The 57,671-nt window shown below is 59.4% G+C and carries 37 protein-coding genes and 1 tRNA gene; 23 read left to right on the top strand and 15 right to left on the bottom strand.

Annotation, left to right across the window (positions count from 1 at the left end):
• The first annotated feature begins 20 nt into the window (after nucleotides 1-20).
• From D6858_RS05775 to D6858_RS05765, 3 genes are all read left to right on the top strand, one after another.
• Nucleotides 21-96: transfer RNA gene (locus tag D6858_RS05775), tRNA-Phe, on the top strand.
• Nucleotides 97-543: 447 nt separating this feature from the next.
• The gene (locus D6858_RS05770; RefSeq protein WP_120108166.1) at nucleotides 544-858 is read left to right on the top strand and encodes a type II toxin-antitoxin system HigB family toxin; all 315 of its coding nucleotides are present in this window, start codon (nucleotides 544-546) and stop codon (nucleotides 856-858) included.
• The gene (locus tag D6858_RS05765) at nucleotides 855-2,045 is read left to right on the top strand and encodes an ImmA/IrrE family metallo-endopeptidase (protein WP_120108163.1); all 1,191 of its coding nucleotides are present in this window, start codon (nucleotides 855-857) and stop codon (nucleotides 2,043-2,045) included. The genes D6858_RS05770 and D6858_RS05765 overlap by 4 nt, the downstream gene beginning before the upstream one ends.
• A 109-nt stretch (nucleotides 2,046-2,154) precedes the next feature.
• On the opposite strand, the gene D6858_RS05760 is transcribed toward D6858_RS05765, so the two are convergent.
• The 4 genes from D6858_RS05760 to D6858_RS15775 all read right to left on the bottom strand — a co-directional run bounded on the left by D6858_RS05760 (nucleotide 2,155) and on the right by D6858_RS15775 (nucleotide 5,007).
• Nucleotides 2,155-2,868 (bottom strand): hypothetical protein, encoded by a 714-nt coding sequence (locus D6858_RS05760; protein WP_133305247.1) that lies wholly within the window; start codon nucleotides 2,866-2,868, stop codon nucleotides 2,155-2,157.
• Between the two features lie 119 nt (nucleotides 2,869-2,987).
• The gene (locus D6858_RS05755; RefSeq protein ID WP_120108159.1) at nucleotides 2,988-3,722 is read right to left on the bottom strand and encodes a hypothetical protein; all 735 of its coding nucleotides are present in this window, start codon (nucleotides 3,720-3,722) and stop codon (nucleotides 2,988-2,990) included.
• A 36-nt stretch (nucleotides 3,723-3,758) separates the two neighbouring features.
• A complete protein-coding gene (locus D6858_RS05750) occupies nucleotides 3,759-4,688 on the bottom strand; it encodes a 3'-5' exonuclease (protein WP_165859646.1) in 930 nt (309 codons plus the stop codon).
• Nucleotides 4,633-5,007 (bottom strand): hypothetical protein, encoded by a 375-nt coding sequence (locus D6858_RS15775; RefSeq protein ID WP_165859645.1) that lies wholly within the window; start codon nucleotides 5,005-5,007, stop codon nucleotides 4,633-4,635. The genes D6858_RS05750 and D6858_RS15775 overlap by 56 nt, the downstream gene beginning before the upstream one ends.
• 139 nt (nucleotides 5,008-5,146) lie before the next feature.
• On the opposite strand from D6858_RS15775, the gene D6858_RS05745 reads away from it, so the two are divergent.
• Nucleotides 5,147-5,422 (top strand): ArsR/SmtB family transcription factor, encoded by a 276-nt coding sequence (locus tag D6858_RS05745; protein ID WP_120108155.1) that lies wholly within the window; start codon nucleotides 5,147-5,149, stop codon nucleotides 5,420-5,422.
• Nucleotides 5,423-5,629: 207 nt separating this feature from the next.
• On the opposite strand, the gene D6858_RS16320 is transcribed toward D6858_RS05745, so the two are convergent.
• On the bottom strand, nucleotides 5,630-5,917 hold the full coding sequence (locus D6858_RS16320; RefSeq protein WP_420823820.1) for a transposase: 288 nt from the start codon (nucleotides 5,915-5,917) through the stop codon (nucleotides 5,630-5,632).
• Between the two features lie 213 nt (nucleotides 5,918-6,130).
• On the opposite strand from D6858_RS16320, the gene D6858_RS15960 reads away from it, so the two are divergent.
• From D6858_RS15960 to D6858_RS05700, 8 genes are all read left to right on the top strand, one after another.
• The gene (locus D6858_RS15960) at nucleotides 6,131-6,448 is read left to right on the top strand and encodes a DUF6471 domain-containing protein (protein ID WP_205664889.1); all 318 of its coding nucleotides are present in this window, start codon (nucleotides 6,131-6,133) and stop codon (nucleotides 6,446-6,448) included.
• Nucleotides 6,449-6,489: 41 nt separating this feature from the next.
• Nucleotides 6,490-8,064 (top strand): type I restriction-modification system subunit M, encoded by a 1,575-nt coding sequence (locus D6858_RS05730; RefSeq protein WP_120108151.1) that lies wholly within the window; start codon nucleotides 6,490-6,492, stop codon nucleotides 8,062-8,064.
• A complete protein-coding gene (locus D6858_RS05725) occupies nucleotides 8,061-8,699 on the top strand; it encodes a restriction endonuclease subunit S (RefSeq protein ID WP_120108149.1) in 639 nt (212 codons plus the stop codon). Before D6858_RS05730 ends, D6858_RS05725 begins: the two co-directional genes overlap by 4 nt.
• A complete protein-coding gene (locus D6858_RS05720) occupies nucleotides 8,696-11,734 on the top strand; it encodes a type I restriction endonuclease subunit R (RefSeq protein ID WP_120108147.1) in 3,039 nt (1,012 codons plus the stop codon). Before D6858_RS05725 ends, D6858_RS05720 begins: the two co-directional genes overlap by 4 nt.
• Nucleotides 11,735-11,852: 118 nt before the next feature.
• A complete protein-coding gene (locus tag D6858_RS05715; RefSeq protein WP_165859643.1) occupies nucleotides 11,853-14,933 on the top strand; it encodes a phosphorylase family protein in 3,081 nt (1,026 codons plus the stop codon).
• An 8-nt stretch (nucleotides 14,934-14,941) separates the two neighbouring features.
• Entirely contained in the window at nucleotides 14,942-16,051 is a 1,110-nt protein-coding gene (locus tag D6858_RS05710; RefSeq protein WP_120108142.1) for a DUF4062 domain-containing protein, read from the top strand.
• Between the two features lie 469 nt (nucleotides 16,052-16,520).
• Nucleotides 16,521-17,507 carry a CBASS cGAMP-activated phospholipase gene (locus D6858_RS05705; RefSeq protein ID WP_120108140.1) on the top strand — a complete coding sequence of 329 codons (987 nt, stop codon included), beginning with the start codon at nucleotides 16,521-16,523 and terminating at the stop codon, nucleotides 17,505-17,507.
• Between the two features lie 6 nt (nucleotides 17,508-17,513).
• On the top strand, nucleotides 17,514-18,893 hold the full coding sequence (locus tag D6858_RS05700) for a CBASS cGAMP synthase (protein WP_120108138.1): 1,380 nt from the start codon (nucleotides 17,514-17,516) through the stop codon (nucleotides 18,891-18,893).
• 69 nt (nucleotides 18,894-18,962) lie between these two features.
• Here the strand turns inward: D6858_RS05700 and D6858_RS05695 are convergent, their stop codons facing one another.
• Nucleotides 18,963-20,105 (bottom strand): DUF4236 domain-containing protein, encoded by a 1,143-nt coding sequence (locus tag D6858_RS05695; protein ID WP_120108136.1) that lies wholly within the window; start codon nucleotides 20,103-20,105, stop codon nucleotides 18,963-18,965.
• 3 nt (nucleotides 20,106-20,108) lie between these two features.
• Nucleotides 20,109-20,483 (bottom strand): excalibur calcium-binding domain-containing protein, encoded by a 375-nt coding sequence (locus D6858_RS05690; protein WP_205664888.1) that lies wholly within the window; start codon nucleotides 20,481-20,483, stop codon nucleotides 20,109-20,111.
• A gap of 601 nt (nucleotides 20,484-21,084) precedes the next feature.
• On the opposite strand from D6858_RS05690, the gene D6858_RS05680 reads away from it, so the two are divergent.
• Nucleotides 21,085-22,059: a hypothetical protein gene (locus D6858_RS05680; protein ID WP_120108132.1), complete on the top strand. Its 975-nt coding sequence runs from the start codon at nucleotides 21,085-21,087 to the stop codon at nucleotides 22,057-22,059.
• Here the strand turns inward: D6858_RS05680 and D6858_RS05675 are convergent.
• On the bottom strand, nucleotides 22,056-23,150 hold the full coding sequence (locus D6858_RS05675; protein WP_120108129.1) for a hypothetical protein: 1,095 nt from the start codon (nucleotides 23,148-23,150) through the stop codon (nucleotides 22,056-22,058). The genes D6858_RS05680 and D6858_RS05675 overlap by 4 nt on opposite strands.
• A gap of 90 nt (nucleotides 23,151-23,240) precedes the next feature.
• Here D6858_RS05675 and D6858_RS05670 point away from each other — a divergent pair, with 90 nt between their 5' ends.
• From D6858_RS05670 to D6858_RS05660, 3 genes are all read left to right on the top strand, one after another.
• Complete coding sequence (locus D6858_RS05670; RefSeq protein ID WP_133305246.1) at nucleotides 23,241-24,029, top strand: hypothetical protein; 789 nt, start codon at nucleotides 23,241-23,243, stop codon at nucleotides 24,027-24,029.
• Between the two features lie 239 nt (nucleotides 24,030-24,268).
• The gene (locus tag D6858_RS05665; protein ID WP_120108124.1) at nucleotides 24,269-26,479 is read left to right on the top strand and encodes an integrase catalytic domain-containing protein; all 2,211 of its coding nucleotides are present in this window, start codon (nucleotides 24,269-24,271) and stop codon (nucleotides 26,477-26,479) included.
• On the top strand, nucleotides 26,479-27,471 hold the full coding sequence (locus D6858_RS05660) for a TniB family NTP-binding protein (RefSeq protein ID WP_120108121.1): 993 nt from the start codon (nucleotides 26,479-26,481) through the stop codon (nucleotides 27,469-27,471). The genes D6858_RS05665 and D6858_RS05660 overlap by 1 nt, the downstream gene beginning before the upstream one ends.
• Before the next feature lie 194 nt (nucleotides 27,472-27,665).
• On the opposite strand, the gene D6858_RS15765 is transcribed toward D6858_RS05660, so the two are convergent.
• Nucleotides 27,666-27,836, bottom strand: a complete 171-nt coding sequence (locus D6858_RS15765) for a hypothetical protein (protein WP_165859642.1) — start codon at nucleotides 27,834-27,836, stop codon at nucleotides 27,666-27,668.
• Nucleotides 27,837-28,106: 270 nt separating this feature from the next.
• Between D6858_RS15765 and D6858_RS05655 the strand changes: the two genes are divergently transcribed.
• From D6858_RS05655 to purQ, 6 genes are all read left to right on the top strand, one after another.
• Nucleotides 28,107-29,399 (top strand): hypothetical protein, encoded by a 1,293-nt coding sequence (locus D6858_RS05655; RefSeq protein ID WP_120108118.1) that lies wholly within the window; start codon nucleotides 28,107-28,109, stop codon nucleotides 29,397-29,399.
• Between the two features lie 374 nt (nucleotides 29,400-29,773).
• Nucleotides 29,774-31,090: a cation:proton antiporter gene (locus D6858_RS05650; RefSeq protein WP_120108116.1), complete on the top strand. Its 1,317-nt coding sequence runs from the start codon at nucleotides 29,774-29,776 to the stop codon at nucleotides 31,088-31,090.
• Between the two features lie 479 nt (nucleotides 31,091-31,569).
• On the top strand, nucleotides 31,570-32,376 hold the full coding sequence (gene purC / locus D6858_RS05645; protein ID WP_120108113.1) for a phosphoribosylaminoimidazolesuccinocarboxamide synthase: 807 nt from the start codon (nucleotides 31,570-31,572) through the stop codon (nucleotides 32,374-32,376).
• Nucleotides 32,377-32,619: 243 nt separating this feature from the next.
• Nucleotides 32,620-35,595 carry a M16 family metallopeptidase gene (locus D6858_RS05640; RefSeq protein WP_120108110.1) on the top strand — a complete coding sequence of 992 codons (2,976 nt, stop codon included), beginning with the start codon at nucleotides 32,620-32,622 and terminating at the stop codon, nucleotides 35,593-35,595.
• Between the two features lie 210 nt (nucleotides 35,596-35,805).
• The gene (gene purS, locus D6858_RS05635; protein WP_102156262.1) at nucleotides 35,806-36,045 is read left to right on the top strand and encodes a phosphoribosylformylglycinamidine synthase subunit PurS; all 240 of its coding nucleotides are present in this window, start codon (nucleotides 35,806-35,808) and stop codon (nucleotides 36,043-36,045) included.
• The gene (purQ, locus tag D6858_RS05630) at nucleotides 36,045-36,722 is read left to right on the top strand and encodes a phosphoribosylformylglycinamidine synthase subunit PurQ (RefSeq protein WP_120108108.1); all 678 of its coding nucleotides are present in this window, start codon (nucleotides 36,045-36,047) and stop codon (nucleotides 36,720-36,722) included. The genes purS and purQ overlap by 1 nt, the downstream gene beginning before the upstream one ends.
• 52 nt (nucleotides 36,723-36,774) lie before the next feature.
• Here the strand turns inward: purQ and D6858_RS05625 are convergent, their stop codons facing one another.
• Nucleotides 36,775-39,135: a putative bifunctional diguanylate cyclase/phosphodiesterase gene (locus tag D6858_RS05625; RefSeq protein ID WP_120108106.1), complete on the bottom strand. Its 2,361-nt coding sequence runs from the start codon at nucleotides 39,133-39,135 to the stop codon at nucleotides 36,775-36,777.
• 111 nt (nucleotides 39,136-39,246) lie between these two features.
• Nucleotides 39,247-41,070 (bottom strand): glutamine--fructose-6-phosphate transaminase (isomerizing), encoded by a 1,824-nt coding sequence (gene glmS / locus D6858_RS05620; protein WP_120108103.1) that lies wholly within the window; start codon nucleotides 41,068-41,070, stop codon nucleotides 39,247-39,249.
• A gap of 341 nt (nucleotides 41,071-41,411) precedes the next feature.
• On the opposite strand from glmS, the gene D6858_RS05615 reads away from it, so the two are divergent.
• Nucleotides 41,412-42,932 carry a TadA family conjugal transfer-associated ATPase gene (locus tag D6858_RS05615; RefSeq protein WP_120108101.1) on the top strand — a complete coding sequence of 507 codons (1,521 nt, stop codon included), beginning with the start codon at nucleotides 41,412-41,414 and terminating at the stop codon, nucleotides 42,930-42,932.
• Nucleotides 42,933-42,980: 48 nt separating this feature from the next.
• Here the strand turns inward: D6858_RS05615 and bamE are convergent, their stop codons facing one another.
• The 4 genes from bamE to D6858_RS05595 all read right to left on the bottom strand — a co-directional run.
• Entirely contained in the window at nucleotides 42,981-43,418 is a 438-nt protein-coding gene (bamE, locus tag D6858_RS05610; RefSeq protein WP_120108099.1) for an outer membrane protein assembly factor BamE domain-containing protein, read from the bottom strand.
• 22 nt (nucleotides 43,419-43,440) lie between these two features.
• The gene (locus tag D6858_RS16100; RefSeq protein ID WP_240623717.1) at nucleotides 43,441-46,896 is read right to left on the bottom strand and encodes a type I secretion system permease/ATPase; all 3,456 of its coding nucleotides are present in this window, start codon (nucleotides 46,894-46,896) and stop codon (nucleotides 43,441-43,443) included.
• Nucleotides 46,893-48,311, bottom strand: coding sequence for a TolC family outer membrane protein (locus D6858_RS05600; protein ID WP_120108097.1), 1,419 nt, complete (start codon nucleotides 48,309-48,311; stop codon nucleotides 46,893-46,895). Before D6858_RS05600 ends, D6858_RS16100 begins: the two co-directional genes overlap by 4 nt.
• Before the next feature lie 27 nt (nucleotides 48,312-48,338).
• Nucleotides 48,339-57,671: beta strand repeat-containing protein (locus D6858_RS05595; RefSeq protein ID WP_120108094.1), on the bottom strand; the 9,333-nt coding region annotated here is incomplete at its 5' end.

The raw sequence follows: 57,671 nt of genomic DNA, 5'->3' as shown, positions 1-57,671 counted from the left end.
CTCCGGCGCAAAGGTGGCCTGCCTAGGTAGCTCAGTTGGTAGAGCATGCGACTGAAAATCGCAGTGTCGGCGGTTCGATCCCGTCCCTAGGCACCATCACCTCCTAATCGGACCCGCTAAGAACTAGCATCCGACCTGCTAAGCTGGCCTCAGACCCACTAAGGGCATTTCAGGCACATGATGCTGATCATGTGAATCCTTTGGTTTGCCAGCGGTCCATGAGATTGCTGCAGTTCCCGCAACGATGCATTGCCCATCAGAGCCTTAATCTGGCGTTCAGCTTCTTCTAAATCGGCCTCGGACGGAAAATTCGAGGAGATAGCTGCGGCGTTCTCCTTTATCGGTGAGCAGGGATGCTAGCTCATCAGTATCATCGTCTAAATCTGCGCACATCCACAAGGTGCTGCTTTCGTCCCGCAGACTAAGAACCTAGGGCTTCCTTGCGAGGGTGCCTGCACTTGCGGATACCCATGGCCCCTTGTAGGGACATGCTCCCAAATTGGGAACAATTGTTGACTTCAATGATAGTGGTGGGTAGAATTGATGCGGGTGCTGAGCTTGAAACCGCTGCGAGAACATTGGGAGATGCCAGGACGTGCCGATTCCCAAGGACCTCTCAAGGCGTGGTATTCGGAAGCGAAAAAGGCCGATTGGTCGGGACCCGCGGATGTGAAAGATTTTTATCGTTCTGCCAGCTTTGTTGGTGACAACCGGGTGATCTTCAACATCGGGGGCAACAAGTATCGGCTGGTAGTGCGGATCAACTACGGCGCGAAGATGGTGATGATCAAATTCGTGGGCACTCACGCGGAGTATGATGACATCGACAGTGAAACCGTTGGTGGAGGAAAAAAATGACAATGGTGACTGTAGCCGCAATTCGTTCGGAACCTGATTACGAACGTGCTCTGGAACGCATCGAAGAGATCTTCGACGCGGCTCCCGGAAGCGAAGAGGCCGACGAGCTCGACATACTCGCGACCTTGATCGAGAAATACGAAGCCGCGAACTATTCCGTCGAACCGCCGACACCGGTCGAGGCGATCCAGTTCCGCATGGAGCAGCAGAACCTCACGGCGCGCGATCTGATGCCGATTCTCGGCTCGAGAACCCGTGTGAGTGAAATCCTGAACGGCAGTCGGTCGCTTACTCTGGACATGATCCGAGCTTTGAACACGCACCTGGGTATCCCGGCCGAGACGCTTATTCAGGAAGCGGACGAACCCAGCGAATGCACCCAACGCATAACAGCTCAGGTAGAACGCATCCTGAAGGGTTGGAATGTTCTCAAAGCTGGTGAGGGGTTCAAGGACCTGATGCAGAACGCTTTCGGAGCACGGCCCGCGTTCGCCGCTCTCCGCAAGAGCCGCACCGATCGCACGAATGCGAAGAACGACCAGGGTGCGACGCAAGCATGGTGTGCTGCTGCCGTGTTGTTATCGCGTGAAGTCGAGGTCGAGGGCTCATTCAATCGTGAAGCGCTCGCCAATGCGATGCCCAAGATCGCAGACCTCAGCGCCGTCCATGACGGCATGGAGCAATTGCAGGGGACACTTTCTGCGCTGGGTATAGCCTTCGTTACTCTGCCGCACCTCCCTAGAACCTATCTCGATGGAGCATCGGTGCTGCGTGAGGATGGAGTTCCAGTCGTCGCGCTCAGCCTGAGGCATGATAAAGCGGACACCTTCTGGTTCACGTTGATGCACGAACTCGCGCACGTTCTGAAGCATTTGGGTCAAGGGCAGACAGCGATCGTGGACGACCTGGAACTGAGTTCATCAAACGCTATCGAAAGAGAAGCCGACCGGATCGCCCAGAATACGCTGATCCCGGACTCGCTATGGCGACGCCAAGATACCGGAGAGTTCTTCAGCAAGAAGGACTTGGAGCGCCTTGCTGCTGACGCCAAGCGTGACCCCGCCATCATCGCGGGTCGGTGGCGCATGGAAAACAAGGACTACCGGCGCTTCTCAAGCTATCTTGGACACCGCACCGTCCAAAAACGGTTCCCTGATTGGCAGGCCCGAAAGCAAAAGATCGCCTGATTTTCGATTGCTTCGGGCTGATGGCTAACTGCATATCGGCATCTATACACGCCCCTCGCTCGATAACTGATTTCGGGACGCGAAGATGCGCTTCACTCGAAAATAGTGGTCAGCCCGTCTGTTCTCCAAACCGATCACAAAAGGCCAATTTAAGGAAGTGTTCGGTAAGCGCACGAGCGCTATATCGCGTGACCATTTCGCTCCAGTCATCCCAGCGATCGATGCGCTCGAGCAACCAAAGGTAGAAACAGTCGCGCGCGAAGCGATCATTATCGGGCCAGGTCATCGTCCAGAGCGTGCTGCGAACAGGGATGGCCTGAGTGATGCGCAATCCGATCAGTTTCACGGCCGGCTCGTGGCCAATCGTGTCGGTCACGAAGCGATGCGCCATACGCGCAGCTACGCGTTCCCGTCTTTCGATTTGCTCGGCAGCAGCCAGCCGTTCGGAATGACCTGCAACCGTCCGATTGGCAACGATCCAATCAAGCCCGACGTCTTCCGACGCATCTTCACGCGTCCTCGTCGCAATCAGCATCAGCAATGCGGCGCGCCCTTCGGGCGTGGGCCTTCCGTCCGTGTCGTTCACTAGACCCGCAGCCAGCAGATAAGCTCTGAAGAACTGGTCGAGGTGTCCATCACTCAGAAAGATGTCTCTGACGCGCTCCTCCGCGGCCACGAACCGACCGTCGGCGATAGCGAGGTAGCTCGCCATAAATTCCATAATGCCGTTCATCCATCGGGAATGGATGGCAGGCAGACCAAGACGATTGATCCAGAAAGCCTCACGGACCGATCCCCATTCGCGGCCATCCTCGTCAATCAAAGGCGGTTCTCCCGGGACGGCCCCGTTCGAGACCATCCAATATCCCCAAGGGAGGTCGGGATGCCGATCATCCCCATAGCGCTCTTTACCGGCACCGAATGGATAGAACGAACTGACCATTACTCACCCGAGCGTTCGGTGGGGGCCGGAAGGCCTAGCGGCTCGCATGTCGGGATATCCCTGTTCGAACTCTTCTCGGTCAGCGATTTTAACTTGCGCGCCAGTTCGATGCAGTTCGCGTAGACGAACGACTGATCGCGATAGACGTCACCCTTACGCCCTTCGCCGTATCGATTGTTCGGAACGAGGTCTCCCGGATGGTCGGTATCGAAACCCAGCCACCAGAGATCTTCGTGAAACTCGTCCTCGGTTGTCTGCACCGTGCGATAATCCTGCACCGTCCTGACCCATGTCGTATGGCACACGGTGTAGCGTTCCTGACGCGGCTTACCGTGGGCTCGCCGTTCGAACCGATTGACCTCGCAGGACTTGCAGTAGGTCACGCCACCGTGGACTGTGTTCGAGACGCTGACCGGCACTGCGTCCGCTTCGAAGCCGAACAGCGGATGCTCCGGGCCCACCCCCACATATCCCGAAATCGTCCCGTTCTTCTGGCGTAGCATGATGCAGCCAAGACCCGTCGCCTCGTCTACCCATGCCACCTTGTCGGCCTCGTTGCTCCAAGGGCCGTCACCGGAGGGGCGGCGATCGGGGTTGTGATACACCTGCAGTGCGGTGATGCTGGTGTCCGCGACCGGGTAGGCAACCGGTGCTGCGTTCATCAGGCCATCCGGCATCGTCGCTTTCGTGACCTGCTTGCCGGCAACCTTTCGCTGGGTCGGCTTCCTTGCCATGTTCGGTCCTCCTGAGCTGGATTTTCTGGCCATCGATCAATCCGGACTATCGAGACGATAGCGGCTGTATGCGTCTCGCCGCGTCAGCCTGGGGCCGTGGGCTCGGGCGCCCTTCCCGCTCGAGTAAACCTCGCTGGCCAGCCAAGCCTGTTCCTCGAGAAGGCGGAAATCCATGACCTCACGCCACCAGACCTGCGCCTTCGGATCCCAGCGGTAGCCGCGCATCCGCAAAGCATCCTTGGTCGAGAAGGCCGAGCCGACCGCTTCTATAACGAAACTATCGCATGAAGAGCTGCCATCGAGCTCGTAGAGAAGCGGGCGACCATCGGTCCGCTCATGGCGCAGGAGCTGGATGAGCGCGTCGACATCCCCCTGAGCTCGGTGCGCATCGTAGAACCACCCGGCCTGAGCACAGAGCCAGCCGAGCGACCTGCCTTCGAAACCAGCCGCCACCCAGTCGATCTCCACGCATGAGCAAGCCCACTGCTTGGTCGGCAGGTCGGTGAGGCGCTTTTCCACCATGGGACGATCGAACGCGGCGTTGTGGGCGATGACGACATCGGCGGACGATATGATATCGGTCGCGACCCGATCGTCTATCCGCCGTCCGATGAGGTCCTGGTCCGTAATGCCCGTGATCCGCGTGATGTCCTCGGGCAACGGAACGCCGGGGTCCTCGCGCCAGCACCACGCCCGGCCAATCTCGGTGATGTGCCCGCCGGGATCATACCTGAAGCGTCGCACCGCCAGTTCGATGACCTTGTCGTTCGCGGGATCGAGACCGGTCGTCTCAACGTCGAGGACGGCCGCTACGCGCTGTGGATCGTCGGGATCTCCGAAACCCGTCTCGCCCACATGGAGATCGACGCGGCGCAGCTGCCGGATGTCAGGGCCAGACAGTCCTTCCATTTCAGGTTCCTGCGGCATGCGACTGCGACGCTTCAAAAAACAATCGATCCATCGCATCCGGGTCGGCATCGAACCCGAGGCCCAGGCCGTGCAACAGGATCGCTTTCGAACAGGCGTCCTTCTCCATGCAGGCCTCGATCGGCGGAAGCCCGCCGAAGAGTTCGAGCGGCGTGACCATCCAGTTAACCGGATCCTTGGCCAAGCCATCCCGCTGCAACCGAGCGCCGGTCTCCGCAGCCACGCATGCGATCCGAACGAGCGCGACACGGCGAACCGCCATCATGCCGCCGCTGTCATCCTCGAGCGGATCGAGCGCCCAGTCCATCGGGGCTTGCTCAAAATAAGGGTCGAATTCGTATTCCGCGGTATCGCTCATGGCACCGCTCCCCACGTTCCGCGCCGGACCTACCAGCGCCTCATGACAAAGCACATAGCATGAACAGAAGATACTTCAATAGATAATGAAGTATTGAATTAACTTGTCGGTAGGGATCGCTGACGCTATCAGCAGGAGAATGGAAAAGATGGATGCCGTCGCGAAACTCAGTGCTCTGGCACAGCCAACCCGATTGGAGATATTCCTGGCCATAGCGCGAGCGGCGGACGGCATTACGTCTAGCGAAGTTGCCGAGCAGACCGACACGATGCCCAACAACGCGTCGGTGCACCTGTCGGTGTTGCGGAATGCGGGGCTGGTCTCTTCGACAAAGGATGGGCGCTCAGTCACCTACAGGGCCGAGCGAGTAGCGGTGCAGAGGCTAGCGACCTTTCTGTCCGAAGCCGCCAAATAGTATCCCGCGGACCGTCACAGAGCCGTGATGGCGAGTGCATCTTCTGACATGTAAGGTGCCTAAGCGATCGTCAGGCTTGTTTGGCGATCTCAGAAAGACAGGCCGTAAACATGTTGCGCTGTGCTGTTACCGAAAATCCCTCTCTGACGCGCTGTTCCTCTTTAAGGCCACCGGGCGCGAATTCGACCTTAAGAAGCTGTTCCGGTTCTACACGCGAAAGTCTGAAAAACGCGATAGTATCCGATTGATTCGCTGACACGAAGCATGGTCATCAGGATCGTCACCAAATCCTTCTTCCGGGGTGGGGAACAGGGTTCTGCTCGTGACAGAGAACTCTTTCCTGACCGGATTGCTCTTGCACCGGAACCAACGCTTGTCTCCGGGTCGGGAATGGTCGCCTAGCGTCCATGCCTCTGAATCGCATTCAGGGCACTTGGGCACCCCGTCCTTCCACCGGGCCTGCAGAAAGATTTCATAGGCTTCCTCGTCACTCAGGCATGCGATCTTCCTGACCGGAAGGTCGCGGTAGCGTGCCGAGAGGAGGAACTGTTGAGCGAAATATCACCGTATGAGGATGTTCGCATCATCATATATGGTGTTGCCACTCCGCTGTCGAGTCTAAATGTCATCAGATTCGATGTTCTGGAAAATGGAAAATGATGACGTCACTTGGCATTCGTGCTCATCCAATCCTACAAGGCAGCTTGCATGGAAAGGATCGACGCGATGCCCATCGAAGAGAAAGCCTGGGAAGAGATGGTCAAGAACATACTGCGCGCCGAGATGATGCGCCGAGGGGTATCCTATGCCGGCCTCGCCGATCGGCTCGGCGAATACGGGATCGAGGACAACGAACTCAACCTCCGCAACAAGGTGAGCCGCGGTCGCTTCACAGCCGTCTTCTTCATGCAATGCATGCAGGCCCTGGGCGTCGAAATCCTGCAGATCCCGCACGCCGTCGAGGAGGCCGCCAAGAAGGGCGGCGCACAGAAGCTGGCCCGAGGCCGCACCGGGTCGGAGTCCTGACCATGGCCCAAGCACCACGCGAGAATAATCAAGGAAACCGAATGCCGAACGCAGGAGCCGCCGAGCGCGCAGAACTTCACCGCACGATCTGGCGCATCGCGAACGAACTGCGCGGAAGCATCGATGGGTGGGACTTCAAGTCATATGTCCTCGGCATGCTCTTCTACCGGTTCATCTCAGAGAACCTGACGCGCTACCTCAACGAACAGGAGCGGCTCGCCGGCAACCCCGAGTTCGACTACGCCGCGCTCAGCGACGAGGACGCCGAATTCGGCCGAGAAGAGACCGTGCGCGAGAAGGGTTTCTACATCCTGCCCTCACAGCTTTTCCAGAACGTCAGGGCAGTCGCTCGCCAGGACGAGAACCTAAACGAAACCCTCTCGTCCGTATTCGCCGCCATCGAGGGTTCTGCCAACGGCGCCGAGAGCGAGAACGACATCAAGGGGCTGTTCGACGATCTCGACGTGAACAGCAGCAAGCTGGGTGCGACCGTCGCGAAGCGGAACGAGAAGCTGGTCAAGCTGCTGAACGCGATCGGCGATCTCCCGCTTGCGAACGCTGCCTTCGCCGATAACAGCATCGATCTGTTCGGCGACGCCTACGAATACCTGATGCAGATGTATGCCTCGGGCGCCGGCAAGTCCGGCGGGGAGTTCTACACGCCGCAAGAGGTGTCCGAGCTTCTCGCGCGTATCGCCGTGGCGGGTAAGAAAGAAGTCAACAAGGTCTACGACCCTGCCTGTGGTTCGGGCTCATTGTTGCTCAGCTTCAACAAGGTGTTGGGCCAGGACAAGGTGAGGCAGGGGTTCTTCGGGCAGGAGGTGAATCTGACGACCTTCAATCTGTGCCGGATCAACATGTTCCTGCACGACGTGAACTACGAGAAGTTCGACATCGCACTGGGCGACACCCTGATCGACCCCGCACACTGGGATGACGAGCCATTCGAGGCGATCGTCTCCAATCCGCCCTATTCGGTGAAATGGGAGGGCGATGCCAATCCTCTGCTCATCAATGACCCGCGGTTCGCCCCGGCAGGCGTGCTTGCTCCCAAAGGCAAGGCCGACCTCGCATTCGTCATGCACATCCTGCACTGGCTGGCCGTGAATGGCACGGCGGCGATCGTTGAATTTCCTGGCGTGCTCTATCGCGGCGGGGCCGAGAAGAAGATACGTAAGTATCTCGTCGACAACAACTACATCGATGCGATCATCCAGTTGCCGCCGGACCTTTTCTTCGGAACGCCGATTACCACGTGCATCATCGTTCTGAAGAAGTCCAAGACGGACAACTCGACGCTGTTCATCGACGCCAGCGCGGAATTCACCCGGCAGGGCAACAAGAACCGGCTCCTGCGGGAATTCCAAGATAAGATCCACGATGCTTTCGTCGCGCGTAAGGACGAGGACCACTTCGCCAAACTCGTCGAGAATACGGCCATCGCTGACCATGGCTACAACATGTCGGTATCGGCATGGGTCGAGCAGGAAGACACCCGCGAAGTCGTAGATATCGATCAGCTGAATGGTGAAGTCGCGAATATCGTCGGTCGCCAATCGGATCTGCGGTCGCAGATCGATGCAATAGTGGCAGATCTGGAAGGAGCCGCGGCATGAGCCAGTTAGGTCGACTGATAGAGACGCATTGCCCGAAGGGAGTCGATCTCAAGCCGATGGGAGAGGTTGGCGAGTTCATTCGCGGCAACGGTCTCCTGAAGAGCGATCTCGTGGAGGAAGGCGCTCCTGCGATCCATTACGGACAGGTCCATACTCATTATGGAACCTGGGCGTCGGAGACGAAGTCGTTCGTCAGCGATGCTCTGGCAGGTAAGCTCCGGAAGGCGAAGCCCGGCGACCTCGTCATTGCGACTACCAGCGAGGATGACAAAGCTGTAGCGAAAGCCGTCGCCTGGATCGGCGAGACAGACGTTGCCGTGAGCGGTGATGCGCACATCTACCGGCACACGCTCGACCCGAAATACGTGTCCTATTTCTTCCAGACCGAGCAGTTTCACGATCAGAAGATGGTGCACGTCACGGGAGCAAAGGTTCGGCGTATTTCAGGTGACTCCTTGGCGAAGATAAGCATCCCAGTGCCTCCGCGCGAGGTTCAGGTGGAGATCGTCGCTGTGCTAGACCGCTTTGCCAGGCTGGAGGCAGAACTGGAAATCGAACTCCAGGCAGAGCTTGATGCACGTCGCCAGCAATATCGTTTCTATCGCGAGCGCTTGCTGGCATTCGAGGTGGCATGACCGAAGAGCAGCATCCCGTTCAATTTCGGCCCATTGCGCAATCCGCCGAGAGCACGGTGGTGGCTGAATTCGTCCCCGAGAAGAGCGGGGTGCGCGATACCGCCTATCAGTCGGAAGATGCGCTCGAGAAGACGTTGATCGAGCAGCTTCAGGCGCAAGCCTACGAGTATCTCCCGCTGACGTCGGAAGAGGCGCTTGTAGCCAACCTTCGGGCCCAGCTGGAGAAGCTGAACAAGATCAAGTTCTCGGACGCTGAGTGGAAGCGCTTCTTCGAGACCTGCATTTCCAGCGCCAACGACGGGATCATCGAAAAGACCGCGCGGATCCAAGAAGACCACGTCCAGGTCCTCAAGCGGGACGATGGGACGAGCAAGAACGTCTACCTGCTCGACAAGACCAACATCCACAACAACAGCCTGCAGGTGATCAACCAATACGAGATCGCCAACGCCGACGCCGCCAGGCCTCGAAGCAATCGATACGATGTCACGATCCTCGTCAACGGTCTGCCGATGGTGCATATCGAGCTCAAGCGCCGCGGTGTGGACCTTCGCGAGGCCTTCAACCAGATCAATCGCTATCAGCGGGACAGCTTCTGGGCGGGATCCGGTCTTTTCCAGTATGTTCAGCTGTTCGTCATCAGCAACGGAACGCTGACAAAATACTACAGCAACACCGTTCGCGAAGGGCACCTCGCCGAACAACGTGCCAAGCGTTCGCGCCAGAAGACGTCGAACAGCTACGCCTTCACCAGCTGGTGGGCCGACGCGAAGAACCGGCCGATCACCAGCCTCGCAGGCTTCACCAAGACCTTCTTCGCCAAGCACACGCTGCTCAACATCCTCACGCGCTACTGCGTGTTCGACGTCGACCGGAAACTGCTGGTCATGCGGCCCTACCAGATCGTGGCGGCCGAGCAGATCCTGCTTCGGATCGAGACCTCCACCAACTACGATCAGCTCGGGACCATCTCAGCCGGCGGCTACGTCTGGCACACCACAGGCAGCGGGAAAACGCTCACCAGCTTCAAGACCGCTCAGCTTGCACGCGATCTACCCGGAATCGACAAGGTGCTGTTCGTCGTCGACCGCAAGGACCTCGATTACCAGACGATGCGCGAATACGAGCGGTTCGAGAAGGGGGCAGCCAATTCGAACACGTCGACATCGGTGCTCCAGAAGCAGTTGGCCGATCCGGACGCGAAGATCATCGTCACGACCATCCAGAAGCTTTCCCGCTTTGTCGCGACCAACCGCAAGCACCCCATCTACGATGCCCACGTCGTCGTCATCTTCGACGAATGCCACCGTAGCCAGTTCGGCGATATGCACGCCGAGATCACGAAGACCTTCAAGCATTATCACCTGTTCGGCTTCACCGGCACGCCGATCTTCGCGGATAACTCGGGCAGCGGCGGAAATCCCCTTAGGCGCACCACCGCGCAGGCCTTCGGAGATCAGCTGCACACCTATACGATCGTCGATGCCATCAACGACAAGAACGTGCTGCCGTTCAGGATCGACTATATCAACACCATCAAGACCAGCAGCGCGATCAAGGACAAGAAGGTGTCCGCGATCGACACCGAGAGGGCTCTGCTGGCGCCGGAGCGGATCGCCGGCGTGGTGGAATACATCCGCGAACACTTCGACCAGAAGACCAGGCGCAGCGTCTCCTACCGCCACGATGGCAAGCGCATGGCGGGCTTCAATTCCATTCTCGCTACGGCGTCCATCGATGCCGCCAAGCGCTATTATGCAGAGTTCAAGCGACAGCAATCATCCTTGCCTTCCGCGCAGCGTCTAAAGATCGGCCTGATCTACAGCTACGCTGCCAACGAGGACGACGAGGACGGCCTGCTCGGCGAAGAGGAATTCGAGACCAGCGACCTCGACAAGAGTTCTCGCGATTTTCTCGAGGATGCGATCAAGGACTACAACGCCTTGTTCAACACCAGCTTCGACACGTCCGCCGACAAGTTCCAAAACTACTACAAGGACCTGTCGCTGCGCCTGAAGAGCCGCCAGGTCGACATCGCCATCGTGGTCAACATGTTCCTCACGGGCTTCGACGCGACCACCTTGAACACGCTCTGGGTCGACAAGAGCCTGCGCGCTCACGGACTGATTCAGGCCTATTCGCGCACCAACCGTATCCTCAACTCGGTCAAGACATACGGCAACATCGTCTCCTTCCGCGATCTGGAGCAGGAAACCAATGATGCGCTCGCCCTATTCGGCAACAAGGACGCCAAGGGCATCGTCCTGCTCAGGCCGTTCGCCGAATACTACGCAGAATACGAGGCTGCGGTGGCGAGGCTGCAGGACGAATTCCCGATCGGCCATCGGATCATCGGAGAGAAAGCACAGAAGGCCTTCATCAGGTTGTTTGGGTCAATCCTGCGGCTACGGAACATCCTCGTGGCGTTCGATGATTTCGCCGGCAAGGAAATCCTGACCCCTCGCGAATATCAGGACTATCTCAGCATCTACCTCGACCTCTATGCGGAATTCCGCAGCGCCTCCGAAGCCGACAAGGAAGCGATCAACGACGATGTCGTATTCGAGATCGAACTGGTCAAGCAGGTCGAGATCAACGTCGACTACATCCTGATGCTGGTCGAAAAATATATCAATGCGAGGGGTGGAACCGAGGACAAGGAAATCCTCGCCACGATCGACCGGGCCATCGATTCCAGCCCCTCCTTGCGCAACAAGAAGGACCTAATCGAACGGTTCGTGGACTCGGTGTCCGCCGGTTCGGATGTCGATGTTCAATGGCGGGCCTTCTTGGCTGCCCGGAAGGACGAAGAACTCGCCCAGCTGATCACCGAAGAAGGCCTGAAAGGCGACGAGACCAGGGAATTCGTCGAGAATGCCTTCCGCGACGGCGTGCTGCCCGTCACCGGAATCGGAGTCACGAAGATCATGCCGCCGGTATCGCGTTTCGTGAAAGGGGGTGGGCATTCAATCCGAAAGCAGGGCGTGATCGAAAAGCTGACAGCATTCTTCGATCGCTATCAGGGGCTCGTATAAATGGGGCTGAGACAGGCGGACGAATACGGCGCCTCGTGAAGCACCGCCCGACGATGCTGTATCAAAGAACGTAAAGAGAACAATTGCTCGATAATCCAGGACCGGCTAACCGATGGTAATGACCGAAGAGAACAAGAAGCAGTATTTCGATATCGCGTTGGTGGTCCCACTTGAGGAAGAGCTCATCCAAGTGATGCAGCGCTTCCCAAGTGTAGAGAATCGCAGCACGGACACGGTCCTATGCCATGTCGTAAACAGCGGCAGTCCCGATATATCGATGGTGGTGGTGCAGCAGCAGGGAATGGGAAAAACCCACGCCACGAACGCAACGAATTTCCTGCTCACTCAATACGATGTCGGCCTGATGATCTGTCTCGGTATCGCGGGCAGCCTAAGCGACGATATGCACCTTGCTTCGGTCTGCTACAGTGGAAGGGTCGCGGACGTTCTCGACAATAACAAGATCAGCGACCTCGGATCCGGTTCGGAAGAGAACGACGCCGATGATGCGGATACGGAATTCTCTCCATACCATTACGAGACACCCGACAAGTTCACTCAGGCCTTCAATTTCGCCCGCACTCAGTCCGACGTTCGGCCAGCCTACCTGACTTGGCTGGAAGAACGAAAAGTGGCCGCGGAAAATTTGGTCCCAGGCGAAGTGCCGGCCCCCGGTGGGCAGAACGAAAGGATCGGCGCGCCAATCACGTTATCGGGCGTCATCGTCTGTGGCATGGTTAGCAAAAGCAAGGTCTACAACGAGAAGCTGAGGAAGGTAGACCGGGCAGTCCTGGCTGTCGAAACGGAATCCGGTGGGGTTTTCGCGCAGGCCAAATACCACGGAAATACCCCAGCTATGAGCATCAGGGGTATTTCCGACTACGCCGATAAAGACAAGAAGAAGCTGGAGCAGGCCAGCAAGGGCGCAGTCCGAGCGCTGGCAGCAGCGAATGCCGCAGGCCTTCTGCACTTCCACATCGCCGAAAACCACTACTTCCGGAACGCTGTGCTTGGCAGACGGAACAACGGACAGACGACCTTACCGCTTGAGCCTGAAGCCGCCGATCCCGGTTTACTCGTCACGACGCTAGGCGAAATCAGGCAAGAGATCGACGAGGCTCTGCGGAAGCTCTCCCCCGAATACAAACTCCAGGAAAAGGGTTACCGACTTCCATTGCCCAGAGTGCGTCGAACACCTGAGGGTGACGGCACAGATGTTCAAGACGACCCGGTTGATGTCCGGTTGGCGCTAAAGCGTAAGGATCGGATCGTCCTCAGCCTTCCCAGGACCTACCCCGATCAGAGTCTTCCATGGGTAGTGGCCAGCGATCTGCTGACTGCCGTGTTCGACGACCGCCAGGCAGTGCCGATCATTATCGACGGCGAGGCCATCAGGGGGAAGCAGAGCGTGTTCACGAGCATCGTTGAGCACGACTTAGAGAAACTTCGCGAACACGACGGCGCTCGCATCGTTTTCATCGTCGAGAACATGCCCTTTGCCTATAAACATCGCGTCGAGGCGATACTCGACGAAATCGATAAGTATCCCGATGCAAAATGCGTGTTCATCACTCGGGGAGACGACGCACTTGTCGGTGAGTCCACTTTCGCGTCGAGATCTGCCGCAGTCCACTACGACAGCTGCAGCATATCCTTCCTCGAGATCGCGAACTTCATCCAGAAGAACTTCGGTATGAGCGGCGGAGATTCCGAGGTCATAGCAAAGCGACTGAGGGACACATTCAATCAGTTCAGGCTTGATGCGCACCCGACCTACTTCGCTGGGATCCCGCGTGAGACTCTGTCCGCACTTCTGCAAGCTAATCGGCGAGCTGAACTGATACAGCTCGCGGTTGATGGATTCCTCACCTTCATTGTCGCAGGCGACAGGTCAGACGTTAACCTCGGCCGGACGACACGGGCTCGCTTCCTCAGAAGCCTTGCCTACGAAATGCGCCTTGAGAAGCGGAACTTCGACCAGGCGGCGCTCATCGCTTTCACTCAAGAATTCGCCGATCGTCACGACTTCGACATCAATCCGTTGTCCTTCATCCGCGGGTTCGAAGATCAAGGCATCCTACACTTCGAGTCCGGTAAGGTGCATATCTCGCTACCCTTCATCGAAGCATACCTCTTGGCCGTAGAACTGGCGGCCCGGCCGGACGACGCTGAGCGCTACTTCGCGATCGGCGAAGACTTCGACTTCGTCACTTTCGATCTCTATGCCGAAATCGGAGCAGCTCCTTCGATTTTCACGCGAGTCTGCAACGCGCTCGAAGCTTCAATCGAGGAACTCAGGGAAAAGAACGGGAAGGACCATATCCTATTCGGTGAGGAAATTTCACCTGTGCAAGTTCGTGATCGAGGTGCGACCAACCGGTTGAAAAGACGGCTCCAGAACGCAGTCGATGCAGTCAAGAAGGGCGCGAGCAACCTTGAGGAAAAGCAGACCCTGCTCGACCTTCAAGATCGCGTCCGTGAGGAAGCCGGGCGACAGCGTGAAAACAGGGACGAAGGCGCAGACGAAGCCTGGGCAGAGCGCATTGCTCCACTCGATCGAATGGGAATGGCATGGACCATCGCAACGGTGCTGCTCGGTGCCGGTGCCGAGCATCTGGAAGCGAACGAGAAACGTCGCCTCAGCTCCCTGCTCATCAAAGGAAGTGCGGCATTCACGGACGAATGGAACCGGGTTCAGTCGGAAATCGACTTCAAGGGCCTGAAGGAGGCGATCACGACCGACGAGGCGCTAGCCGATATGCCGGGGCCCGAGGATATCGAAGAGAAGCGCAAGTTCGTAGCGGGCCTGATCGACCTCTTCGAATACTCGGCAATGGCGGACCCCATACGGCGCACGATGACCTTCCTTTGCGAACAGGCCAGGCACAGGGTGCTTTCCACTAGCGTCGAGGCGTCGGTCGTCGAAGGTCCGATGGAGGATCTGATCAAGGGGAGCTGGTTGATAGACATTGATCCGGCAAAGGGGCGCAAACCTCTTCGGGAAGCAATCAAAACCATCCCGCGCGCCACATTCCTGCGTATGACCATGGTGAGTCATTACATGACGAGAATGTATTGGGCGCACGGGAAGAAAGAGGACAAGTTAGCGCTGCTGGACGCAGCAGACGATATGCTGAAACCGCTCGAGATCGACCTGGATAAGGCTCGGCTTAAGCGTCTTATCGAGAAAGACGGCTAGGGAAGACAATGAAGATCTTCGTCAGCAGTGTCATGAACGGTTTCGAGGAATACCGCGAAGCGGCGTTCGCCGCGATCCGCAGCCTCGATCACGAGATAATCCGTGCCGAGGATTTCCCGGCATCCAACATCCCTTCGCGGGTGGCATGCCTGCAAGGCGTGCGGGAGGCGGACCTCGTCGTCCTGATACTCGGCGAACGCTACGGCTGGTCCGAAACCCAATCGGGCATCTCCCCGACGCATGAGGAGTTTCGGGAAGCAGCAGGAGAGGGAAAAGTCATTCCGTTCGTGCAGGCCGGGGTGACTCGCGAAGAGGCTCAGCAACGCTTCGTGGACGAGGTCGAGGACTACGATACCGGGATGCACCGCGGGCAGACCTTCCGTTCATCGGAGGAACTGCGCACCGAAGTAACCCGCGCCATTGCCAGGCATCAGTTGTCGGCTGCCACCACGCCAGTCGACGTCGGTGCACTGGTCGAAAAGGCACGCGACGTGATTCCAGTCGAGGAGTGCGGCATGGTGCGGATGACCGGGCCACTGCTGCATCTCGCAGTCGTCGGTGGGCCTGTGCAGACCATCCTGCGGCCGAGCGAGATCGAAAACCAATCGCTGGTCGACAGCATCGTCGCGGACCTGTCCTCCGCACACGGCTATTTCTCCTATCGGCTTCGGACCGCACCTCGGCTCGATCAGGGCGCGCTCGTCATCGAACAGGAAAACGGAGCGGCACTACGCATGGACGAGGCTGGCGCAATGCTCTTATCCGTTCCTATCGAGGAAGCGACCGGGCATCTCAAGCCCCTGATCGAAGAACACGTCGGTCAGGCGATCGAAAGAGGGCTCACCTTCGCGGACAGGTTGCTGGAGAAGTTCGACCGCACCCAACGACTGACACGCATCGTCATTGCTGTCGATATCGGCACCAGCGGCGTATTCGGATGGCGCACTGCAAACCAGCAAGCTGCCAGTCCTGACTCGATGCAGATCGCAATGGACCGATCGGCTTCCGGCTCGGTGTTGCTCAATCCGCCCGACCGAACACGCATGGCGTTGCGCGCCGAACGCGCTCGGATCCGCGAGGATCTGCTCGCCCTACTTCGGCGGAAATACAGAAGCTGAATGCCGGGGTGACAAGCGGTATAGTCGGGTCAGGTGATCGGCAAATCGCTTATTAGTCGCTGAGGGACGGGTGCCCTCACGGCGCGGGCTCTCGAGAAGAAGGGGAACTGAAGAGGATTTCTAGTTCGCTTGGCCAGCCCAAATACTCAGGCGAGTTCCATGCGCGCAGCTTTAAGTTGAGGCGGCGCTCAGGCGTCGATCCACAATCGCCCATGGTAAAACCTTCTTCGCTCGTCGCCCGCTGCCTTTCATCCGTAGGAGGAGGTGTGATCGAAGGGTTGTTTAGATGGAAAAGAAGAGCCCGCAGTTTGTTGGTCAGCTCGGACCATAAGTCGGGGTCAACCGCGCGAGAAACGAGATCCTAATGACGGGCCGCTTGCAATTCGCAGCGCACGCGAGGTGTGGCTAAGCCGACCAGCCGCCTTGAACCGCCCCCTGTTCTCACTATGTTCGGGGTAAAGGGGGCCTCGTGACGTTCCAGATCCTATCTCTTTCCGGTGGTGGTTATCTCGGCCTGTATTCGATCGCTGTCCTTGCAGAGATCGAGGAGCAGAGCGGTCGCAGGACGGCCGATTTCATAGATCTATTCGCTGGCACCTCGATCGGCGGCATCGTCGCCCTGGGACTGGCATCCGGGGTCCCCGCCGCGCATATTCGCGACGCGTTCGTCGAGAACGGCGAAAAGATATTCGGTCGTAAGTCACCGGCTCGTGGACCTCGAAAGTGGGCCGAATTCCTCGGCAACGTCTCACGACCGAAGCATTCCGCAACAGCTCTACGCAAGACCATCGAAGACATTGTAGGCCAACAGACCCTGGTCAAGGACCTGCGTCGCCCAACGGTCGTCGCTGCGGTGAACCTCACCAAGGGTGGACCGAAGGTCTTCAAGACCGGCCACCATGCCAATTTCAAGATCGATTGGCGCCTCCCCGTCGTCGAGGTTGCTCTCGCTACCTCGGCCGCGCCAACCTATTTCCCGACGCACCGGATCCAGCATGAACTCTTCGCCGACGGCGGCCTTTTCGCGAACTCGCCCGATGCGATAGCGGTTCACGAAGCGGAAAATTTCCTAGGTATCGATCCACACGAAATTCGGATGCTCAGCGTCGGCACGACGTCGCAATCGTTCGCTTTCTCGGCAGGCACTTCGACGTCAATGGGCATATGGGATTGGGTGAAGGGTGACAGGCTCAGCAACGCGATCATCGGCTCACAGCAGGCGCTGACCGACGACATGATGAAGCATCGCCTGGGCGATAGATATCTCCGGATCGATCGGAACCAGGCCGACAGCCAGCGCACTGACTTGGCGCTCGATTGCGCGAGCCCGCAGGCACGGGCCACCCTGCTCGCGATGGCGGCGAACTCCTTCGCCGAATGTTCGCCGGATCCGCTCCTTCAATCGATGCTGCAGCACGAGGCTGCGGATCGTCCCTTCATCAACGCCAGCATGTAGGTAGCCATGGGTATCGCCGCTGACCTGTTTCACTCCTCCAATCCCGATAGGGAGACACTGCATCGCCGCATTACTCCGACGGACGATCAGCAGGCGGCGCAACAGGAGCGCTGGAACGACTTGGCGGATTTCCTGAAGGCGCGGATCAAGGACGAGACGGGATGCTCCATGAGGACATGGCTACAAGGGTCATACAAATTCGGCACTCAGATCCGGCCTCACAACGCCCATGCCCAATTCGATATCGATCTCGGCCTGTATTTCGAGTGGGAGGGAGAGCCCGAGGACGGTGACCACGAGCCCGAGGAACTCAAAGCGCTGGTTCAGGACGCGCTTCTGGATTACCATAGCAATGCGGAGAACGACGCCACGGGTGTCGAAGATCCGAAGGAGCGCTGCAACCGCATCACGTTCGCGCCCGATTTCCATATCGATGTGCCATGCTACCATCTGGATGCGGAACGCGATGCACGTGCGCTGGCGACCGAGACGCTGGGTTGGGAAGGAAGCGATCCCAAGGCCATCTACGTCTGGTTCAAGGACGAGCAGAAGGACCAGGCACTGCGGACGAAGGTCCGGCGTCAGGTGCGCTACTTGAAGATGTGGGCGGCATTGACCTTCGCCGAGGGCTCCAGACCGTCCTCCATTCTGCTGACGGTGCTCGTGGCAGACGCAGTTCGCGAAATGGATCTGACTTCGACCGATGATGCCGATCTTTTCGAAAGCATCGCTGCGGTGGTTCATGCACGCCTCGCTGATGGTGCGAAGGTGCCCAATCCCGTGGACATAGGCGAAGACCTCAATCGCCTGTCGGATGCGGAACATGCAGAGTTCGTCGCTCAGTTGGAAACCCTCGTCGACGTCGCCGCGAGGGCCAATGGCGCGCAGGACAAGTTCACGGCAGCAGAGACATGGACCGAGGCGTTCGGCCATTTCTTCCCGATGCCCGAAGACAACGAGGAGATGGTGGCCGAGAAAGCGGAGACAACGAATGCGCTCGTCCCGTTCCAGTTCGACCCCCAGATTGCCATAGTGGCCACGCCCAAGAAGAATTCGCATGTGTCCTGGAAAGGCCTGAACGAGTTGCAGCCCATTCCCAAAGACTGCGACATCGCATTCAGCTTGCAAAATGCGCCACCCCCAGGTTCGAGACTGCGATGGACAGTCCGCAACCGCGGCGACGAGGCGGCGGGCGAGAACGATCTGGGTCACCACGCGGGGGACGAGGCCACCATCACGGAGCATTCCGCATACAATGGCGATCATGCGATGGACCTCACCGTCCTGCTGGGCAATCAAGTGATCGGGCGCCGCCGGGTCTGGATCAAGGTGAGAGGCATGGCCGTGCCACCGCGAAACCCGGCGAGACGGCGGCACGTTCTTTAGTCCCGCACTGCACGCCTGGCAGTGGCCGCGTCCAGTGTCCGACCAGACCTTGCCACCTGGGCGGCGATATCAGCCGCTCGTCAGCCTCGGCAGAGAACGGTCGATCGCGGAGGCACCGTTACACCTCGACAATTCCGTCACGGCCATCGCGAGAGGGGCCGCGACGCCATTGCACGAGACCTGAAGGAGCTCATTGAGCCCGTTGGTGCTGGTGAGGTGGATGCTCTCGTAGAGGCACACGGGGATCTGGTAGTTGTTCGCGAACCGTCGGTCAGGGCCACCGCTCTTGTTCGGATGTTTCCACGTGTGGAAGAGAACGGTCGTATCGCCAGGGACCGTCCCTTCCTCGATGAAATTGGAGTCCTGCCAGACGATCGAAAGCTGGTCGTAGGCGACTGCTCCGACATTGTCGTCGTGGACGACGAGTAGGAAGTCCGGAAGGAAAAACAGGGTCTCCTTCCCGACCGCGATGAAAGGCGGCGTGACATTGCTCTTCAGGATGGTCGGCAGATCGTAACCCAGAACGGTGGAACGCTTGTCCAGAACGTGGCTCGCGCCGGCATTGCGCTTCCACGTCACGAGATCGTTGACGGCACCACCCGCGTCAACATGCCATTTGCCATGACAGGCGGCAACCCTGTCGAAGGCGTTCGTCATGGCTTCATACGCCTTGGCGGCGTCGTCCTCGAGATCATACATCAGCACGACCGAACGCCGACTTTCGTCCAGCCATGACCCCAGGACCCGGCCTCCGAATGCGACGGCGGCACCGACGAGGAAGCCGATCACCCCTCCACCGATCGTGGTCAGCGCTGCAAAGGCGATGCCGCACCACATCAACACGGTCGCCAATCGCGCCGACTGCTGCTTCTCGATCATTTCGGCAAGCACATCGGCGAACCGCGCGTCCTCCATGTCGGCGACAGCGCCGGAGGATACGGCAACCATGTCGATTCCGGACACGGACTCGGGATGGCTGTGCTGCTGTGCTGGGGGTTCGCTGGATGCACGCCCTTCGCCATTTCGTGCCGATCGCGATGCCTTGAGAGTCTTACGGTAATAGAGACCGCCACGACCCGCGTGAACGTAATGGCCGCGGGGACCCGTTCCGAGACGCAAGCCACGCACCCCAACGGACAGGCCGACGCCTCCCTTAGAGAAATTGAAGCGAAATGGGCCAGCGCTCACCGACTTGCGGACGTAGAACGGCATGGCCTACTCGCAACCGACGCCGTCGCCGTCTCGATCGAGATGGCGGGCGTAGCCTGGATCGCCCCGTCGAATAGGCGCGGCTCCCGCAGCGCGCGCAGCGGTGCAATTGGCGTAGTAGACGTCAGCCCTCGACGCCTGACGCGGTTCACTTTGCGGGGCTGGGGCGCGGTGGCAATGCCGTCCTCCGTTCTTGCGATCGTTATGGCAACCATCAGCCGCGAGACCGCCAGGATGGGCCGAAGCAGCAACCGCCCAGACGAAGGAGGCAACCGCAAGCGCCAATGATCCGAACACAAGCGTCGCGACCAGTCCGAACTCAAGCCTGATCAACCAGCCGCGACCTTCGCGTTGCCGATCACCCCATTCCCTCAGCGACATTCGTGCTTCCCCCAATAACGGTCCCACCGAGCTGCCCAACCTCCACGGACCATAGCACAAGATAGGTCACCGGACCTCGGCGAGATGCACCATGCGCCCGTCCGGTCTCCTCCTGCAGAACCGGTCGAAACACATCGCATCGCAGGACCCGCCACCAGCACATGACCATGGCGCCCGGTGCCGACAGGTCGGCCGATCAAGTCGACCAATGCGTCTCTCGCCACCATGGCGTCAGCGGCGGGACAGAGGTGCCCGTCGGAACAGGAACCATCGAGCTCACGGGCGGCAATGCCTGCAATACGAATGCGCGGACCTTCCTCGCACCATACCGGCCCATCTCCGTCCCATACTGCTTCAGGGGTGCAAGTGAAGGTCTCACCATTAGGCACAATCACGACCGCGAGAAGAAGAAGCGCTGACATTCGAACTTCTTACTGGGTCTTTCGGTTCGATCAACATTGATCCCGAAGCGGCTGCACAGAACCCAATTTTCGATCTTGGAGCGCCGCACACTTCGTAAGGCTCAGGATTGTCAATCGACTGAATAGCTGAAGGCACGGATTGCGGCTGTCTTCAAATATTCGACTTCAAGGAGACCATTATGAATAATTTCACCACCCCGTCGCGGGGTGCGCAGTCGCACGTGCCCAGTGCGTGCGACCCTGATCTGTCCGGCGTTGATCCGCTGAAATTAACCGAGATCCGACGGCGGGTCGCTGTCGTAAGGTCCTATCTGCGGATCGCCGAACCAGATGAAGGCGACCGAGCGGAGCACGCTTCGAAACTCGACCTCAGCATCAATCAGTTTCTTGCGTTGGTCAGAGCATGGTCGCTGCAAGAGAAGGCATCGGCACTTTCGGGTTCAGGCGCTTCAAAGGGTGCGCCCCGCCCGAAAGGTAGGCGCAACCTGCCCGTCGCCAGTAAGACCGCTGCACAAGAAGTGATAGCCGCAGCTGACGCGAACGCTTCGCTTATCGAGATCGTCGATCGCGTCGCGGAGCGGTGTGGCAAGCTCGGAGTGGCGACACCGTCGCGAAGCACGATATGGAACATGCTGATGGAGGCGCGACGCGCTTCTCCGGGGACTGATAATCACGCGACAGTGATATCGCGATGCCACGTCAAATTGCCAGTCCAGAAGGCCCGACACTTGGTATATCCGGACCTCACACTCGCGGTGAGCGAGGCGAATGGCGAAATAATCTTCGCGTCTCTCGGTGATCATGACCTTGATGCCGACAAGCTAACGGAAGCGCTCAAAGACGGGCTCCTGACCGGACCGTTCAAGATCGACTCTGAGATAGCCGCGTCTTTGCAATTGCCTGAGATGGTTGACTTCCAAGCCATGAAAGCGACGGCGGCGAGAACCGCAACAGCTCGCATACTCGGCAGGGGAATAGGCTCGCTCGATCTGATTTATCATCGGAGCCGATCGCGAGAGCCTCACGAATTACTGCGATCGAAGAAAGACGCCCCACTTTCGAGCGAAGATGCCTTTCATATCATCGTTGAGCAGATCGATGCACATAACGCCGCACGAAACATGAAGAAGGCGATAATTCCTGGACGTGATTAGCCTTCCGCGATCATTTCTAGAAAACGCCTTAAGTTTGCCGGAGGGGACGCGTCATTCGGCGACTGGATCTGCGACGTTACCTCTGCGTTATATTCATCGACCTCCACCCTGAGCCGCGCCTGGAACTCCATCAACGAAGATCTCGCTCTGACGCCTGTGCTTCCGTCTTCCCCAGTGCGTATAGGGAAGAAGACGACGGTTCCGATACGAAGGCCAGTTGCAGGCCGGAGATAGCGACCGAACCGATTGGTTTTCGTCGACAGCTCAATACCTGCGTGCAGATCGGCATCGACCAGCCGCTTCTTCATGTCCGTCCATGCGTCTTCGTCCTCACCAACGACGATCTCTGCACGAGCCGAGCTATCGACCCACGGTAACCGCACGAATTGGCTTTCATCCAGTCTCCTCAAGGCATCCATTGCTGCTCCGCGATATCCTGCTCGGCTGTCGGCAAGAGCGCCAAGCTCCGCCCCCAGGACGACCTGCGTAGAACGGTCCAGTATCACGAAGGCGGTGAATAGCCTTTCGTCGCTCGGAGTCAGCTTACAGGCGCTGCAGTCCAATTGCAGATCAACGCCTGCAGAAGACTCACGCTCTCGGCGGCGAAGTTCCTCTTCGACGTAGCGCCTGAGCGTATTGTGGCTAGGCCCCGCCCCGTCGACGAATGTTCCGAGCCTGCTGGCGAGGTCAATTGCCAATTTTCGCACGCTTGCGTTGGCGTCAGCAGCGACCACCTCGGCAACAAGCTTGCGTATCGTCGCGTCGTATTTCCCGACACGGGACTTCGGAGCAGCGGCAAAGGTTCCTAGGGCCGCTAATGAACGGTCATTTCGCCAGGCTTTTGCCATCTCATAAAAGCGAGTGAGCCCCACCCCCGCATCAGCGGCCGCCCGCGCCGCATCCACCGATCCATTCCCATCAGACCAGCGATCGAGTGCCGTCATGCGCTGGATCGCCTTGGAACGATGAGCAGTAGACAACGACACCCACATGGCGCGCTCACGATCCGGTATCGGATTTCCGAAGAATTTCTCGAGCGCCGGAATTCGGGACAGACTGTCGGCCGACGTCGAGCCGGAGGCTTGATTCATGAGCCGACCCTATCGCACTCGGCGGGGATATCCAAACTATTTTCGATATCCAAACAACTTTCGATTGACAAATCCTGTGCGGAATAGCAATTGACGCATATCGAAAGTTGTTTGGAGATTATCGTGCGTGTGCTGAACAATGTAATGCGTGACGGAGAAACCCTGGGCGGAACCGTCGTGCACAAGGTCGTGATCGTAAGAGCGCCCGATCGCGATCAACTACGCGGACAGATTACCGGCAAGAAGTCGGTGCGCACCATCTGCTACCCGTCCAAAAAGATGCGCCGTGCCCGTTTCGGGGAAGCCGCCGCCGAGATCGAACGGATCGAAGATGAGGAAGTCAGGACCACGGTGGTCGATGGCGTCGCCCAACCCCTGCGGGTCGAAGCTCTTCTTGAAACGCCGACGGGCATGAGATGGTTCGTCCACATTCCCGACTTCGCTACCCTCCTTTCCAATGGCGATCGCGTGCTCCTGGACGCGAAAAGGAATTGGAGTGACTTCCGCAAGGACGTCGGCAGGAGACAGACGCTCCTTGGACAGCTCGCCGCCGATGCACTCGGCTATCGTTATGAGCAGATCGTCCTCGGCAGCGCCGGGAACGAGATCCGCAGGCGTAATATCAACGAGATCCAAGCCTACCGTTTCGTCCACGTCCCCGGCCATCTTGTGGTGAGAGCGACCTCGGCAGTCGGGAGGGGCCCCATCTCTCTCGCGAATCTCTCCGAGCTCCTGCACCCGGTGAACGGTAGGTCGATGGCCTACGCATTGATGGTGCGACGCGTCGTGGAAATCGACCTCGAGAGTCCGCTCGGGCCGCGCAGCGAATGCCGGTCCGTCCCGCCCCTTCCCCTCGCAATGCCGAGCATCCGCCGATGACCGGTAGATCGCTGCCTACCGCTCGTGCCCCACCAACCCGAGCAAACTCGACACCCATCACCCCACAGCAAGGCGAAAATCATGCCGGTTCAAACGAAGGAACTCGAGATGCAGCACCGCTTCAAGGCGGTCTTGCGTTGCCGCGACCCACCATAGCGCGGCCGACCTATCGTCGTCCGCGCGTGCCCAACCCCCGATAAAGACGCGGCACAATCCCGCGTGGAACGACGGAGAACATCATGAATAAAAACACGATCAACGGAGCCATCGGTTCGACCTTCATTAATCACGAAGGGCTGAAACTCCACCTCGAACGCGAACTCGGTGATGGGCTCCTGAACGTCCTCGAACTGCCGAGCGGCAGGGTCCACCGCTACGAGGATCCCGACACCGGTGAGCTGCGGCTCCCTGATACCCGCTGGCTCGAGAGCGGCCTTGCAGACAGCAGCCTGCGGCTCCACGCCGACGATAGAGGCGTGATCCCCCACGAGCGTATTCTGGCGCGAGTGCATGACCGCGAAGAAATCCTGCAGCGCGACCCTTACGCGGAGGCGAGACTCGCCGTCATGCTGCCCCTTATCGAGAAGTGTATCGAGGGGAATGATCCGAAACTCGGGGCCGAAATCAGGAAAATCTGGACCGAGGACTTGCGAGCCAAGTTCGGCAACCCGCCTCAGATCGCCACGGTAAGAGGCTGGTTCGGACGCTGCCATAGCGCGACCGTTACTCTTGCAGACATGATGAGCATGAGTGGCCGCGTCCCCCGGGTTAACCGGCTTGACCCGGCGGTCGAGGAGATCATCGATGTCGCCCGCAACCGGTTCTGGCGCAACAGAGGCTGGAAGATCGTCGACGTCCACGCCGAGGTGAGCACGGAGATCGGCGACGAGAACTTGCGGCGCATCGCTGCAGGCGAGCCGACGCTCAATGTGCCTGGCAAAGAGACGATCCGTCGGCGGGTTAACGAACTTCTCTGTCGGGAAACCTACGCCCAAAAATACGGCGAGGCAGCAGCACGCAGAAAGTTCGACGGATCCGGCAAGGGGATAAGCGCATATCGCATTCTCCAGATCGGCCTGATGGACGACACGGTCGTCGATCTCGTAACCGTCTTGGACATGGATCGCGGCTTCGTGGCGGGGCGCCCCTACCTGACCGTCCTTATTGACGTCTACTCGCGCTGCGTCCTCGCAATGACGGTGAGCTTCCAGCCCCCGACCGTCGCCAAGGCTGCCGAGTGCGTAAGGACGGCAATGAGCTGCCTACGCGAGGGCAACCGACCGAAGATAGGCCTACGGAAGGATTGGCTTGAGCGGCATCCCGCTCTCGCCACGATCAACGGGAAATTCGCCAAGATCGTGACGGACAACGGCTTCAATTACGTGGTGCCGGCCTTCTCCGAGATGATGTTGGACCTCGGCATTGTCCACGAACTGGCACCTGTAAGATCGCCGAGGCATAAGGCCATCGTGGAGCGCTTCTTCCGTTCCTTCAACACCTTCCTCATCGACAAGTTGCCGGGCGCGACGCTGGATCCCAGCATCATGCGTAAATTTGGCATCGACCCGTCGAGCGAGGCCTGCATCACGCTGTCCGAACTGCGGGAGCTGATTTCGCAATTCCTGCGACTCTACCACATCACGCATCACAGCGGGATAGACGCCGTGCCTTTGCAGAAATGGGCTGCAAGCGCAGCCGTTCACGGCCGCGACATGATCCTCGACGAACGGCTCATCGACGTCGTCACCGGCGTCACCGTGCATCGCAAGCGGATCACGGCGGGTGGCGGCCTGAGGATGTTCGACATGACATGGAAGGGGGCCGGCATCGAGGAAGCGATCAACAGGCTGGCTGCCGCGGAACCGCATAAGACCCGTCTCGAAGCAACCGCCGCTGTGACCACTAAAGTCAAATACGATCCGGACAACCTCCTCTACGCGCACATATTCGTCGGGGACGACTGGATCAGGGTCGAGAACACCCAGTCCGAATACGCGGCTGGGCTCTCGCTCTGGCAACACCGGCAGGTCCGGGCATGGTCGAAGCGCGAATCCCTCAACTTCGTCAGCGAGGCGGACCGTCTTGCGGCCCGGCACGCCCTCAATCTTGCGATCCGCGAAGCCTTCCCGGGAATGGATGCCCGCGAACGCCGTGCCGCCGCTCGACTGGCGGGGCCTGGGCCTAAGCTCGACGCCCTTCCCGATGTGGAGTTCGCCGAGGCCGAGCCGCGTCACGACGGAATGGGGCCGATTATCGAGCAAGACGTGCCTGCGAACGAGCGCGAGGACGCGCACCGCGCCATGAGCCGGCCGGGAAACGAACCCGCCGAAAGTGACGAGACCGAAAAGGAGGACACGCAGGACCAGGACACGCCGATTGCCGATCCCCGCCATTCGATCATCCAGTCCTCGGCACCCGACGATGACGACGATGAAGAGGAGTATAGGTGATGGCGACAAAGTCGAAAAACCTGACCTTTGGTCCTGAAGAATTGGAGCCCCGGACCGGGCTACCCGGTCCGGTGGTCTCGGCGGAGAACCTCGCAAACATGCGAGTGCGTGATGAAGTCGCGCGCTCAATTTACATCCAGAACCCCAACCACACCCCGGTCTTCAAGGCCTTGGACATGGTCCTTAGCCTCGGAGTGAAGGGCGTCTACCAGACCGGGTCGAGCAACAGCGCACCCAGCTACGCCGGAAAAAGCGCCTCTGGCGACGAGTTTGGACGTATCGTTGCGCGGCGTGGCATCTACCCGGATGACACGCTTCCCGTAGTGAGGATCGAGCTGGAACAGGCCTGCACATCGCGGCGCTTCTGGTCGACCATCCTGAATTTCTATGGCGACGGGTTCGCAGCCTCTAAGGACGAGGACGGCCTGCGGCGCAGCGCCTACGAAGCTTTCGAGCGGCACGGCACAAGGCTGCTCATCATCGACGAGGTTCAGCATGCTGGATATCGCTCGAAAGGCTCATCGGCACCCACCGACGTAATCAAGCGGTTCATCTCCGATGCCCAAGTGGGTGTGGGTCTTTTCGGAAACGAGGACGCAAAAGCCCTTTTGCAGTCCAACGAGCAGCTGAGCAATCGTCTGATCGAACCCTGTGACATCCAGCCGCTGGACGTGTCCGATGCCGCATCGGCAAGAAGACTCTTCAACTTTTTAGCGCGTTACAATGAGGCGCTCGTGGAGAAGGACTTATTTGCTACATCCATGTCGCTCGTCGACGAGAGGACCGTGGAGTGCCTTATGGCGGTCTCCCGCGGCTTCCTTGGTCGTGTCGTCAAGCTGCTGCAGGTCGCGGGACGACATGCCTTCCTGCGCGGCGCGACGTCGATTGAGCTGTGCGACCTCTCCCACGCGACGTCGAAGTGGGCAGTCGCCCAAAAACTCGCCAAGCACGATCCCTTCAGGTTCGGTATCACCTGGCAGACGCCGGAATGACGTGCCGCTCCATCACGAAAACATTGCTTCGTGACGGCGACTACACCTGCAGGTCCAACCTCTGCCGGTCGTCCCGACCGGACCATTCGGGTCCGCAGGTGATGACGTCGGTCAGACCGGAAGTCGACGAAAGCCTGATCGGACTGGTAGCCCGCATAGCTTCGAGAAATTGGCTGACTATGGTGCGGCCCATTCTAGCGGCCTGCGGTGGCCCATTCCATGCACACACCAACCTTGCCGTAATGGACAGTGTAGACTTCGATCAACTCGCGTTCGCATGCCGTCTCGCACCGGACGAAGTCGATAGTCGACGCTACCTGCGCGCAGGCGATGCACGGAGCGACATGCCGGGTGTCCATTTCCATGGGACAATCATTCCGAGATACGACCTCAACCTGAGGAAGCGTGTCACGCCCACCTGGCTTCGCGCCGGATATCATTCTGCACTCGGGCACCACGGGCTTGTGACCCACTGTCCCATCTCGGGCGAAATCTTGCTCGACACATGCCCGCGCTGCGAACGGGCGCTGAATTGGACGAAGAGCGCGCTCGCGATCTGCCATAGGTGCGGGTTCGATCTCTCATGCCACGACGGAGCGGTGGTATCTGAAGAAGAATTCGCGGCGACCAGACCTATGATAGACCTCGTCCACCCCGATCAGGCTCGACACCAGACTGCGGTGGAGGCGATGCCTGCCCAGCTGCATGGGTTCGACCGTGGTCTCATTTTCGAAGCAGGTTGGCGGATGGGATGTCTTATCACTGGCCATGGCCAGCGCGATCGCGATGAGGCGAAGCGACTGCCGGTCGAGCGCCGCTTGAAGATCCTTGCGGCAGGATCGTCCGCTCTGCTCAACTGGCCGAATAGTGTCACCGACGCTCTACAAGGTGTGGTTCGCGGCACCGTCGAAGGGGACGATCGCTTAGCCGTTGCCGCGCGCAACTTCACCAACTTCCGCGGACAGTGGAAAGAACTGCGGAACCTCGTTCGTTCATCAGTCCCGCAGCTGGAGATTGGCGGACTTCAGGCAGTCAAGGCAACGCTCGGTGTCGGAGTAAACTCTGCCCAATTGGAGAAGGTGCTGGGGGTCAGTCAAAAGGTCGTCGGCAGGCTACGGGAGACCGAGCTGCAGCCCGTAATAAAGGGCGGGACGACCAACCTGCACGAGGTTTTCGAAGCGGCTGAATTAGCGGGACTGCGGCAAGACCTCGATGACCGAATCCCCTTCGGCTCGATCGCCGAACGAATGAACATCAGCCGGCATGGCGTCGAGCAGCTGGCCTGTCTCAGAGAACTGACGATCTATGACACTGGTCCTGTAAGGATCGCGTTCAGGCAGAGGCAGGCGAAGGCCTCGGACTGGCATCGCATACTGACGCGACTGGAAAGCACGAGTGTTGAAATAGAAGAAGATTGCTCCTTAGCCATTGGTCGAGCCTTTAGGGCGATCGGTGGTAGGGAAAAGCCTTGGGGGCCTTTGATACAGGCAATGATGCGCGGCGAAATCGCCTTCAGCCTCGATGACGGGGTCGGAAGGTTTATGGATCGCGTGCGCGTCCGCCGAGATGATCTGGACAAAATCCTCAATCTGAATTTCCAGTGCCGCGATTACCCTGGCTTTACGTTCGAACGGCGTATCAACCGGCGGGATACCGAAGAGCTTCTCAACCTAAATCCCAAGTCGTTCAGCGCAGCGCTGAAGAACGGCACGATCATTGCACCCGGCAGCTCTTCCTATGATCGTCGGAAGATGCTCGCCGCTGCAGCAAAGTATATCTCCGAATCCGAGATACTCGCAAGGTGGAATGGAGTTGATAGGCGCCTCCCGGCCCCCCTGCGCGGTAAGAAGCGCATCAAGAAGATCTGCACCCTCGGATGGGAGCGAGCTGTCATTGAGGTGGCTATGGCCGGGGGATTGCCCGGATAGTTCCTTGGTAAAGTTACGCGTGAACTAGAGCAATCCGGATGAGCCGGACACTCAAGAACAGCGACGGTAAGCACCAACCGCTAATCCGTTTCCGCGCGGATGCCGAGAAACCACCATGCGCTCGTTTATGACGACCCGCTAAGTGTTAGTGGGTCTTCGACCCAAATTCCGGTGTCTAAGAGGGTTTTCCCGAATGGGTCATCCCTACATTCGTCGATTTTACGGATTGTGGCCTAAAATTTCTTAGCGGGTCCGATTACCTCCCTTTCCCCATCGCGGACAATTGGCTGATTGCTCGACACCGGGCATTCGCGTGTTCGCATAGCTGGCGCTACAACTGGCGAGATAGCTGACACCGCGCTATTGCAGCACCCATGCACGAAAGTTCCTCTGCGCTAGAAGCGTTCGATATCGCCGCGATCCTTGTCGTGGCGGCGGCCGTTCTGGGCTATATCAACCACCATTATATCCGCTTGCCGCACACCATCGGGCTGACGGTGATGGGCGCGCTCACCTCGATCGGCGCGATGGTGGTAGATGCGCTGATCCCCGGCATCACGCTGGACGATTGGGTGGCGCAATTGCTCCAGCGGATGGATTTCACCGATACCCTGTTGCAGGGCATGCTCAGCTTCCTGCTGTTCGCCGGGGCGCTGCATGTGAATCTGGAGCAATTGCGTAAGGACTGGCTACCGGTTCTGCTGCTGTCCACATTCGGCGTGATTATCTCCACTATCGTCGTCGGCGCGCTGATGTGGGGTGTTGGTATCCTGCTTGCTCTGCCAATTGCACCGATCTGGTATTTCGTATTCGGGGCGCTGATTTCCCCGACAGACCCGGTGTCCGTGCTCGGCGTTCTGCGCGAAGAGAACGTGCCGCAATCGTTGCAGGCGGCAGTTGCTGGCGAAAGCCTGTTCAACGATGGCGTGGGTATCGTGGTGTTCACGATCCTGCTCGGCGCAGCGCTGACCGGGGCCGATTTCAGCCTGTCCGAAGGTGTCCGCCTGTTCGCGCTGGAGGCAGGCGGCGGCATCGCGATTGGGTTCGTGATCGGCTATGTCGGGTTCAAAGCGCTGAAGAGCATGGACGAATATACGCTGGAGGTGCTCATCACGCTGGCCATCGTGATGGGTGGCTATGCGCTCGCCAGTTCGCTGCACATGTCCGGCCCGCTGGCGATGGCGGTGGCCGGACTGCTGATCGGCAATTACGGCTTCGAACGCGCGATGAGCGACGTGACCCGCGATTACGTCCACAAGTTCTGGGAACTGGTGGACGAAGTGCTCAATTCGATCCTGTTCCTGCTGATCGGGCTGGAAATGATCGCGCTTGTGCCGGGCCACGGGCATATCATGATCGGGCTCGCCGCTATCGTCGTGACACTGATCGCACGTGCGATTTCTGTGGGGGCGATGGTCAAGACGGTGCCGGGTGTCAGTCTCGACGCACCCGGCGCTGTACGAGTGTTGTGGTGGGGTGGCCTGCGCGGAGGGATATCGATTGCGCTGGTCCTGTCTCTGCCGCCGGGCGAAACACGCCACCTGCTGCTGGCCGCGACATTTGCCGCCGTGCTGTTTTCCGTGCTGATCCAGCGCGCCACGCTTGGCAAAATGATTGAGCGGTTGCAACGCCAGCACATGCCGTCGGTCGAACCGGAACCCGAACGGATCGGCATGGGCAGCGATTATTAGGGGGATAGAAACGCAAGTGGTCGCTGCATCTTCCCGCGTGCTGGCGGAGGAAGCTGGCCCCCGGCTCGGAGGCCGGAGTGACGGATAGTGAAGCGATACCGGCTGAAACGCACCTTCACCCACCCATTCGTCATTGCGAGGAACCGCAGCTGACGCGGCAATCCACGGACCGCACTTTACCTCCCTCGCAGCCGATGTACCGGCTGCCATCCTCGCGCTATGGATTGCTTCCCTTCGTTCGCAATGACGAAGGAGTGGGAAAGTACCGACAGCACGAAAATCCACCTCTTTGGCCTATCGCCAGCTTTGCTTCCGCCACACCATCGCCCCGATGCCGATCAGCCCCAAGGCACCCGGTCGCGCGCCAATTGCTTTTGCCCCGCCGTTTGCTTATGTGCGGCGCTATGCCCCGGCACTGCGCGAGCCCCCTTGGGACTCGCCCGCCGGGGCCATGTATTTTAACGCCAGAGGTGCCGCCCATGTCGACCCGCCGCCGCCAGATCTACGAAGGCAAGGCCAAGATCCTCTACGAAGGGCCCGAACCGGGCACGCTGATTCAGTATTTCAAGGACGACGCGACCGCCTTCAATGCCCAGAAAAAGGGTACGATCAACGGCAAGGGCGTGATCAATAATCGCATCAGCGAATATGTCTTCACCCGTCTGGCGCACATCGGCATCCCCACCCACTTCATCCGGCGCCTTAACATGCGCGAACAGCTTGTGCGGCAGGTGGAAATCATTCCTCTCGAAGTGATCGTCCGCAACGTGGCCGCCGGCTCGCTGTCCAAACGGCTAGGCATCGAAGAAGGCGAACCGCTGCCGCACACGCTGCTGGAATACAGCTACAAGGATGACGGCCTCGGCGATCCTTTTGTGTCGGAAGAAGAAATCGCCTGCTTCAACTGGGCCACCCATGAAGAGATGCAGGATATGTCGAGCATGGCAATCCGCATCAACGATTTCCTGTCCGGCATGTTCGCCGCCATCGGCATCCGGCTGGTCGATTTCAAGCTGGAATTCGGGCGACTGTGGGATGGCGACTATGCCCGCGTGATTCTGGCTGATGAAATCAGCCCCGATGGTTGTCGCCTGTGGGATCTCGCCACAGGGGAGAAACTGGACAAGGATCGTTTCCGCCGCGACATGGGCGGCGAGGAAGAGGCCTATCAGGAAGTCGCTCGCCGTCTCGGTCTGTTGCAGAACGACGATGGCGGGCCAGGCGAAGTATTCGACCTGTCCGCCCACCGTGGTCGCCTGCGCGGCAAAACGAAACCGAAGAAATAACCGGTCAAATCGTTCCAAATCGCCAACCCCTGCTGCGTATTGTACACCAATATCCAGCAGGGGTTGCGGCGATTACCGAATCGCAGATCACGCAGCATGACCGGGCGATCTTTTAGTAAGAAATGGTATATTCATCGACCCGCTATTAACTTATATTTGAAACTTCGTTATTTCAAAACAAGATAATTTATCGCGCGATGAACACTATTGTTCTTCGCCCTTATATCGGGCAAACCTGAGCCGATGCGGTACTATTCGGTTATTGCGCCTCTTGCGCTCGTCTCTCTTGCCCTGACAGCTCCCCTTGCGGCACAATCGGATGCGCCTCCGGCAATGGGGCAATATACGGCGGTCGCGGTGCCCCCGCTCGGCCCCGCTTCGGATTACGAATGGAATTATACGCGTAGCGACGTTCCGGTCGATCCGGCATGGACGTTCGGCACTCTGCCGAATGGTATGCGCTATGCCTTGCGACATAATGAGACGCCCGCTGGCACCGCACTGGTGCGACTGCGGATCGGTTCCGGTTCGCTGGAAGAACACGACGATGAACGCGGGCTGGCGCACTACCTCGAACATATGGCGTTCAACGGTTCGGCCAAAATTCCCGAAGGGGAAATGGTCAAACTGCTGGAACGCAAAGGGTTGGCCTTCGGCGCCGATACCAATGCCTCCACCGGTTTCGAAACCACGACGTATAAACTCGATCTGCCACGCACCGATGGCGATATGATCGACACCGCACTGATGCTGATGCGCGAAACTGCATCCAACCTCACCCTCTCACCTGCTGCGGTGGAGCGGGAGCAGGGTGTTATTCTGGCCGAGAAGCGGGACAGGAACACATTTGCCCTGCGCGCGACAGAAGATTCATGGCAATTTCTGACCCCGGATGCGCGCTATACCCAGCGTCTCCCGATAGGAATCGACGAAACAATTCGCGCGGCTGACCCGGCGCGACTGCGTGGATTTTACAAACGCACCTATGTCCCGGCCAATACTGTGCTGATCGTAGTGGGCGATATCGACGTGGCTAAAGTCGAAGCGAAAATCCGCTCAATGTTCGGCGTCTGGCAACCATCCGCCCCGCCATCCGCGAAAGTCGCCAGTCCGATCGATACCAGTCGCAAGGGGTTGTCCCACGTCTACCTCGATCCCGCCCTGTCGGAACGGGTGACTGTCAGCCGCCTGTCCCGTTGGCGGAACGAGCCCGATACCATTGCCCAGCGGCAGCAAAACCTGTTGCGACAGGTCGGCTATGCCATCGTCAACCGACGGCTGGCGCAATTGGTTCGCACCGATGATCCCCCATTTCGTGCCGCCGGTTTCGGCTCAAACGATCTGTTTCAGTCCGCCAATGTAACCGGGCTCACGATCGATACCGTCGATGGCGGCTGGCAGACCGGGCTTGATGCCGCGGCCAAAGTCTGGCGCCAGTCGATGATCTATGGCTTCACCGGCGCCGAGGTTGCCGAACAGGTCGCCCGCCTGCGTGCAGCGCAGGTCAATGCTGCGAATTCGCAGGATACCCGCAGCAATGCGGCGCTCGTCAACGCGATGGAGAACCTGCTGCGAGACGGGCTCGTGCCGTCCACTCCTCAAAGCTCGCTCGAACGATTCGAGGCATTTGCACCCGCTATAACGCCAGTCAATGTGCTGGCCGCATTGCGTCAGGATGCTGCTCCACTCGACGATCCGCTGATCCGGTTCCAGGGGCGCACTGCACCTGCGGGCGGGGCCGACGCCTTGCGGCAAACGTGGGACACAGCGATCGTCGCCCCCGTTGCGCAGCCGGAAGCGAAGGATGTTCCGCAATTTGGGTATGACGATTTCGGCACGCCGGGCACTGTCGTGTCGGACACAATCAGTCCGGTTCTGGGAATTCGTGAAATCCGTTTCGCCAACGGGGTGCGCCTCAACCTCAAGCAAACCGATCTGCAAAAGGATCGGATTGCATTTCGCCTATCGCTCGACGGTGGCGATCTGCTGAACACCGCGCAGGAACCGCTGACTACTGCCATGGTATCGACCCTGCCGCTTGGGGGCCTCGGCAAACATTCACAGGATGAAATCGAAAGTATCTTTGCGGGCCGAACCGTCAGCCTCAATATTCAAAGCAGGGGGGATGCGTTCGTGATGGACGGGACCACCGTGCCGGAAGATATGTCTCAACAACTCGATCTGCTGACCGCTGCAATTACCGATCCCGGCTATCGCAGAGAAGGCGAAGTTCGCTACCAGCGCTCGATCGCCAATTTCTTCAAACAGAAGGATGCGACACCGGCCAGCGCGCTGGGCACATCGATCGGGGGCATTCTGTCGAATTCGGACCCGCGTTTCAGCTTGCAGCCGCAATGCGCCTATGAAGCGCTGTCGTTTCACAAACTGCGTTACGCCATCGCCGATCGACTTGAGCATGGGGCCATCGAACTGGCGCTGGTGGGAGATTTCGATCAACAGGCGGTTATAGCGCAGGTCGCGCGCACCCTGGGTGCTCTGCCCGCACGCGAAACCGAATTCCGCGATTCCCCCTGGCTGCGCCAACGCCCATTCACAGATAAGCGCACTCGTCACACGATCTATCACACCGGCGAAAGCGATCAGGCATTGATCGGCTTCATCTGGCCCACTGTCGGGGATAGGGACCCCGCCAAGATGGCGCAATTCGAATTGCTCGAACGCATTGTGAAGATCGAATTGCAGGATGAACTGCGCGAACGCCTGGGCAAAACCTACAGCCCCGACGTGTCGAGCAGCATTTCGCACCTGTGGATCGATTATGGCACGTTCTCGCTCGCGGCCTCGGTCGATGTGAAAGATCTCGATGTGACACGGGCGTCCATTGCAGCCGTTTTGCGCGACCTATCCCGCAAACCGATCTCCAGCGATCTGCTTAAGCGCGCGCGCCAGCCTCTACTCGAAGACTATGCCAATGCACTCAAAACGAACGGGGGCTGGCTGCGCCTCGTCGACCGGGCGCAGACCCAGCCCGAACTTATCGAGCGTTTCGAAGAAATGCCCAAGCGGCTGAAGGCGGTAACCCATCGCCAATTGCGACAAACTGCAGGTGAGTACCTCACACCCAATGCCGCAGTGGAGGTCGTCGTGGTCCCGGCGGTGAGCACAGAAAAATCCACTCCTTCCACGACAGAAGCGCCCAATTCGGGTGATACGCGCCCCGCATCCACCGCACCGGTCGCTCCAGAAATTGGGCGCTGATGCCCCTCCTCCCCATTCCGGCGACGCCGGATATGGGGAGGCAGCCCGCTTTCAGTCGCAGTGAGCAAAACATCCGGGCTGCGTAGAGCGCGTGGGAAACGTACAAAGCTGTGATTGATCAACCAATCATACGTCGCCCTCTCTTGCCCTTGTGGCAGACTGGCGGCATAGGCGCCGCAACCGGAATGCAAGCCAGCGAAAGGCCCTCCGATGAAAGTCCGCGTCTATGTATCGCTTAAACCCGGGGTACTCGACCCTCAGGGTCGCGCCGTTCACCATGCTCTCGAAGGGCTCGGCTTTGCCGGGGTCGCCGATGTCCGCGTTGGCCGCTTCATCGAAATGGACGTAGCGGACGACACGACTGACGACGCACTCGATGAGATGTGCCGCAAGCTGCTGGCCAATATGGTGATCGAAAACTACCGGATCGAAAAGCTGGAGGCAGCGTGATGGCCTTCCGCGGCGCAGTGATAACCTTCCCCGGCTCCAACTGCGATCGCGATATGGCGGTCGCATTGGAAAAAGTGTCCGGTGAAAAGGCGCTGCGTGTCTGGCACGGCGATGTAGACTTGCCCGACAGGCTGGACTTTATCGCCATTCCCGGCGGCTTCTCCTATGGCGACTATCTGCGGTGCGGCGCCATTGCCAGTCGCAGCCCGGTGATGCGCGCTGTGATCGACGCGGCCGGGCGCGGGATTCCCGTGCTGGGCGTATGCAATGGCTTTCAGGTACTGACCGAAAGTGGGCTGTTGCCCGGTGCTCTGATGCGGAATGCCCAGCTCACTTTTACCTGCCGGACCGTGCCGCTGACGGTGGAGAACAATCAATCGTTGTTCACCGCCGGATACGACGCAGGGCAAACGATCGCCATTCCTGTGGCGCACCATGACGGCAACTTTTTTGCCGACGACGAAACGCTCAACCGAATCGAGGGCGAAGGCCGGGTGGCGTTCCGTTATACCGATGAAGTCAACGGATCGCAGCGGTCTATCGCAGGGGTACTCAATGAAACCGGCACCGTGCTGGGCATGATGCCCCATCCGGAACGCGCCATCGAACCCGAACTCGGCGGCAGCGATGGCCGGGCTTTGTTCGAAAGCGCAGTGCGCGGTCTCGTTACCGCCTGACGCGATCGGACGCGTGGGTGCGGTTCTCCGCACCCTATACCGCCTTGGGTGATTACGCGGTCAGGCGCTCGGCCGGACGCTTGCGCCGGAACAGTGCGACTGCCTGATCGGCTTCCATCGGTCGCCCGAAGTAATATCCCTGAATCTTGGTGCAGCCAAGCTGGCGGATCAGTTCTGCCTCTTCAGCACTTTCGACGCCCTCTGCTGTGGTTGTCATGCCCAGACTATCAGCCATCGCCACCACTGCCCGCACGATCGCGAGACTTTCCGCTGCCTGCTGCGCCGCCCCTTGAACGAATGTACGATCAACCTTGATCGTCGAAAAGCGGAGCTTGCGTAAATACCCCAGCGATGAATAACCGGTGCCGAAATCATCGAGTGCGACCGTACAGCCGAGCGCCATCACCTGCTCCAGCGCCGATCCCGCCACACTGGCATCGCGCATGAAGATGCTCTCCGTCACTTCCAGTTCGAGGCGATGGGGTTTCAGGCCACTGGCTGTCAGCGCGCGAACGACCGTTGCCGGGAAGTCAGGTTCGAACAACTGTTCAGGCGAAACGTTCACTGCCACCCGCACATGGTCGGGCCAACGAGTGGCCTCCCGACATGCCTGTTCCAACACCCATGCGCCAATCGGCACAATCAGGCGCGTGTCTTCTGCCAGCGGGATGAATTTGCCCGGACTGATGCTGCCATGATCGCCGCTGTTCCAGCGCACCAGCGCTTCAAAGTTGACCACCTCTTCGGTATTGGCATCTACAACCGGCTGATAAACCAGTTCAAATTCCCGCTTTTCCAGCGCGCTCCGCAAGGCGAATTCCAGCTGGCGGCGCTCTTCAGCATTGGCATGCAGCAACGGCTCATAAGTGCAATGTTCGCCGCCACCTTCGTCCTTTGCCCGGTACAGAGCAAGGTCGGCATTACGCATCAGTTCTTCCACGCTCTGGCCATCGCGCGGCCCCACGGCAGATCCCACGCTCGCCCCGACATACAGCGTGTGCTGATCGACCTGATAGGGTTGCGACAAGCGGGCGATCACCTTGCGCGCAACTTTCGCCACCACGTTCTTGTCCGAAGCATCGCGGATGACCACGGCAAATTCATCGCCGCCCAATCGTCCGACAAGGTCGGTTTCACTGGCGAGATCGCTAAGTCGCGCCGCCACTTGCGCCAGCAGCTTGTCACCAACCATATGGCCCAGCGAATCGTTGATCGCCTTGAAACGATCGAGGTCGATCATCATGAATGCACAACGCGTTCGCCACTGTTCGGAATAACGCAACGCATCGCCCAACGCCTCTGTCAGCATCAGGCGGTTGGGGAGGCCCGTCAGCGTATCGTAGCGCGCCAGATAGGCAATCTTTTCAGTGGATTCGCGTTGCTCCGTCACGTCCGAGCCAACACCGCGAATACCGAGATAAGCCCCATTTTCGTCTAGCATGGGAGTGCCCGACAATTCCCACCAGCGATGTTCGCGGCCGATGTTCACCCGCACCAGCAGATTGGAGAAGCTTTCCCGGCGCTTCAGCTTGTCCGCCAGTTCGTGTAAGCTGCTGGAGAATTCGCCCGTTTCCCAGGCATCGCCAGAGATCAACTCCAGAAACGATTTTCCTTCGACTTCGTTGATCGGCCGACCAAGCGCGAATGCGAAACGCGGGCTGGCGCTTCTGACCAATCGATTGATATCGATCTGCCACAGCCAATCACCCTGATTCTCTTCGAATTCCCGCAGCAGGAGAGAAACGACTTGGCTCTTTTCTGCCATTCCGGCCTCAGCGAAACAGGCTATCAGGTATGTGCGGGAAACCTTCATCGTCCCGATCACCACTGTCATAAGATAAGCGAGCGCAATCGCCGTAAGTTCATAATTTCCATGCCACAAGAACACCGAAACGCCGACGATTCCGGTCAGGCCACCGAATATGATCGTGCTAAGAGGAACTGCCCCCAGAACCAGTGACGATCCCGTTAACAGGAGAGAAATCAGAAGGAACAAGCTGGTATAATCGGCCTGCGTTCCCCACGGCGACAGGAATATCAGCGATATGCTCCACGCAAGCCCCGTCCACGCCGCGCGCAGTGATTGGCGCTGCACTTCCGCGCGTGTGATAATGCGATGGTCAGTGTCGGACAGCAGAAAATCCGACCGCATGTTAAGAGCGACCGCTACCACCAGTGCACTGACGAACAACGCCATTGCCCATACGGGCGCGGTATCGTGATACATCCACACGACAATCGCTGCGCTGAAAACGTGGACCAAAGCCCGCAGCCATGTGCTTTTGCCGAATTGCGAATATTGCAGGCCGCGCAACCGAGACCAATCGCCTCCTGCCGGATCGCGCAGCCCCAGAATGGCAAGGAATGGCAAGTCCTGCGGCTTACCGGCGAAAGGGGCTTTGTTTTCGTTCACGCACCCGCGATAGACGGGCAATGGTTAGGGCGTGGTAAACCTTCGGAAAGAAAGGCTGAATTTTTCCAATCCCCACTATGGGATTACCGAAAAAAAACCTTGTGATCCGCTCTATTCCACTGTCACGGATTTCGCCAGATTCCGCGGTTGATCGACATCGGTGCCCTTGGCGCAGGCGACATGATAGGCGAGCAACTGCACGGGCACGGCATAAACCAGCGGTGCAATCAGCGGATGAACTTTGGGCATAGCAATCGTAGCGAGGCATCCCTCGCCCGCGTCGGCCAGTCCTTCCTCATCCGAAATCAGCACGATCTTGCCGCCGCGTGCACGCACTTCCTGCATGTTCGACACGGTCTTTTCAAACAGCGGACCGGACGGTGCCAGCACGATTACCGGCACCGATTCGTCGATCAGCGCGATCGGTCCGTGCTTCATTTCGCCGCTCGCATAACCTTCTGCATGGATATAGCTGATTTCCTTGAGCTTGAGCGCACCTTCCAGCGCCAGCGGATAATCTGGGCCGCGGCCCAGATAGAGCACGTCGCGCGCTGGGGCGATAAGATGCGCCATGCTGGCGATGTCGTCGTCGAAATCGAGCGCAGCGTTGAGCGCGGCGGGCGCTTCGAGCAGGTGGCGAACCACCTCTTGCTCTTCCGCGCGGTCCATCCGCCCTTTCCTCACTGCAAGGTGAGCGGCCAGCGCGGCAAGCACGGCAAGCTGGCACGTGAACGCCTTGGTGCTCGCCACGCCGATTTCCGGCCCGGCGTGCGTAGGCAACAACAGATCCGCTTCGCGCGCCATCGAACTGGTGGGCACGTTGACCACCACGCCGATGGTTTGCCCTTCTTCCTTGCAGTGACGCAGGGCTGCGAGAGTGTCTGCAGTTTCGCCACTCTGCGAAATGAACAGCGCCAGCCCGCCTTCTTCCAGCACGGGTTCGCGATAACGAAACTCGCTGGCGACATCGATGTCCACCGGCACCCGCGCGAATGTTTCGAACCAGTATTTCGCGACCATCCCTGCATAGTAGGACGTGCCGCACGCCACGATAGTGATGCGCTTGACCGTCGAGAGATCGAAATCCACTTGTGGCAGAGCCACAGCGTTATCCGCGCGGTGAATATAGCTCGCCAGCGTTTGCGCCACGACGGTCGGCTGTTCGAAGATCTCCTTCTGCATGAAGTGGCGATAATTGCCCTTCTCCACAGCCGCTGCCGACGCTCCCGAGGTGGTTACTTCGCGTTCGACGGGATTGTTATCGGCGTCGTACACCTGCGCGCCGTCGCGGGTCACCACAGCCCAGTCGCCTTCTTCGAGATACGCAATCTTCTGCGTCAGCGGGGCCAGCGCCAGCGCGTCGGAACCAAGATAAGTTTCCCCTTCCCCATACCCCAGCACCAGCGGCGAACCGAGGCGTGCGCCAATCAACATATCGGGATAATCGCGAAACGCGATGGCCAGCGCGAATGCCCCGCGCAGGCGCGGCAAAACCGCTTTCACCGCATCTTGCGGAGAGGCACCACTTTCGACCTGCTGGCTGACCAGATGCGCGACTACTTCGCTGTCGGTCTCGCTTTCCAGTTTGCGCCCGGCAGCAATCAGTTCATCGCGCAACTGCTTATAGTTTTCGATGATACCATTGTGGACCAGCGCAACTTTCTCGGTCGCATGGGGATGCGCGTTATTGGCTGTGGGCGCGCCGTGAGTGGCCCAGCGGGTATGAGCGATCCCAATGGTGCCGGGTGCCGGATTGGCCGCCAGTTCCTCAACCAGATTGGCCAGTTTGCCCTGTGCCCGGCGGCGAATAAGCTGGCCACCGTCCATCGTGCAGACGCCGGCACTGTCATACCCGCGGTATTCCATGCGGCGCAACCCATCGACCAACCGATCGGCCACTGCTTCTTTACCGACGATACCGATAATGCCGCACATAAATTTCAACGCCCTTCAATGTGATGGGGGCCTGCGAGCAGACGATGTCGCAGGTTTCCCGATATTCGGTTGCCCTGCCGATGTGGCCGGATTTGCCGCGCCGGGCAAGCCCGCGTGACGGTAGATGCATGCCAAGGTCGTGCGTGCGATGCACCGATGCAAGGGTAGGCGACCCGTTAACTGGTTGCCTGCCGTATAGTCGGCTGGATTCGATCCAATCTTAGGAAATCGGCAAGGTTTCCGTTTTATTCACCAAACTTCGAGAGGGCTGCTTTGCCATGACGCGTAACGATGGCGTCAGGTAACCGCCACAATGCATTGGATCGCCCAGGGGATATGGAATGAGCGCATTCGGACGGAGAAACGGGCCAGGCGGACTGCAGCCGGGCAACCGACCGACCTTTGGCGTTGCGCGCCCCATGCGGGGGGCGCCGGAAGCGCCGCAGAAGGATCGTGGCGGCGAACAATTTCCTCCATTGCCGGGCGAAAACCCGGACGCTGCCAACGCGCTGGACAACCACCCGAACAAAGGCGACGCGATGGCCCGGCTGGCCGATCGCGCCAACGCGGTGCACGAATCAACCCACACCGCCACGGGCTTCGAAGCGAGCGTTCACAAGATCAAGGAACAGGTGCTGCCGCGCCTGTTGGAACGCGTCGACCCCGAAGCGGCCGCTTCGCTGAGCAAAGAAGAGCTGTCGGAAGAATTCCGCCCAATCATCATGGAAGTGCTGGCCGAGCTGAAGGTCACGCTGAACCGGCGCGAACAGTTCGCACTGGAAAAAGTGCTGATCGACGAACTGCTCGGCTTCGGTCCGCTGGAAGAACTGCTTAACGATCCCGACGTTTCGGACATCATGGTCAACGGCCCTGATCAGACCTACATCGAAAAGAAGGGCAAACTGGTCATCGCGCCGATCCGGTTCCGCGATGAACAGCACCTGTTCCAGATCGCACAGCGCATCGTGAATCAGGTCGGTCGCCGCGTCGACCAGACCACACCGCTGGCCGACGCCCGTTTGAAAGACGGCAGTCGTGTGAACGTGATCGTGCCGCCGCTCAGCTTGCGCGGCACAGCCATCTCGATTCGTAAATTCTCCGAAAAGCCGATCACGATCGATATGCTCAGGGACTTCGGTTCAATGAGCGATAAGATGGCCACCGCGCTGAAAATCGCCGGTGCCTGCCGGATGAATATCGTGATTTCAGGCGGTACGGGTTCAGGTAAGACGACCATGCTCAACGCCCTGTCGAAAATGATCGATCCGGGCGAACGCGTGCTGACGATTGAAGACGCGGCGGAACTGCGCCTGCAACAGCCGCACTGGCTGCCGCTGGAAACCCGCCCGCCGAACCTTGAAGGGCAAGGCGCGATTACCATTGGCGATCTGGTAAAGAACGCTCTGCGTATGCGCCCGGACCGCATTATTCTGGGCGAAATTCGTGGCGCGGAGTGTTTCGATCTGCTGGCCGCGATGAACACCGGCCACGATGGTTCGATGTGTACGCTTCACGCCAACAGCCCGCGCGAATGCCTTGGCCGTATGGAAAACATGATCCTGATGGGCGACATCAAGATCCCGAAAGAGGCCATCAGCCGCCAGATCGCGGAATCGGTCGATCTGATCGTGCAGGTAAAACGCCTGCGCGACGGTTCGCGTCGCACCACCAACATCACCGAAGTGATCGGGATGGAAGGCGACGTGATCGTAACGCAGGAACTGTTCAAGTTCGAGTATCTGGACGAAAGCGAGGACGGCAAAATCCTCGGCGAATTCCGTCCGAGCGGTCTGCGCCCCTATACACTGGAAAAGGCCCGTCAGTTCGGGTTCGATCAGGCTTATCTGGAGGCGTGCCTTTAAAGGCAACGCCTCCAGTACAGCTCGGTTGCAACCCTCGCCCGAATGCGGTCAGCCTACGGCTGTCGGCTGGGCCAGCTCCATGCACTGGCGACGACGCCACACTGTCTCGCTCACCAATTCGTCTGCTCCGAATACGATCTTGTATTGGCAGACGAGGTAGTTTTCCGATTCCGGCATCTTGAACTGTACGTCATAATCCCATGACGCCGAGCCATTGGAGCGCACCGGATCGCCCAGCGCCGCGCGCACCGCTTCCCGCGTTACCCCGGGCTTGATCCGGTCCAGCTGGCTCGGTTCGATCACCTGACCGCGACGCACGAACGGCGGGTTCATTTCTTTGGGAAGCACGCCCACGTCATCGTAGTTGAGCGCTTTGGGGTTGCTCACCGGGTCGACCGGGTTGCTTTGCGCCATTACCGGCGCCGCGCCTGCAAAGAGGAATGCCAGCAACGATGCGGAGGCCGCTGCTCTGGTGACCTTGTTCATGACAGAGTCCTTTCTGATTGTCTCAGCGCTCACGCAGCGCCTCGCGAGTTTTGTTCAGGGGTTTGGTGAGGTAATCCCACACAGTCTTGCGACCGGTGCGAATGTCGGTGGTGGTTACCGTGCCGGGCGTAATCGGCAGGCGCTTGCCCGCCTGCGTCACCAGCGCATCGGAATTGGTGCGAACCAGCACACGGTAATAAACGATTTCGGGCTTCACTTCGTCGCGCAGGGTATCGGGTGCAATCGTTTCGACTTTGCCTTCCAGCCCGCCGTAGATCGAATAATCGTAAGCCGTCACTTTCACCAAAGCACTCTGGCCGGGATGGATGAAGGCGATGTCGCGCGGGGAAATGCGTGTTTCCACCAGCAATTGATCGCCCACCGGCACCAGAGTCATGATCGAGCCACCGGGCGCGACGACACCGCCGATAGTGGTGACATCCAGACTTTTCACAATCGCCCGCAGTGGTGCGATCAGCGTCGTGCGATCCAGCGTATCTTCGCGCCCGCGCACCACCGATTGCAGCGATTTCACGTCGGCATCGGCCTTCGTATATTCCTCGCGGCTTTTGACCATGTATTGCGACCGGGCTTCGGACAGCTTCAGTTCGAGGTCCGCGACCTGCCGTTGTAAACGGATCACTTCGATATTGCTCGCCGCGCCAGATGCGATCAGCGACTGATTGATGGCCAGTTCGCGCCGCGCCAGCGTCAACGCCTGCGTCAGCCCGCTGACCGTTTCGTTCAGGCTGGCCCGGCGCGACTGGAACAGCGCGGTTTCAGCAGACTTCAGTTCCGGCCAGTCCTTCAGCTCTGCCGGGAATGCGATCTGCGAACGTCCGGCTACCTCTGCCTCAAGTCGGGCACGTGCAGCGAGCGCGGCGCGATAGCGAGCGGCGGTTTCCTCGACACTCGATTCACCACGGGTCGGATCGAGTTGAGCGAGCACGGTGCCCTTCTCCACGATCTGACCTTCCCGCACATTCAGCTTGGACAGAATGCCGCCTTCCAGCGACTGAATCACCTGATCGCGCGAACTGGGAATGACTTTGCCTGATCCGCTGGAGACTTCATCGATTTCGAAGAACCACGCCCACGCGAAGAATGCGGCAAGGAACAACACCACCATCCAGATGACTCTGGTGGAGCGCGTCGCGCGCATTTCATCGAGATCGGCCAGATCGGGCAATGGTCCGCCCCGGCGATCGCTGTCGATATCGCTGCCCAGACCCATCATGGCCTTCAACCCGGCACCTGCTGTCATGCCGATTCTCCTGAATCGGGGACGTGCCCGTGGTCGCACCACCAGTCGTGTCGGCGCAGGCTTGTCGGCCGGTTGCTTTTCCTTTGATGGGGCAGCGTTGGCGCGCAGCCGATTAAGCACAGCGTCCTTCGGGCCATCCATCGCGATTGCGCCACCGTCGACGACGATGATCCGGTCCACAGCTTCGATTGCGGCCATCCGGTGCGTGGCGATTATGAGCGTGGAATTGGCGGAAACCCGGCGCAAGCTGGCGATAACGTCCTGCTCGGTCGCTTCGTCCATCGCGGCCGTCGGCTCGTCCAGCAGCATTACGCGCGGCTTACGCAACAACATTCGCGCCAGCAGAATGCCCTGCCGCTGGCCACCCGAAAGCCCCAGCCCCCCTTCCTGCAAAGGATGATCCAGGCCCAGCGGCAAGCGCTGCACATAGGCCCACGTCCCGGCAGCCTGCAGAGCCGCGATGACATCTCCATCGCTTGCCAGTGGCGCGCCAAGCTTGAGATTCTCGCGCAATGTGCCGTGGAACAGGCGCGCGTTCTGGCTCAACAACGAAACATCGCGCCGCACGTCGGCGGGATCGATATGCGCCAGATCGACCCCATCGAGCAGGACCGAGCCAGCCGCCGGTTGCATCAGGCCCGACAGCGCCTGAAGCAGCGTCGATTTGCCCGCACCATTGCGCCCCAGCACCGCGATCCGTTCACCCGCCGATATTTCCAGCGATGCTACAGTCAGTGCCGCGCTTTCCCCGTCATAGCTGAACGCCGCGTTTTCCAGACGATAATCGCCTTTGATCGTGGGGCGCTGAACAGTTGCCGCTTCCTGCGGGTTATCGACCGGCAGTTTCATCAGCTGATCAAGCGACTGAGCGGCGATTTTCGCCTGCTGCCAGCGGTTCAGAACAGTGGTGATCGACGACAGCGGAGCAAGCATCCGGCTGACCAGAATACTGGCCGCGACCAGCACGCCGGTGCTCATCTGTCCGGCCATCACATATGGCACACCGAAGAAGATCACGACGGCGAATGCCGCGCCCTGTACCGTCTGCATCCAGTTGTTGAGACGGTTGAGCAGATCGCGCATCTGCAGGCCGGAATCGGCATTGATCGCGTTGTAATGGTTCCACTGGTGCTGGAAACGCTGTTCGGCCTGTAACACCTTGATATCTTCGATACCCTGCACCGCTTCGACCAGCATGGCATTGCGGAGCGAGGATTCGCGCATCCCCATCTGTGCCAGATCGCGCAGCCGTTTCTGCGCCAGCAGGCTGGGAATCATCAGCAGAAGGAACGCGACCAGCGGAACTACCACCAGCCATCCGGCGATAAACCAGAAGATCAAGCAAAACAGCATGAAGAACGGCAGATCCGCCGCCGCTGCAATCGTGGTCGATGTCAGCATATCGCGCACCGGCTCCAGTTCGCGAATCTGCGATATGAACGTGCCGGTCGAACGTGGCCGCGCGCTGTTCTTCACCCGCAAGGCATGGCCGAACACGCGGTCGGAAATCCTCAGATCGGCCCGCTTGCCCAACAAGTCGGTGATCCGCATCCGCGCATCCCGCATGACCCACGCAAAAATCAGCGACAGCAGCACCCCTGCAGACAGCACATAAAGCGTCGGCATCGATTGCGCGGGCACCACGCGGTCATAGACCTGCATCGAAAACAGCACGCCCGCCAGCGCCATCAGATTGGTCACCAGCGATGCCACTAGGATGTGCGCGTATGGTCGCCAGTCCACCAGCACCAGCTTGCGCAGCCAGTCATCCTCCACCGGCGCGATATATTCATCCACACGGGTATCACGGGCAGATCGCAACGGCCGCAGGATCGCCATGCTTTCAACATGCGGCTGAAGATCGTCGAGGGAATGCGTGGCACCTGCACCGTCTTCGCCGGTCATCGCCAGAGTCAGTTCGCCATCTCTGACAGCGGTGACGACTGCCACCTGCCCACCGGCAAGCTGGATCACAACCGGCAACCGCCACGGTGTCAGGTCCGCCAGTCGCGGCTGCACCATTTGCAACGACAGCCCTGCCTGACGCGCCATTTCGCGCGCCTGATCTTCGATCGACGCACCATCGTTCCATTGCGAGGCCAGCCGGATATGTTCAGCAGAGGCGTTGATCTGGAAGTGCGCGGCAGAAACCAGCACCGCATCGCGCCATCCCGACTGCAGCCGTTGCTGCATCGAAGTATCGTTCCCCGTCATTCAACCGGCCCCACAAAATCGGGCGCCGGTTCAGCGGATGCCTGATCCACACCGAACGCACTGCGCAACCGGTCGCTGTGATAGAGGCACTGCACGGCCAGCCGGTATTGGGCATAAAGCCCCTGCGCCTGATCGACGCGGGCGCTGTAATATTCCTGTTCTGCATTCAGCAGATCGAGCAGCGAGCGTGTGCCCAGCTCCAGATACTGCTGCCGATAGAGATCGCGGGTGGCGTCGATGCTGTTCACGCGGGTTTCCATGACAGGTGCCCGCGACGCCCATCCCGCTGCCTGCGCCCGCGCATCGGCCAGCCCTTGCCGTTCTTCCAGCCGGGCCTGCCGGACCGCGTCTTCATAAGCGCGCAGCTGATATTCTGCGCCGCGTTCCCGCGCGCCGGCCGCGCCACCCTGATATAGCGGCATCGAAAAATTCACGCCGAACTGGCCTGTCGTCCGGTATTCGCCATACAGGCGCGAACCATCGGTCAGCGCGTATCCCACGCTGCCGTCGAGCGAGACGGTCGGCAGGCGTTCCGCCTTGGCAATGTCCAGTTGCGCCTGTGCGCCGTCGAGCTGCGCCTGCGCCACCCGCACGGCGGGGGTATCGGCATCGGCGGTCACTTCGCACGCTTCGTTTTGCAGGAAAGCGGGGATGTCGCCTTTGATCGCCACCGGCGCGATCTGCCCGGTCAGGTGCATCAGTGTGAGACGGGCCCGCTGCGCGTCCGCCTCCGCAGCAAGAAGCAACGACTGCAATGAATCGAGGCGCGAATTGGCCTGTTCGAGATCGGACCGCGAAGTCGCGCCTTTCTCCACCCGTTCGCGCACCAGACCTCTGATATAAGTTACTGCATCCAGTTGCTCGCGGGCGATCTGCACCAGCCTTTGCTGAGTGCGCGCATCGACCCACGCTTGCGCGGTTCGAACGATAATCTCGTCCATCGCCAGTTCGACTTGCGCCTCGCTTGCCCGAACGCCTGCTTGCGCCTGCCGTTTGGCCCCGGCAACTTTGCCGAAATCGTACAGCATCTGCGATGCATTGAGCGTTGCCGTATAAACGAAGCGGGAATCGTAGCTGCTGTTGCGATAAGTGTTGATCTGGCTTTCCACCCCCCCGGTAACTTGCGGGCGATATCCGGCCTTTGCCGCCTCCACACCTTCCGCTGCCTGCCGTTCCTGCGCCCGTGCCCCGCGAATACTGGGGTGCGCACGCACAGCCGCCTGAACGGCCTGCGTCATGTCCATCGGTTCGGCAGGCGACGCGATCTGTGCGACGGCAGGCACAGGCGCAGTCGCGGCCAGAGGCAATCCCCCGGCCGCGACCATCGCCAGCACCCGATAGCTGGACGCTGAATGAAACAACCCGAATATCACAGTGGCTGTCCGCCGCTCAGCCAGCTCGCCTGTCGCACACACGGCAGGCGAGCTGCATATCTGGCACCGTCAAGCTGCGTAAGACACATGAATGTCCTCGTCGATCGACAGCGAAACACCCGAAGATGTGCTGGTGTAGATAAGATGGCCGTTGGTCACGATACCATCGGTCGTCCAATCGTCTGCACTCGACAGTTCGACCGAATCTTCCGCATCGCCATCGATCGTCAGTGTGCCAGTGCTCGATCCGGTGATCGCCAGCACATCGGAGATCGAAAGCCCGCCAGTGATGCTGTTGCTGCCCGGCACCGAGAGGTCGAGCACTTCGACGTTCTGCAGCAAGCTGGCGAGATCGCCATGATCCAGATCCTCGCCATAACGCAGCGCAACGGTGTCGGTCCCGGCCCGCCCATTGATCGCTTCGCCATCCCAGATCAGATTGTCATTCCCCGTCGTGGCGAGAGTGGGAGAGACTGCCAGTGTCATCATATCGCTGACATGGGCAGACTCTGCGCCGTTGCCGCTTTCCACCGTCCACGCCGTCACCTCGATCTGGGTACCGGCAGTAGTATTGTCCTGATCGACCAGCGCCGATTCAGCCTGAACGAAGCCGAGATCGTCCAGATCGTCCTGCGAAAGGCCGGTTATGGTGTAGGTGTCGGTCGCTGAGTCATAGGTTACACCGGCGATCAGATCGCTACCGATGTAGAACGCCGCGAATTCACCCAGACCGGTGAGCTGCAGGGTAGTCGTTTCCGTGCTCTCATCCGCAACCGCTGCGCTTGCGGCAACAGCATCCGCCATCGCAGCGTTGAGGTTCAGATCGATAATACTGCCTTCGTGGCCGAACGACAGTGTCGGATCGATAGTCAGACCATTGGCAACAGCATTTACGGTGAGCACTTCGAGCGGGACCGTGTCCACACGCACTGTGTCGAGGCTGGTCTCGCCCGATTCCACCACCAATGCCAGATCGGATAGCGTACCACTCCAGTTCGGCGCGGGCAGGATCGCGACATATGGGGGCAGTGTTCCATCGGAAGACAGCACCCATGTATTGGTTATGCCATCGCCGCCAGCGTTCGACGCCTGATCGGCCAGAGTCGCGTCACCCGCGCTGTTCCCGACATAGAGCAGGAACCCGACCGGCACACCCGCCAGCAGGATCGACTGGATCGTTTCCGAACCATCGTTGTCATTCAGCGCAACCGACAGGCCGCTCAACTCAATCGCGTTGGTCTTGTCAGCGGCATCGGATTCGTCACCCACGACAGGCTGGCTGATAACCGTCACGCCGTTATTGGCGATTTCGACCACTGCTGTGCCGGAACTCGATGCCGTTTCGATATTGGCGGCACCCACTTCCTGCGTCTGCGCGATAGCCGTGAATGTTACATCGCCCGGCACCAGCGTGTCTCCGGTCGCGGCGGTGTAGGTGAGTTCTACCGCTCCACCGTCGGTGCCCACATCGAGGACATAGTAATCGCCATCGGGCACCCCGGCCACGCCGGTCACAGTGGTCAGCGGAACTTCAAGCCCGCCTGCATCGGTTACTGTGCCGCCGTCATTATTGGTGGTTGCGACCTGAACATAGACTTTGCCGTCCACGATCTGGCCGAACGCACCATCTGCCGGATCGCTGACTGCAATCGTGGCAACCACGCTGTCGGTGCCTTCGTCCACATCCGCAACTGCGATGGAAATAGCGGCTTCGTCCGTCACCGGAGTAACCGGCATTTCCGCCCGCTCGTCAGCCTCAACACTCGGCCCGCCGACGACGGACGCCATCAGTTTGGCATCGAACGCGAAGCTGGCGTTGTTGTTATTGCTGTCTGCCGGTGGCGTAACGGTAATGCCATCCAGCAGTGCATCGAGCGCAGCCTGACTATCGCCGCCGGCCGGAACCGTAGTCGTGGCAGTCCATGTCGGCACACCACCGATAGTCGTCAGAATCATTCCGGTAACGACGCTGCCCGGCGGCAGGTCGGTCAGGGTAACGGTGTAACTGTAATCGAGCCCTGTATCCGCAACGGACACAGCGGAATCGATCACATCGCCCAGTGCGAAGACGGTATCTTCCGTACCGGGCGTGCCGTTATAACTCCAGTCATCGATAGTTGGCGGCGCGAATTCTCCACCGGTGCCGAGATCGGTGTTCAGCGTCCAGCCTACGGTATCGGTCTGGATACCCGCCGGTGTATTTGGCGACTGCCCCTGATCCTGCGCCAGCGCAGTCATCGTGATATTCGCAGCTCCATCACCCGCGCCGATCCCGACGACGAATTCAACCGGCACGTCTATTCCGCCCGAACCGATCGAGATTGCGTCGCCCGCTTCGTAAACCAGCAACCAACTGCCAGCACCGATTTGCGAGGCGCCGCTCACGGTCACGCCATCGGGAACACCATCGATCAGAATACGCACCAGATGCTCGCTTCCGTCGATATCGGCGGAATCCACATGCATGTTCACGACCACCGCGCCTCTGCCGGTGACTGTGGCGGTGTCGGGCAAGGCATCGTCGCCAGCAACGTTGTCCGCTGTCGAACCTGTCGCCGTTGTCAGATTGATACCGGTAATCGATGCATCGATTGGATCGGTTACCGGGCTGGCAGACAATGTAAGCGAACCGGGCTTGGTTTCGGTCACAGGTGCAAGCGTTCCGTCGTTCGACGGATCGATCACTTCGTAAAGGAAGTCCAGCGTGCCGAGACTTCCATCGAGGTTTGCAGCGCCCAGAGCGCCCAGATCGGATACCTGACCCGCCGGTACGATGTAGTAATCGACACCGGAGATGTTGGTCGTCGCCAACCCTACGGTTTCGATCGGCACGCCACCCAGATACAGCGTATAGTCCGCCCCGACAGCGTAATTCTGGTCGATATACACCTGACCCAGCGTTTCGTTGCCATCCCCGCCCTGCTGGACAATCGCCAGATTTAGCGCGGTCACCTGATCTTCGACCAGCGTAGCACTGTCGGTGATCACCGCTTCGGGCGAAGGTGTGACAGTGAAGCTAACATCGACAAGGTCGCCGGTGCGGGAATCGCCGTCGTTTTCTGTTGTGACCGCAGCCACCTTGAAACCGACCGTCCCGCTGTAATTCGGCGGCGTTTCAATCGAAACGTTCGCCAGATTGCTGGCCGATACGACCCACACACGTTCAGCGCCCGTGCCCGACACCACCATAGTCGCGCCGACTACGTTGAAGTCTTCGGCAAGGCCTGTGATCCGCAGTGTGGTCGCTTCCGAACCGTCGCCATCGTTTGACGCAACGTCAGTTATCACATCGCTCAGCACAGTACGGTGATTACCTGAATCCAGCACGGCTTCGGTCGTCGTGTATTCAACAGCAGGTAACGTGATCGTTGCCACATCGGCAACGCCCGTAACGGCGACGTCGATTGTGCGCGATACGGGCGCAGACGTCGACGTACCATCGACCGACACCGCGCTCACCGTGAGCTGGAAATCGTCATTGCTGTCGAGCGGCGGCGTAATCGACAGCGGTGTGCTGTTGCTGAAATCCGCAATTTCGAAGCTGGTATTCCCAGATGTAGAGGTGAACGTCACCGCCCCTGCCCCTGTCCCGTAAGTGACAGTCGCGCCAACGGGAATGTCCGAAATAGTCAGATTGAATGTTTCAGACGCATCCGAACTGGTTGTCTTGATAGCCAGCGGAATGGTGCTGTCTTCCACACCGGAAGCACGGCCATTGAGCGCCATCGTCACTGCATCGGCAACCGGGTCGAACTTGATAAGCGAGAGAGTGGCCGATCCGCTTACCGCGACATTGACGCCCGTTCCGCTGACTTTCGGTGGGTTGAGCGGAGCGGTAGCTACGTCCGCATCGTCGTCGTAATCGACAGTCCCCGCCTGAACGCCAACTGTCAGCGTACCCGCCACATCGGCAGGCAATTTGACCTGCAAGGTATCGAGATACTGCTGAGCCACCCAGATCGGCTCACCAACGTATGTCTGCGTGACCCAGGTCGAGCCACCATCGGTAGAATAACGGAACTCAGTCCCGATCACACTATCGGCAGGGGTATCGGATGCCAGAGACGGCGTCAGAACCGCATAGGTGAATTCATCGCTGTCTGCGTTCGACCAGCCTGTCAGCAGATCGTAGCCACCGCTCGTATTCGACGTGCCGGTGTAATTCGTGCCGAGCGCGAACCATGCGTCTTCCTGCCCGGCAACCGAATACTCGTGATCGTCGATCATCGTCACATCGTTGCCGCCGACATTGTCGCTATCGGTGTCGGTCCGCTCCGCAACCGGAGTGACTGTAATCTTCACATTGCGGCTAACCGTATCGGTGTCGCTGACATCCACACTGTTGACCGTATTGCTGTCAGTGCTGGTGATCGACAGTGCGATGGTGGTATCCGCACTGCTGTGCGCGGGCGGAGTGATCGTAAACGCATCCAGGATCGCTTCGCGCTGCGCTTCGGTAAGCGTGTCGTCGAATGTGATCGTGGCCGCACCGCTATTCAGAGTATAGCTCCACCCGGCAGAAGCCGGGGGCGCGGTCACCACCCAATCGGTCGGCACAGTGAAGGCGACTGAATCGATCACTTCTGTGCCTGCACTCGATCCGGTATCGGTTACGCGGACCCCGGCTAGGAACGCCACAGCGGTGTCTTCCGCAGTGGTGACATTGCTGGCCGTCACGTCGCCCGCGACCGGCGCGATATACAGGTTGAGATCGACCGAACTGGAAACAGTGTCGATAGTTCCCGTGGAATCGCTATCCGTATCGCGTGATTTGAGGGTGATACTCACGTCTTCCAGATCGCCGCTGAAATTACGCGGCGGGTTGATCGTGATTGTCGGCGCGGCGAGCGAACTGGATGCGGCAGAAATCGCAACCGGAGTCCCCGAACTGATCGTAGTGGCCACGCCATTGATGGTCACCACTGTTCCGTTCGGCAGTCCCGACACTTCGTACCAATGCTGCTCGCTTCCGTCGTTGTCGGTGCCGGACGCGCCATCGCTGTCGATGCGCGCCACTGCAAACCGCCCGGACAGATCGATCACCGTATCCTCTGAACTGTCGATATTGACGCTGTTTCCACCGTCAATCGTCAGTGTCGCGCCATCGGTTACGGCCAGAACATCGACATCGATAACCTGCGTGCTGGTCGCCCCGGCAACGCCTGTCAGAATCGCACCGCTGCCGTCGACTTCGTAGCTGGTGGCACTCACCGTGACAGTGAAGTCCTGCCCGCTTTCCGGCGTCGGATTGGCAGCCAGCGTCGCATATTCGATGGACGAAAGGTAATAGATACCCGACGCGTTATTCTCTGCCGGCACGCTGGAGACATGGTCCACATCGGTCAGAACGATTGTGATCTGGCCACCTACCGGCGTCAGCACAGTCGCACCGGTGGACAGAGTGACACCGCTGGCCCCCGGACCGCCGATCGTCAGCGTGATTTCGCCCAAACGCTCCGGATTGTCGCCATTGACCGTTCCGGTGCCACTGTCGGTAATTCCCGGCACGATCAGGCCCAGCGATTGCGCTGTATCTTCAGTCGTATTGACTGTCTTGTTCGCTTCCATCGTCGGTGCATCGGCCACCGGCGTGATCTCGAATTCGATGGTTTGCGATACGGTTCCCGAACCACCGGTGGTTTCCGCCAGCGTGTAGGACACTGTCGGAACTGTGCCGGAATAATTTGCCGCCGGCGTAAACGTGTAATCGCCATTTTCGGCAATCGTCAGCGTACCGCGCGGGTTTCCGTCCACATCGGCAAGCGAGACTGTCGCACCCGGGAGATAGTTTTCCGCTATACCATCGCCATTGGCATCGACGCTGAAGCCAGTGAGCTCAATCACGTCGTCCACATCGGAGACGTAATCCTGCAAGGTTCCGGTGGCCGCGCTGTCTTCGTTCAGCGGCACGACCGCGTTCGCTTCAGTCCCCGTCAGGTCGTCGTTGGACCCAGTGACATTGATAGTGATAACCTGTTCGCGATAGGCGCCGAATTCATCGGTAACGCGAGCAATGAAGGTATCGGTTTCGGTATCGCCATCATTCAGAGCCTGGGTTGCCGCTCTGGTATTGTCGAGGGTGTAAGTCCACTCGCCGGTGGACGGATCGATTGAAATCGTGCCGTATGTTCCGTTGGTGGTCGCGATGCTCCACGTCTGCGTCGCATCGGTATCGACATCGGATGCCGTCAGAGTTCCGGTTGCCGTGTCGTCGCCGACTACGCCGGTCCCCGCCTCGATAACCTCACCGGTCGCGGCGGCGGCATCGGATGTGATGACCGGGCGGTCGTTCGTTCCCGTGACAGTTATCGTCAGCGTACTGGTGTCTGAGGCGCCATTTGCATCCACTACGGTGTAAGTGAATGTTTCCGTTACCGACTGCCCCTGCTTCAGAGCCTGCGTGTCAGAATTGGTGTTATCCAGCGAGTAAACATAATTGCCGTTCGAGGAGAGCACCAGAGTGCCGTAAGTGCCCGACAGGCTTGAGCCGACTGTGCCAGATGTACTGCCGAAGCCCACTTCGCTGACCGTCAACGTCGCTGTTTCGCCATCGTCGACATCGCTGTCGTTGGTCAGCACACTACCGTTGGCCGTATCGACCCCGGCAGTAGCGGTGTTGCCTCCGTCGAGGACACCCGATTCCGTCACGGCATCGGTATCGGCAATGGCAACGGGCACGTCATTCGTGCCCGTAACGGTGATGACAACATCGCGCGTTGTTATGCCGCCATTTCCATCACTGACCTGAACCGTATAGGTCAGTTCGACGCTATCGCCTTCGTTGAGCGCCTGCGTTGCAGGCAGCGCGTTGTTCAGTTCATAAGTCCACTCGCCGGTCGACGCATCGATGCTGAACTGGCCATAAGTCGTATCGGGCGTTCCGGCGACGCTCCATGTCAACGTGTCGCCTTCGACATCGCTGGCAAGGAATTGCCCCTCTGCATCGGGAATGCCTGCGGTCGGAGTGCCATCGTCGAGTTTACCCGCTTCGATCACGCCGCCAGACTGATTGCCGCCTGTAATAGTCGGCGCATCGTTGACCGGGTTCACCGTGATATCGACCGTGCGGGTCAGCGTTTCGCCCGATGCCGGATCGGTTACGGTATAGGTGAAGCTGTCCGGCCCGTTGTAGTTGGCATTCGGGGTATAGGTATATGTCCCGTCCGGGTTGACCACGACCGTGCCGTGCGAAGGATCGCTGGCCTTCTCGAACGTCAGATCGCCGCCGCTGGTCGTGCTGTCATTGCCCGCGACGCTGCCGTTCACCGGTGTGTCTTCATCAGTGGTCGCACTGTCGTCAGCCGCCGTCAGATCGGTCACCGGATCGACCGTGATATCGAGATCGGCGGTATCGCTGCCCCCCTCGCCGTCACTGACAGTGTAGGTGATGGTCGGCACCGTGCCGCTCCAGTTGGCGGCAGGTGTGAAGGTATAGGCACCGTTGCTGCCGATAGTGATCGTGCCGACACCAATGATGGTCAAGGGAGTGTCTGCGCTGATAGTGGCCGGGTAACCTGCCACTGTGAAGCTCGTCACACTCAGCGTATCGCCATCGGGATCGCTGTCGTTGGTCAGTACATTACCGCTGACTGGCGTGTCCTCATTGGTGCTGTTGGTGTCGTCCGTCGCCACCGGCCCAGGGTTAGTCACCGTCCAGTCGAAAGTTTGATCGACCGAAGCACCGTCGCCATCGGTGGCGGTCACGGTCACGCTGTACACGCCGCCGGCACCACCCTGACTGGCCGAGTTATCGACCGTGCCGCTGATGACGCCGGTCACCGGATCGATGGTCAGGCCAGCAGGCAAGCCGCTGGCGCTGTAGGTCAGCGTGGGGCTGTCGATGTCATCGAAGAACGAAGTCACATCCAGCGAAGTGATCGTATCCGCATCCGCGTCAGCCTGATCGCCAATCGTGCCCACTGTGATCGGCGCATCGTTCACCGGATCGACGGTGATGTCGAGATCGGCGGTATCGCTGCCCCCCTCGCCGTCACTGACGGTGTAGGTGATGGTCGGCACCGTGCCGTTCCAGTTGGCATCGGGCGTGAAGGTATAGGCACCGGTGCTGCCGATGGTGATCGTGCCGACACCGGCGATGGTCACGGTGTCGCCTGCTGCATGGGTGGCGGGGTCGCCTGCCACGGTGAAGCTGGTCACACTCAGTGTGTCGCCATCGGGATCGCTGTCGTTGGTCAGCACATTGCCGCTGACCGGCGTGTCTTCGTTGGTGCTGTCGGTATCGTCGGTCGCCACCGGTTCGGGGTTGGTCACTGTCCAGTTAAACGTCTGATCGACCGAGGCGCCGTCGCCATCGGTGGCGGTCACGGTCACGCTATAGACGCCGCCGGTGCCACCCTGACTGGCTGAGTTATCGACCGTCCCACTGATGACGCCGGTCACCGGATCGATGGTCAGACCAGCAGGCAAGCCGCTGGCGCTGTAGGTCAGTGTGGGGCTGTCGATGTCATCGAAGAACGAAGTCACATCCAGCGAAGTGATCGTATCCGCATCCGCGTCAGCCTGATCGCCAATCGTGCCCACTGTGATCGGCGCATCGTTCACCGGATCGACCACGATATCGAGATCGGCGGTATCGCTGCCACCCTCGCCGTCACTGACGGTGTAGGTGATGGTCGGCACCGTGCCGTTCCAGTTGGCGGCAGGTGTGAAGGTATAGGCACCATTGCTGCCGATGGTGATCGTACCGACACCGGCGATGGTCACGGTGTCGCCTGCCGTATGCGTGGCGGGGTCGCCTGCCACGGTGAAGCTCGCCACACTCAGTGTGTCGCCATCGGGATCACTGTCGTTGGTCAGTACGTTACCGCTGACCGGCGTGTCTTCCGCAGTGGTGTCGGTGTCGTCAGTGGCGACCGGTTCGGGGTTGGTCACTGTCCAGTTAAACGTCTGATCGACCGAGGCGCCGTCGCCATCGGTGGCGGTCACGGTCACGCTGTACACGCCGCCGGTGCCACCCTGACTGGCCGAGTTATCGACCGTGCCGCTGATGACGCCGGTCACCGGGTCGATCGTCAGCCCGGCAGGCAAGCCGCTGGCGCTGTAGGTCAGCGTGGGGCTGTCGATGTCGGTGAAGAACGAGGTCACATCGATAGCGGTCACCGTGCCTGCATCGATATCGGCCTGATCGACCATCGTGCCGACAGTCGTCGGCGCATCGTTGACCGGGTTCACCGTGATATCGACCGTGCGGGTCAGCGTTTCGCCCGATGCCGGATCGGTTACGGTATAGGTGAAGCTGTCCGGCCCGTTGTAGTTGGCATTCGGGGTATAGGTATATGTCCCGTCCGGGTTGACCACGACCGTGCCGTGCGAAGGATCGCTGGCCTTCTCGAACGTCAGATCGCCGCCGCTGGTCGTGCTGTCATTGCCCGCGACGCTGCC

Source organism: Tsuneonella suprasediminis (genome assembly GCF_003605755.1).
GTDB lineage: Bacteria > Pseudomonadota > Alphaproteobacteria > Sphingomonadales > Sphingomonadaceae > Tsuneonella > Tsuneonella suprasediminis.
The sequence above is the reverse complement of the archived record's forward strand: the minus strand, read 5'-3'. Positions and strand labels throughout refer to the sequence as shown.

Bases quoted from the DNA above. Each gene is read 5' to 3' on its own strand.
- D6858_RS05770 (WP_120108166.1), top strand. From the start codon at position 544: ATGCGGGTGCTGAGCTTGAAACCGCTGCGAGAACATTGGGAGATGCCA.
- D6858_RS05765 (WP_120108163.1), top strand. From the start codon at position 855: ATGACAATGGTGACTGTAGCCGCAATTCGTTCGGAACCTGATTACGAA.
- D6858_RS05755 (WP_120108159.1), bottom strand. From the start codon at position 3,722: ATGGCAAGGAAGCCGACCCAGCGAAAGGTTGCCGGCAAGCAGGTCACG.
- D6858_RS05750 (WP_165859646.1), bottom strand. From the start codon at position 4,688: ATGCGATGGATCGATTGTTTTTTGAAGCGTCGCAGTCGCATGCCGCAG.
- D6858_RS15775 (WP_165859645.1), bottom strand. From the start codon at position 5,007: ATGAGCGATACCGCGGAATACGAATTCGACCCTTATTTTGAGCAAGCC.
- D6858_RS05745 (WP_120108155.1), top strand. From the start codon at position 5,147: ATGGAAAAGATGGATGCCGTCGCGAAACTCAGTGCTCTGGCACAGCCA.
- D6858_RS15960 (WP_205664889.1), top strand. From the start codon at position 6,131: ATGGAAAGGATCGACGCGATGCCCATCGAAGAGAAAGCCTGGGAAGAG.
- D6858_RS05730 (WP_120108151.1), top strand. From the start codon at position 6,490: ATGCCGAACGCAGGAGCCGCCGAGCGCGCAGAACTTCACCGCACGATC.
- D6858_RS05725 (WP_120108149.1), top strand. From the start codon at position 8,061: ATGAGCCAGTTAGGTCGACTGATAGAGACGCATTGCCCGAAGGGAGTC.
- D6858_RS05720 (WP_120108147.1), top strand. From the start codon at position 8,696: ATGACCGAAGAGCAGCATCCCGTTCAATTTCGGCCCATTGCGCAATCC.
- D6858_RS05715 (WP_165859643.1), top strand. From the start codon at position 11,853: ATGACCGAAGAGAACAAGAAGCAGTATTTCGATATCGCGTTGGTGGTC.
- D6858_RS05710 (WP_120108142.1), top strand. From the start codon at position 14,942: ATGAAGATCTTCGTCAGCAGTGTCATGAACGGTTTCGAGGAATACCGC.
- D6858_RS05700 (WP_120108138.1), top strand. From the start codon at position 17,514: ATGGGTATCGCCGCTGACCTGTTTCACTCCTCCAATCCCGATAGGGAG.
- D6858_RS05695 (WP_120108136.1), bottom strand. From the start codon at position 20,105: ATGCCGTTCTACGTCCGCAAGTCGGTGAGCGCTGGCCCATTTCGCTTC.
- D6858_RS05690 (WP_205664888.1), bottom strand. From the start codon at position 20,483: ATGTCGCTGAGGGAATGGGGTGATCGGCAACGCGAAGGTCGCGGCTGG.
- D6858_RS05680 (WP_120108132.1), top strand. From the start codon at position 21,085: ATGAATAATTTCACCACCCCGTCGCGGGGTGCGCAGTCGCACGTGCCC.
- D6858_RS05675 (WP_120108129.1), bottom strand. From the start codon at position 23,150: ATGAATCAAGCCTCCGGCTCGACGTCGGCCGACAGTCTGTCCCGAATT.
- D6858_RS05665 (WP_120108124.1), top strand. From the start codon at position 24,269: ATGAATAAAAACACGATCAACGGAGCCATCGGTTCGACCTTCATTAAT.
- D6858_RS05660 (WP_120108121.1), top strand. From the start codon at position 26,479: ATGGCGACAAAGTCGAAAAACCTGACCTTTGGTCCTGAAGAATTGGAG.
- D6858_RS15765 (WP_165859642.1), bottom strand. From the start codon at position 27,836: ATGGAAATGGACACCCGGCATGTCGCTCCGTGCATCGCCTGCGCGCAG.
- D6858_RS05655 (WP_120108118.1), top strand. From the start codon at position 28,107: ATGATAGACCTCGTCCACCCCGATCAGGCTCGACACCAGACTGCGGTG.
- D6858_RS05650 (WP_120108116.1), top strand. From the start codon at position 29,774: ATGCACGAAAGTTCCTCTGCGCTAGAAGCGTTCGATATCGCCGCGATC.
- purC (WP_120108113.1), top strand. From the start codon at position 31,570: ATGTCGACCCGCCGCCGCCAGATCTACGAAGGCAAGGCCAAGATCCTC.
- D6858_RS05640 (WP_120108110.1), top strand. From the start codon at position 32,620: ATGCGGTACTATTCGGTTATTGCGCCTCTTGCGCTCGTCTCTCTTGCC.
- purS (WP_102156262.1), top strand. From the start codon at position 35,806: ATGAAAGTCCGCGTCTATGTATCGCTTAAACCCGGGGTACTCGACCCT.
- purQ (WP_120108108.1), top strand. From the start codon at position 36,045: ATGGCCTTCCGCGGCGCAGTGATAACCTTCCCCGGCTCCAACTGCGAT.
- glmS (WP_120108103.1), bottom strand. From the start codon at position 41,070: ATGTGCGGCATTATCGGTATCGTCGGTAAAGAAGCAGTGGCCGATCGG.
- D6858_RS05615 (WP_120108101.1), top strand. From the start codon at position 41,412: ATGAGCGCATTCGGACGGAGAAACGGGCCAGGCGGACTGCAGCCGGGC.
- bamE (WP_120108099.1), bottom strand. From the start codon at position 43,418: ATGAACAAGGTCACCAGAGCAGCGGCCTCCGCATCGTTGCTGGCATTC.
- D6858_RS16100 (WP_240623717.1), bottom strand. From the start codon at position 46,896: ATGACGGGGAACGATACTTCGATGCAGCAACGGCTGCAGTCGGGATGG.